We start from the raw sequence: 56,760 nt of genomic DNA, 5'->3' as shown, positions 1-56,760 counted from the left end.
AAGTGGCGCGGTATTGGTATTCGAATTGAAGATGACGTGCTGGTTACCAAAAACGGCTACGATATCTTATCCAAAGATGTGCCTAAAACCGTGAGTGAAATCGAAGCGCTTATGGCCAGTGCTCAAACCCGGCGGAGCACCTAAACCTTGGCCGAGGTGGATATTGCCATTATCGGTGGTGGCCTGGTAGGGGCCAGCGCCGCCCTCTTGTGCGCCCGGGCCAACCCACGGTGGCGCATTGCCATCATTGACCCGCAGCCTGCCCCCACCGACGCACCGGTGGGGCGGCCCAGCTTCGACGCACGCTCCAGTGCCCTGTCCGCCGGCAGTGTCGAGTGCTTACAGCAGTTGGGTTGCTGGGCAACACTGGCCGATAGTGCCGGTGCTATTCGGCAGGTGCATGTGTCCGATCGCGGTTATTTACCCGGCCAAAGGCTGAGTGCGGCCGAGTTTCAGCGCGATGCGCTAGGGTATGTGGTGCCTAATGTGGCTTTGGGGCAAGCTCTGTTTGCTGCCCTGTCACAGGTGGGCCACCTAAAAACACTCACCGATACCGTCCAAAATATCGAATTTAACCGCGAGCAGGCCAGTCTGAACTTGCAGTCCGGTTCTGCCCTAAGCGCGCGTTTGGTACTAGTGGCCGATGGCGCGCAATCGGCCACCCGTGAGAGCCTCGGCATAGGCACCCGCGACCATCACTATCAGCAGCAGGCGGTAATTGCCAATGTGCGTGTCAGCCAGCCACATAAAGGCGTTGCTTACGAGCGGTTTACCGATCAGGGGCCGATAGCGCTTTTGCCACTAGCGCCGGATCGCGAGCTGGCTTTGGTGTGGACTCTACCGCCTGCCACAGCCGATAGCGCCCGCCATTGGCGCGATGAACAGTTTCTTGCCGAGCTGCAAAACCGGTTTGGCCACCGCTTGGGGCGGTTCCAGTCGGTCAGCGAGCGGGTGAGTTACCCGCTCGTGCGCCGCGAAGCGACCGAGCAGGTGCGCTCGCGTCTTGTATTATTAGGTAATGCCGCCCACTCATTGCACCCGGTGGCCGGGCAGGGTTTTAACCTAGCGCTGCGAGACTGTGTGCAGCTGGCGCGGTATTTATCTGAGACGGACCCGGGCGCCTTGCCCGAGTTATCGGCATATCAACAGGCGCGCCGTAAGGATCAAGCAGTTACCACCATCGTGGGCGACGCCATGGTCCGCCTGTTCAGCCGCCGCGATCCGGGCGCGGTCACCCTGCGCCACCTCGGCTTACTGGGGCTAGAGGCGCTGCCCCCTCTAAAAATTGGCTTCGGTCGACACATGATGGGCCTAGCTGGCAGTCAGACTTCGAGCTCGGGCGAGTGCGCTTGCGGTTCGGCCATTGAGGGCGGTCAACATGGCTGAGCGGCAGGTGGATATTATTGTGGTTGGCGCCGGTATGGTGGGTGCCGCCTGCGCATTGCAGCTGCAACAGCGTTTTGCCGGTAAGCAAATTGCTCTGGTGGCGCCCGAGCCTGTGCAGGTGTCTGCGCCTGAGCCATTTGACCCGCGTGTGGTGGCGCTGACCGAGCGCTCCCGCTCGCTGCTGGCTGACCTCGGGGTGTGGCAGACACTGGCCGATACGCGGGTTTGCCCCTATCGGCGAATGGACGTGTGGGATGGCGAGGGGGCCGGCAGTATTCAATTTGACAGTGCTGAACTCGGCCGCGATACTCTGGGCCATATTGTCGAGAATCGGTTAATCGTACAAGAGCTGTTGCAGCGGATCGCGCACAGCGAAATCGAGCCGGTAGCCGCCAGTGTTAAGTCGCTGGTATTTGCGCCCCAGGCCGTAGCCGGTGTGGTGCTGGATAACGGCGACACTCTTAAAGCCCCCCTGACCATTGCTGCCGATGGGGCGCGCTCCAGTCTGCGCGATATGGCGGGTTTGGCCGTGCGCGAGTGGTCCTACGGGCAGAGCGCGATTGTCACGACCGTTAAAATGCAGCGCAGCCATCAGTTTACCGCGCGCCAACGCTTTACCGCCCTGGGGCCGCTGGCCTTTTTACCTCTGCGCGAAAGCGCACAAGACACAGCGCCTAAGCACTGCTCTATTGTCTGGTCTGCCGAGCAGGCTCTGGCCGATGAGTTAATGGCGCTGGATGACAAAGCCTTTGCCGCACGATTGGGAGAGGCCTTTGAGCATCGTCTGGGCCAGGTTGAGTCGGTGGCCAAGCGCTTTGCCCTGCCACTGGTGCAGCGTCACGCGCGCCAGTATGTTTGCCCGGGTTTAGCCTTAGTGGGCGATGCCGCGCACAGTATTCATCCGCTGGCGGGGCAAGGGGTCAATTTGGGTCTGCTCGATGTGGCGGCCCTGACTCAAGAGCTGGTTCGAGCTGCCGAGCGCGATTTGGGCTTGTGCGAATATGCCTCATTGCGGCGCTATGAGCGGTCTCGAATGGGGCATAATCTCAGTATGATGGCGGCGATGGAAAGCTTTAAGCGGCTGTATGGTAGTCGCGACCTATCGGTGCTGCATCTTCGAAATCGTGGTATGGACGCCGTTAACCGCCTGACTCTATTGAAAAATACTCTCGCCGAACAGGCGATGGGTTTGTCTTTGTCATAATAATGTCGATTTATTCTATGAAAATACACGTACTGGCACATTTTTTTAATGCTCTTTTATTGCTGTGGCTTATTGCCGCGGCGGGATTTTTGGCCTCGGAACTGCAGGTTGAGACTGTGTTTGCGGCCGTTGTGACCTTAGTGGTCGCCTATTTTGTCTTTAAGCACCAGCGCTGGGGTTATTTTGCCGCAGCCGCTTGGGGTTTGGCCTGTTACCAGTTGGCAAAAGAGGAGCTTGCCCTGGAGGTGATTAAACGCCCTGCCATGCTGGGTGGTTTTGCCGTTGTGGTGATTGCGCTTATCTTGCATGAAGTGTTTTGTCGCCGCCCAACCAGAGGGCGCGACCAACCGATGTAACCGCGAGCTTTGCCTTCCCCAGGCCAAAATGATTTTGACCGGTGCTGAATAATTGCCCAGTAGCGGTGTTAGTAAAAATGAGTAGAACTGAACCCAGTTCATCCATTTCACAGTCAATAGATCATTTTTAGGTTCCGCACATGGTTGTGTGGAGTAAGTAGGGAAGCCGGCGCAGCCGGTATGCAAAGTCAGTAAGAGGGCGTTATGTCAGAGCAATTGGTCTCAGGTGTGGTTAAGTGGTTTAACGATGCAAAGGGTTACGGGTTTATCGAGCGCGAAGGCGGTCCGGATGTGTTTGTACACTTTCGTGCGATTAACGGCACCGGCCGGCGCACTCTGCTAGAGGGACAGAACGTGTCCTTTGAAGTGGTGCAGGGTCAAAAAGGTCCACAAGCCGAGAATGTTACCGCCGTTTAAGTATTAGGCTCGACGCCCGGCGCGCGCTGAGCTAAAGTGCTGCGCCGGGTGCCGACAGAATTTTAGTTTTCGCCCCTGGCCGCTTGCGGCCCGGGGCTTTTTTGCGTGTGAGTTTTACATTAACAATAGGGTAGCGGCTTGTCTGATTTAACCGTTGTGATTTGGTTTTTTGTGGTAGTGGCCACGGTGTACTACTGGTGGCGGGCACTAATGGCAAAAGAAGTTGCCCTTCGTGCGGCCGCGCGCCACTGTAAAGAGATGGATATACAGCTGCTCGATCAGAGCGTCTACCTGCGCCGCCTCTGGTTTAAGCGCAATCACAAAGGCGCGCTCAGCCTCTGGCGCGCCTTTTACTTTGAATTTACCTCCACCGGCGAAGACCGCTACACCGGCCGGGTCATCATGTTGGGCCGGCGTATCGAGCAGGTTGAGCTGGATCCGCACCGGGTTCACTAGTGTCCGGCTCTGCTCAGAGATTAGTTTCTTGCGATTTACCCCGCACAATACTGGGCTTGTTCAGGGCAAAGCTTTATAATTCGCGGTTTGGCCCTAGGGGCGTATTTTAGTTGGAGTCCATCATGACAGAGCGTAAAGCACAGGTATCGCGCGATACTCTGGAAACGCAAATCAGTGTTGAGTTAGATCTCGACGGCAGCGGTCGCGGGGAGTTTGATACCGGCGTGCCGTTTCTTGAGCACATGATGGATCAGATTGCTCGCCACGGCATGATCGATATGAAGGTGACCTGTAAGGGCGATACCTATATCGACGATCACCACAGTGTTGAGGATATCGGCATTACCATCGGTCAGGCGATTGCCCAGGCGATAGGCGATAAAAAAGGTATTCGCCGCTACGGCCACGCCTATGTGCCGCTGGATGAGGCCTTGTCGCGAGTGGTGATCGATTTTTCCGGTCGCCCCGGCCTGATTATGAAGGTACCTTTTACCCAAAAGCGTGTGGGAGCCTTTGATACCGAGCTGTTTTCCGAATTTTTCCACGGTTTTGTCAACCACGCTCAGGTGACGCTGCACATCGATTGTCTGCGCGGCGAGAACGCTCACCACCAGATCGAGACCGTTTTTAAGGCCTTCGGCCGCGCCGTGCGTATGGCGCTGGAAGAAGATCCGCGTATGGCGGGTATCACGCCCTCCACTAAGGGCAGCCTGTAAGTCATGACAGAAACGGTAGCGGTTATTGATTACGGCATGGGCAACCTGCACTCGGTGGCCAGCGCTTTGGGCAAGGTATCGACGCAAAACGTTGTGGTGACCAGTGATGCGGCCGAGGTCAGCGCCGCCGACCGGGTGATTTTCCCCGGTGTGGGCGCCATTGGCGATTGCATGAGTGAAATCCGCCGGTTGGGCTTCGATCAGTTGCTGCGCGAGCAGGTCAGCTCGGGCAAGCCGGTGCTGGGTATTTGCGTCGGTATGCAGGCACTGCTGAGCCACAGCGAAGAAAGTGGCGGTACCGATTGCATCGATCTTTTCCCCGGCCAGGTAAAATTTTTTGGCCACGACTTAAAAAGCGCAGCGGGTGAGCCGTTAAAAGTACCCCACATGGGCTGGAACCAGGTTGCCCAGGTTGAGCACCCGCTGTGGCACAACATTGCCGACCAATCCCGCTTTTACTTTGTTCACAGCTACTTTGTGGAAGACACGGGGACTGAGGTTAAAGGTCGCTGCCAGTACGGCGTCGAGTTTGCCGCCGCCCTGGGGCGCGACAACTTATTTGCCGTGCAATTTCACCCCGAGAAAAGCCACACCGCAGGCTTACAGTTACTGCAAAATTTCGTTGGCTGGAACGGCCAGAGTTAACGCATCAAGAGAGATTTAACATGCTTATTATCCCCGCCATCGATTTAAAAGACGGCCAATGTGTGCGTTTGCGTCAGGGACTGATGGACGATTCCACCGTATTCTCCGATGATCCGGTTGCCATGGCGACCAAATGGGTGGATGCCGGTTGCCGCCGTTTGCATCTCGTTGACCTTAACGGCGCCTTTGCCGGCACTCCGGTTAACGGCGATGTCGTGACCGCGATTGCCAAGGCTTACCCGAAGCTGCCGATTCAAATTGGCGGCGGCATTCGCTCGGCAGAAACCATCGAGCACTATATTAAAGCGGGCGTTGAATACGTCATTATCGGCACCAAAGCGGTAAAAGAGCCAGATTTTGTCACCGATATGTGCCGCGAATTCCCTGGCCATATTATCGTTGGGCTAGACGCCAAAGACGGCTGGGTGGCCACCGATGGTTGGGCCGAGGTGTCCGATGTCAAAGCGAGCGATTTAGCTAAACGTTTTGAGGCCGACGGCGTTAGCTCGATTGTCTACACCGATATTGCACGCGACGGTATGATGCAGGGCGTTAACGTTGAAGCCACCGTTGCCATGGCCCAGGCCTCCAGCATTCCGGTGATTGCCTCGGGCGGCATTACCAATATGGACGATATTCGCGCCTTGAGCGCTGTGAGCGACAAAGGCATTTGCGGGGCCATTACCGGCCGCGCCATCTACGAAGGCACATTGGATGTGGCCGAAGCGCAAGATTACTGCGACGGCGCGGAGTAAATTCTATGGCACTGGCAAAACGTATTATTCCCTGTCTGGATGTGGATGACGGCCGCGTGGTTAAAGGCGTGCAGTTTGTCGATATTCGCGATGCCGGTGACCCGGTGGAAGTGGCAAAACGCTACAACGAAGCGGGCGCGGATGAGATTACCTTTCTCGACATTACCGCCAGCCATCAGGGGCGTGACACCACAGCCCACACGGTGGAGCGTATTGCCAGTGAAGTGTTTATTCCCCTGACCGTGGGCGGCGGCATTCGCACGAACGATGATATCCGCCGGATGCTAAACGCCGGTGCCGATAAGGTCGGCATTAACTCTGCCGCAGTGCATAACCCCGACTTTGTAAAAGCCGCCAGCGACCGCTTTGGCGCTCAGTGTATTGTGGTGGCCATCGACGCTAAGCAAGTCAGTGCCGAGGGCGAGCCTTTGCGCTGGGAGATCTTTACCCACGGCGGTCGCAAGCCCACCGGTATTGATGCCGTAGAGTGGGCGACCCGCATGAGCGACTATGGCGCCGGCGAGATACTGCTGACCAGTATGGATCGCGACGGTACTAAAAATGGCTTCGATTTAGCCCTGACTCGCGCTATCAGTGAAGCGGTGCCCGTGCCTGTAATCGCCTCGGGTGGTGTGGGTAACTTGCAGCATTTGGCTGATGGCGTACTAGAAGGGCAGGCCGACGCTGTGTTGGCGGCTAGTATTTTCCACTTTGGGGAATACACCGTCAATGAAGCCAAGCTGTATATGCAAGAGCGCGGCATTGAGGTGCGTCTGTAGCAAAGCAAGGGAAGTTTGCGCAGACGATTTATCTCGCTCGCGGTAATTGACACAAATAAGCAATCCCGCAGCGACGGCTCGCCGCGGTGAATAGGTACTTAGCTGGCTAAATGTTTAGTGTTAAGCCGCGCGGTACTTTTCTATGACTTTGGCGGCGCCAGGCGCAGCTTCACAGATAAAGTCGATAAATTCACCTACGCCAATTTCAGCATCGGCACGGGTATCGAATGGGCCAATGTCCACGCCCTCACGGGTCATGTAGTACCAGTAGCCAGACTTTTCTACAAAACGGCCAGAGCGGTCAGGTACGCCGCCATTTTCACCGGTGCGGTTATCGTTGCTCATAGGGTTCACCTCGCGATCTTATCCTGTTATATCCGGTTCATTATGACGAATGGCCCGGGGTGCAATTGCACTGTTCCTTTGCGAATACGCCAATAGATGGCGTTGGAGTTGCTGAGCCCTCGATTACTGCGAGTATGTCACTCTATCTGAGCCCAATACAGCCTACCGTAAGCTAATTATACGCACTTCCTGTGAGTTTGTTTATATCGTCTTTATCTACTTATAAAAGTTGCTGATAACCAAACTCTATTAATTTAGAGGGCATCTGGCTTTTTGCCTGGCTTTGGAGCTGTGCTGGGGGCATGGTCCACTGGCGCAAAAGGGGCGGCGGGGCTTGGCAGAAACCCGCCCCCGGAGGGCTGGGCGCGACCAATGCCGATGCAGATACCAGTTCAACTCCCTGCTCTGCATACCACTGCTCAGAGACCTGTTCGAGTACCTGAAGAGTTTCTTTATAAGGATGACCAATCGCGATGGCATGGCCCTGAGTTTTGGCCCGTTTTACGGCGAGCAGCAGTTGTCGGTGGATATGCTCGCGGTCAATTTCATGATCGAGAAAAACATCGCGCTTGGCGCTGGCCAAACCGTAAGCTTGAGCCGTTTGGTGGGCAACACTTTGTGCGGTAGTACGGCTGTCGACAAAATAGAGCTTGGCGCGGCGTGCCTCACTCATAGTCCAGCCCATGGGTTGGGGCTCGCGGGTCAAAGCACTGCCCATATGATTATTGAGGCCCACGATGTGTGGGAAATGCGCAATAGATTTGCGTAAGGAGGCGGTAAACTCTGCTCGACTCATCTGTAGTGTCAGGGCGCCGGGTCCGAGTGCTAGCCCCGCCATATTCTCCATGGGGGCGTGGAGTATTTGCTCTTTACCCTGCCTGTGGGTGAGTTCGGCTAAATAGTGGCTGTGCGGGGTGTGCGGCAGCAGTGCCAGAGTATAAGCACCCGCTAAGCGCGCAGTGCGTTCACCAAGGGCGCGGTTGTAACCGACGTCGTCAATAATAATGGCGAGCTTGGCACGGGTAGGGTCGGGCTCATGCCCGGGGCCATTGGCGCCCCAGGCGGTTAGGCTAGCCAGAAATAGACAGGCGATCAGTGAGCGCAAAGGGTTCGCTTACAAGGTGTCGGTTTCGGGAGCGGCTTCTACCGGCTCACTGACAGGGGGTATCTGCGCCTGCTGGCGGAAAATATGTAAGCCCTTTAACAGGTTGAGCGCTTCGTGTAATTGATTGTCTTTAGCCAAAATAGAACTGTCGCCGGCGCGGGACTCTTCGCGGGCTTTGGTGCCCACTTCTTCTTCGCCATTGCCATTATTTAAGTGTCCGGCCAGATCGGCTTCGGTGGTGAGCAGTGAGGGTTTAACCGCCGTCACTTTGGCGCGCTCAACGATAACATCGGGCTCAATTCCCTGGGCTTGAATCGAGCGGCCATTGGGGGTGTAGTAGCGCGCGGTAGTTAATTTGATTGCGCGGCTTTCGGTGATGGGCACCACGGTTTGCACCGAGCCCTTGCCGAAGCTGCGTGTGCCCATTATGACGGCGCGGCCCTGGTCTTGCAGGGCGCCGGCGACAATCTCTGAGGCCGAAGCAGAGCCGTCGTTAATCAGAACCACCAGTGGTAAGCCGTCGGTTACGTCGCCAGCGTTAGCGTGGTAGCGGCTTTCACTTTGGGCAATACGCCCTTCGGTATAGACCACCAAGCCGCCATCGAGGAAGATATCCGTGACATCGACCGAGGCTTGTAAAACGCCGCCGGGATTGTTACGCAAATCGAGTATTACGCCGCGCAAGCCGTCGTGATCTTCCAACGTTCGGTTGATCTTACCGGCAAGGTCGCGCCCGGTATTGACTTGGAAGGTTGCGATGCGCACGTACAGGTAATCGTCATCCAGTAGTTTGGTGCGAACACTGCGCACTTTAATAATGTCGCGCACAATGCTCAGCTCAAACGGTTGATCAACGCCTTCGCGCACGATGGTTAGAGTCATTTCACTGCCCTTAGGGCCGCGCATAACACTGACGGCCTCGTTCAGGCTCATGCCTTTCACCGGTTGATCGTCGAGACGAATAATTAAATCGCCGGCTTCAATACCCGCTTCTTTGGCGGGGGTATCATCAATGGGCGAGACGACTTTCACAAAGCCATTTTCCATGCCCACCTCAATGCCCAAACCACCGAACTCGCCGGAGGTGTTGACCTGCAAATCTTCAAAGCGGTCGGCATCTAAATAAGAGGAGTGCGGGTCTAACTCGGCCATCATGCCTTTAATAGCGTATTCCAGTAGCTCGGTATCGGTAAGCTCTTCGACATAGCTGGTACGAATATGGTCGTAGACGCGGGTGAAGGTGCGTAAATCTTCCAGCGGCAGCAGCCCTTGTGCCTCTGACTCGCTGTCGAGACTGTCGGTCATTGCCTCCACATCGGTTTCTGCCGGTAAGGGCTCTGGGTCTTGTGCCCAGCTGGGGGCAGAGGCCAAAAATAAGACCGCTAAGATAAGGCTGGATGGGGCTAAACGCATTCCGTTCTCCTAAAGATTCGGCGCGCGCGGTTAGGCGCGAGCAAGCCAGGGCTTGGGATTAGTGGGCCGGCCTTGATGGCGAATCTCAAAATAAAGGCCAGAGTAATTCTGGCCACCACTGTTGCCCACGCGGGCAATGGTTTCTCCGCCCTGTACTCGCTCACCGGGGCGTTTGAGTAAAGTTTGGTTGTGTGCATAAAGGCTCATATAACCCTCGCCATGATCGACAATCATCAGCAGGCCGTGGCCGCGCAGGTAATCGGCAAAGATTACCATTCCGCCGTGGATGGCGACTACAGGGGCGCCGGTTTTGGCTTCAATCACCAGCCCGTTCCAAGACAGCTGGTTGCCGACCCGGTCGCTGCCATAATTGTGGCGCACGGAACCTTGTGTGGGCCAAGGCAGTTGACCTTGCAGGCCGCTAAACGCCTGACCGCTAAACGGCGAGTGCGAGGTGCCTAGGGTGGTGGTCATCTCCTCTAGCAGCACCGCAAGGTGCGCTTGGTTTTCCTGATCTGCGGCGAGTTTGGCGTCTTTATTGGCAATAATACTGGCCAGTTGTTGCAAGGTAGAGGCGCGCTTTTTTTGCTGGCTTTGCAATTGGCGCTGGCGCAGACTCAATTGCTGCTTTTGTGTGGCGAGTGCATCGCGACTGGCTTGTACCTTGGGGGTGAGAGTTTTTAGTTCATTGATGGTGCTCAGGTACTGGTCGAGCTTATCGTTGCGCGCTTTAAGTAGATAATCGTGGTAGGTATTGAGCCGGCTTAGCCGCTCGGGTGATTGCTGGTTGAGCAAAATTTTCAGTGGGCTTTGCGGCCCGCCTTGATAGGCGCTGCGTACTTGTGCCGCAATTTGCTGCTTTTGCCCCTGGCGCTGTCGATTTAAATTGCGCTGGCGCTGTTGCAGGGTTTGCAGTTCAGTGTCTTGGGTTTGTATTTTATCGTTGAGCTGATCGACTTTATTTTCCAGTGAGTCAATTTCTGTCTCTGACTCCTCCAGCTCGTGCTGTAACTTGCCGCGTTCGGATTTGACCTGGTTGAGATCTTTTTTAAGCTGCTCAATATTTTTCTGTAGCGCTTCGAGCTTGCGCTGGTACTCGGCGGCATCATCTGCGCCGAGTGCACACAGGCTGGCACTGCCCAGAAAAAGACAGAGTAGCGCCGCGACCAGAGGCCGCGGTGAGCGTGCAAAGTGACCGAATCGCATAATGCTAAGGGCGTAAACCGCCCGTTTACCCCTTGAGCTCGACAAGGTTGCGGCCGGTCATTTCAGCGGGCTGTTCGATATTCATTAGGTGAAGCATAGTCGGGCCAATGTCCGCCAGTGAACCGCCGTCGCTGATCTGACCGTCGCGCTCTCCGATATACACCAGTGGCACCGGCAAGGTAGAGTGTTGGGTGCTTACCTGGCCTGATTCGGGGTCAAACATTTGCTCGCAGTTACCGTGGTCGGCGGTGATTAGGGCTTGGCCGCCAGCGGCGCGGGTGGCGTCTACCACACGGCCAATGCAAGCATCGACGGCTTCAACGGCCGCCACTGCGGCATCGAAGACGCCCGAATGGCCGACCATATCGCCGTTGGCGTAGTTGCAGATAATCGCATCGTATTTACCGGACTCGATGGCTTCCACCAGTTTATCGGTAACTTCCGGCGCACTCATTTCCGGCTTGAGGTCGTAAGTGGCAACATCGGGCGAGGGAATTAAGATGCGGTCCTCACCTTCAAACACAGCCTCTTGGCCGCCATTAAAGAAGAAAGTAACGTGGGCGTACTTTTCCGTCTCGGCGATGCGCAGCTGAGTCTTGCCCTGGTTTTGCAAGTACTCACCAAACGAGTTGGTCAGAGGTTGCGGTGGGAAGGCGCAGCTGGCTTTGATGTCGGAGGCGTACTCGGTCGTCATGACAAAATCGGCCAGCTCGGGGACGAGCTTGCGCTCGAAACCATCGAAATCGCTATCGACCAGGGCGCGGGTGATTTCACGCGCTCGGTCGGGGCGGAAGTTCATAAAGATAACCGCATCGCCATCGTTGATGGTGGCCACTTCCTGGCCTTCACCGCAAATTACGGTGGCTTTTACAAACTCGTCATTTTCATCGCGCTCGTACGCGGCTTGCAGGCCGGCTACACCGGTTTCTGCATCGTGTTCGGCGTCGCCGGTGACCATCACGTTGTAACACTGTTCCACGCGGTCCCAGCGGTTGTCGCGGTCCATAGCAAAATAGCGCCCACAAATGCTGGCAACGCGGCCCACTCCCAGTTCGGCAAACAGTGCCTCGGCTTGCTTGAGTGGCCCCTCGGCGCTGCGCGGTGCAGTGTCGCGGCCGTCGAGAAAGGCGTGTAGATAAACCTCGGTGGCACCTTGCTCGGCGGCGGCTTTAATCATCGCCAGAATATGATCGGTGTGGCTGTGTACACCACCGGCGGACAACAGGCCGAGAATATGCACAGCTTTGCCGTTGTCTTTGGCTTTGTTAATAGCGCTGACATAGGCGGGGTTACTGGCAAAGTCACCATCTTCGATGGCTTTATTGATACGGGTAAAGCTCTGATACACTACCCGGCCGGCGCCGAGGGTCATGTGGCCCACTTCGCTGTTGCCCATTTGTCCCTCGGGCAGGCCTACGGCCAAACCAGAAGTGCCAATCAGGCTTTTCGGGCAATTGTTCCAATAGTTATCCCAGTTGGGAGTCTTGGCGCTGTAAATAGCGTTGTGTTCGGTGGATTCTGAGTGCCCGAAGCCGTCGAGAATCAGCAAAACCATGGGTTTTTTCTTGGTTGTCATAGATTCAGTCGCTTGTTTGTTGTTTCAAGAATAGGAAGATGTCCTTATTCTACCGATTATGGCCACACAACTCTACGTTACAGCCCGCGCGCTGGGCGAGTTTTTCTCAATTGGGCTATTAAACCGCAGTGCCTGTCGGCCAGCGCTGTGCTGGTGTATACTTTCGCCCTTTTGCGGCCGGCTTCGGTCGCTAACCGTTAAGTAAGGGTCTTCGGGTGAACAATATACTCATATTTGTCACAGAGCAGTGGCTGCTGGTCGGTACTTTGGCAGCACTGGTTTATTTGTATGCGTGGCGCGAGAGGTTGAAAAATGGCCAACCTATCACCACATCTGAGGCTACAGCTTTGATCAATGCCGGCTCAGCACTGTTTGTCGATGTGCGTGATGGGGCAGAGTTCAAAGCCGGTCACATCACAGGCGCGGTCAACCTTCCTTATAGTAAGTTGGCCGACCAGTCCGATACCCTAGAAGAGCATCGTGACAAAACCTTGATTTTGGTCGACAAAATGGGACAGCACGCCGGTAGCGCCGGGCGCCAGTTAGGCAACAAGGGCTACACTGTGTGCCGTCTTTCCGGTGGTATCAGTGAGTGGCAAAACCAGAATTTGCCACTGGTTAAAAAGTAGGTTACTTGTGAGCCAAGTTGTTATGTACACCACAGCGGTGTGTCCTTTTTGCGTTAACGCCAAGCGTTTGCTCGATAGCAAAGGCGTTAAGGTCAAGGAAATTCGGGTGGATCGGGAGCCTCACTTACGTCAGAAAATGATGGCTGAGAGTGGCGAGCGAACCGTGCCGCAAATATGGATTGGCGATCGTCACGTGGGCGGTTTTACCGAGTTGTGGGCGCTGGATAAGCGCGGCGAACTCGATCCTTTACTATTTGCCAAATAAATAAACACAGTTATACGAGACACAGTTATGTCAGAAGAAAACAACCCAACCCCAGCAAGCTCCCTAAACGGTCAAGGCGATGAGAAAGCAACACCGACCTTCGCAATCCGTCGTATTTATTTGAAAGATCTGTCGTTTGAAACCCCTATGGGGATTGAAGGTCTGTCGAATGCCAGCAAAGCGCCGAACATTGAGCAAGAGCTGAATGTTCAAACCAACACCATTTCAGAAACACTCTATGAAGTGGCTCTGTTGTTGACCATCACTGCTAAGCTGGATGACAAAGCGGTGTTTTTGATTGAAGTGAAGCAGGCGGGTTTGTTTGAAATTTCAAATATGCCCAAGGATAACTTTGGCCGACTGATCAACGCTGAGTGCCCGACGATTCTGTTTCCTTACGCTCGTGAGGCGATTGACAACACGTTGAATCGCGGTGGTTTTGCGCCACTGAATATGCCCCCCATTAATTTTGATGCGGTTTTTGCCCAGGCGATTTCTTCGGCACAGCAAAAACAACAAGCTGAGTCACCTGCCGACGCCTAAATTGGCTTCGCGACTGAGCTCTAAAGCCCGCTTAGCGGGCTTTTTTTATGCTTGTCAAAAAACGAGATCGACTTGTTACCTCTATTTTTATTACTTTACCGTCGAAGCCTTAGCAACTAAAGTAAGTGGTATAACGACGGATACCCAATACTATGTTTAACCTCTCGCGAATGCTTTCTAAGGAAAGCAGCCATATAGCGGCCATCGACCTTGGCTCTAACAGTTTTCATCTAATCATTGCCCGCTGGGAGAATCAGCAGCTAACCCTTTTGGACCGATTGCGCGAACCTGTGCGGATGGGTTGGGGGCTAGAGGCAGACGGCAGCCTGAACCCCGAGGTGCAAGAGCGGGCACTGGCCTGTTTGGAGCGTTTTGGCGAGCGTCTGCGCAACTTTCCCTCGGGCAGTGTGCGGGCGGTGGGGACCAAAACCCTGCGCTCAATCAATAATTCGCGCGAGTTTTTAGCCGAGGCTAAAGTAAAGTTGGGCCATCCGGTGGAAATTATTTCCGGTGATGAAGAGGCGCGCCTGATTTATTTGGGGGTGGCTCACTGTATTGCACCGGGTGATAAAACCCGGCTCTTGGTGGATATCGGTGGAGGCAGTACCGAGGTTATTGTGGGCCAGGGTATGGAGCCGCGCATCAAGGAAAGTTTGAGCATGGGTTGCGTTGCTATAACCAAACGCTTTTTTGCCGATGGCAAGGTGACCGAAAAGGCCATTAAAAAAGCGCGCATCGCCGCGGGCCAGGAAATTACGCCGGTGGCGGATGAGTACAGTGACCACCCATGGCAAGAAGCATTGGGCGCTTCGGGTACCATTAAGGCGGTGGCTAATGTCTGCCTGCAGGCGGGCTGGAGTGACGGTGAAATTACCTTAAAATCGCTGGAAAAAATCCTCAAGCGCTACGCTAAACACGGCTCCACCGATATGGAGCTAAGCGGTGTCTCGGAAGATCGCCAGCCCGTTTTTTTAGGCGGCGCGGTGGTCTTAACGGCCCTGTTTGAACAGTTGCACATCGACACTATGGTCGCTGCCGATTGGGCATTGCGAGAGGGCCTGTTGTTCGATTTGAAAGGCCGTTTGGAAGACCACGATATTCGCGAGCAAAGTGTGCAGGCGTTGGCGCAGCGATTCCATGTCAATATGGGCAAAGCCGAGCGCGTGGCGCTGATGGCACAAACGCTGTTGCAGCAGGTGGCTGACTCTTGGGCAATCGAGGTGGGCGATGCCGATAAGTTATTGCGCTGGGCGGCTTATCTTTATCCTGTCGGACTGGATATTGCTCACAGCGACTATCATAAACACTCCGCCTACATTGTGGAGAATGTCGATATTGCTGGCTGCTCGCGCGCCGAGCAAGCGCAATTTGCCGCACTGGTGCGCTGCCACCGAAAAAGTTTACGGGAAAAACATTTTGCGGATGTGGGCACCGAGTTAATGCCTCTGGCCATATTGCTCCGCCTTGGGCATTTGTTTAATCGCACCAAAAGGCACAGCTTGCCCGAAGGCTTGCGCATTAACGCCGAAGGAAAAAATATCCAGCTTGCGATTGATGCCGACTGGCTTGAGCAAAACCCACTGACCTTGGCTGACCTAGAGTCGGAAATGGTGCATCTGGAAAACGCCGGTTACCGCATGACCATTAGTAGCTCGGTTGAGTGAGCGCCAGCTTTAATAACGCGCCCCAAGAGCTACTTGTTTAGCTGTTGCTGGCCCACTGATTGAGAAGCGTGCCCTGCGCATCAACCGCCGCTTCTCCTTCGGCGGGTTGCAGTTTTTCGTAGTGACCGTCGCTGTGCAATACCCAAGCGTGTGTGTTGTCGGCCAGGTACAGTTCTAAATCACTGATAATTTGCTCGCGCAATTTTTTCGCTTTAACCGGAAAGCAAGTTTCTACCCGGTGGAACATATTGCGTATCATCCAGTCGGCGCTGGAGCAGTAAACCGCCGGGTCGCCAGCGTTTTCAAAATAAAACACGCGAGTGTGCTCTAAAAAGCGACCGACTATAGAGCGTACATGAATGTTTTCCGATTGCCCTGCAATGTCCGGGCGCAACTGGCAAACCCCGCGCACAATCAAATCCACCTTGACCCCGGCGTTGGATGCCTCGTAGAGCGCCAGCACCAATTGCTCTTCGTAGAGCGAGTTCATTTTCACCACGATGCGGGCAGGTAAGCCGTTGTTGGCATTCTCAATCTCTTGATTGATATGCCTGAGCATGGCCTTGTGCAGGGTAAAGGGGGCGTAGAGCAGCTCATGCATTTTTGAGGCTTTGCCCATGCTGGAGAGCTGCAGAAAAATTCGGTAGACATCCGCACAGATATTACTGTCAGAGGTCATGACGCCGTAATCGGTGTACAGCTTGGCAGTTTTAGGGTGGTAGTTACCCGTACCTAAATGAACATAGTAGGCGAGCTTTTTCTGTTCGCGTCGTGCCACCAGCAACATTTTGGCGTGGGTTTTATAACCCACCACGCCGTAAATAACGTGAATGCCGTAGCGTTGTAACCGCTCGGCCAGGGCGACGTTTTGCTCTTCGTCAAAGCGCGCTCGCAGCTCGACAATGGCGGTGACTTCTTTGCCCGCTTTAGCCGCTGCCACCAATGCATCGACCACCGGCGAGTTTGAGCCGGTGCGATACAGCGTTTGCTTAATGGCCAGTACGTCGGGATCGGTAGCCGCTTCGCGAATAAAATCCACCACCGCCTGGAACGAGTCGAACGGGTGGTGCAATAAAATATCGCTTTTTTTCAAGGCATCGAAATAGTTGTCGGCTTTTTTGGGCAGTTTGGGCATTGATTGCACAAAGGGCGGAAAGACCAAGTTGCTGTCTTTTACCAAATCGAACAAGTCCGACAAGCGGTTAAGGTTGACCGGGCCGTTCACTTTATACAAGTCGCGCCGGTGAATCTCGCAACGCTCCAGCAAAAAGTTTTCGATATCCGGCGGACAGGTGCCGGTGAGTTCCAGACGCACCTCATCGCCGTACTGGCGATAGACTAACTCGCCCTGCATCGCACGCAGCAAATCGTCGGTTTCCTCTTCGTCGAGGAAAATGTCCGAGTTGCGGGTCAGGCGGAACTGGTAGCAATCCTGTACGGTCATGCCGACAAAAATATCGCCCATAAAGTAGTGAATAATGGACGACATAAAGACGAACTCGCGGCCATTATTCGCCACCTCGGCAGGCAGCTCAATCATATTGGGCAGCGAGCGCGGCACCTGCACAATCGCCCGGCCGGAGTTGCGGCCAAAGGCATCTTTACCGTCCAGCTTGACGATAAAGTTAAGAGACTTATTCATAATGCGCGGGAAAGGGTGCGCCGGATCCAGCCCGATAGGGCTTAGCAGCGGCAGTATTTCGGTTTCAAAGTATTCGCGCAAATAGGTTTTTTGCTCGTCGGTCCACTCGTCGCGGCGCAACAATCGCATACCGTGCTGATTGAGCAACGGCAGTATTTCTTCGTTGAACAGAGCGTACTGTTCGTCGACCAGTTGGTGACAAATATCGCCGATAGCGGATAAGTTTTCACCGTGTGTGAGGCCGTCGGGGGGGATGGCGCTGGTGCCCACTTCCAGCATTTGCACCAGGCCGCCCACCCGAACTTCAAAAAATTCGTCTTGGTTGGTGGAGAATATGCACAGAAAGCGCAGCCGTTCGAGCAGCGGGAGATCTTTATCGTAAGCTTGGTACAGCACTCGCCGGTTGAATTCCAGCAAGCTTAGCTCCCGGTTAAAAAACTGCTCGGACACGTTACTACCTCTGTCTAGATGCTTCATAATTCTCCCTGCAAGCTATACCGAGTATATGACATATTTGTGACGAAGGCGGTTCTGAGTGCCACTGCTGACAAATTAGCACACTGAAAACCGGTTTTCCCCTCGATGGTGCCTGGCCGCTGAGCTGAACAGGCGTGAGGGATATTTCGGGCGTATCAGCGGGTGAGTACCAAAGCCAACCCCCCGGGGTTTTCTGAGGGTGGCTCTGGTGTAAACCGGCAATTAAGCCTCTTCCAGCCCCAAATTGCGGACAATATTGGCCACGGGCTCGGCCTGATTCATGGTGTAAAAGTGCAAACCAGGGGCGCCGCCTTCGAGCAGTGTTTCGCACAACTCGGTGACCACTTCCTCGCCAAAGTCGCGCAGTGCCTCTGGGTCGTGCTCGAAGCTCTCTAGTCGGCGTCGCAACCAGCGCGGAATATCGGCACCACAGTTATCCGAGAAACGGGTCAGGTTGCGATAGTTAATAATCGGCATAATACCCGGGTAAATGGGGTTTTCGATACCGATTTTGGCGCAGGCGTCCATAAAGTAGAAGTACGCATCCGGGTTAAAGAAGTACTGGGTAATGGCATTGTTGGCGCCGGCGTCAAACTTTCCTTTTAAGTAACGCACATCGTCGTCGTAGCTTTTAGCCTGCGGGTGAACTTCCGGGTAGGCGGCCACCTCCAGCTCAAAGCTATCGCCGAAATGCTGGCGAATAAATGCCACCAGCTCGTTGGCGTATACCAATTGGTAAGAGCCACCCACACCCGAGGGCATATCGCCGCGCAGAGCGACAATGCGCTCCACTCCGGCGTCGCGATACTCTTCAATTAGACTTTTCATGGTCGCTTCGTCGTCGCCGCCAAAGGATAAGTGCGGCGCAACGGCGGTGCCCAGATCATTAAATTGCTTGACCAGGCTCTTGGTGTTGTCGCGGGTAGAGCCGCCAGCGCCGTAAGTGACCGAGAAAAAGTCCGGCTCAAAAGTCGCTAAAGTATCGCGCACCGCAGCCAACTTAGCCCGGCCTTCATCGGTTTTGGGCGGAAAGAACTCAAAGCTCAAGCGTAGTGTGTCTTCACTCATTGTATGTTCCTTTCGGAACGCAAAACGCAAAACGTAAAACGCGATACGCCAGTGATTAACCGGCGTTCAGCGTTCAGCGCTCGGCATTTAGCGTCCTATTAATATTTATAACTCTCAGGCTTAAACGGGCCGTTTACGTCCACACCGATGTACTCGGCTTGGTCGTCGCGCAGTTTGGTGATTACGCCGCCAAAACCTTCCACCATGTGCAGGGCCACTTCTTCGTCCAGTTGCTTGGGCAGCACTTTAACGTAGAGGTTGTTGGGCTTCTCGGCGGCGGGTAGGTCGGCGAATTTGCGCTCGTACAGATAAATTTGCGCCAGTACCTGGTTGGCGAAAGAGCCGTCCATAATGCGCGATGGGTGACCGGTGGCGTTACCGAGGTTAACCAAGCGGCCTTCGGACAGTAGCAACAGGTGATCGTTGCTGGCGCGATCGCGGTAAACTTTGTGCACCTGGGGTTTAATTTCTTCCCACTCCCAGTTCTCGCGCATATAAGCGGTATCGATTTCGTTATCGAAGTGGCCGATGTTGCACACGACGGCGCCATTTTTAAGCGATTGCAGCATGGCCGAGTCGCACACATTGATGTTGCCGGTGGTGGTGACGAGCAAGTCGGTCGTGCCCAGCACAGCGGTGTTGACGTCGGCGACATTGCCGGTGTTGATGCCATTCTGGTAGGGCGATACCACTTCAAAGCCGTCCATACACGCCTGCATGGCACAGATGGGGTCAATTTCGGTGACCTTCACAATCATGCCTTCCTGGCGCAGTGATAAAGCAGACCCTTTACCTACATCGCCATAGCCAATAACCAGAGCTTTTTTGCCCGACAGCAAGTGGTCGGTGCCGCGCTTAATGGCATCGTTCAGGCTGTGACGACAGCCGTATTTGTTGTCGTTTTTACTTTTGGTCACAGCATCGTTGACATTGATGGCCGGTACCTTCAGCTCGCCTTTTTTCATCATGTCGTGCAAGCGGTGAACACCGGTGGTGGTTTCTTCACTGATGCCGTGAATATTATCCAGCAGTGCCGGGTATTTTTCGTGGGCTAATTGAGTTAAGTCGCCGCCGTCATCGAGAATAATATTCGCATCCCACACTTCGCCGTCTTTAACGATGGTTTGCTCAATGCACCACCAAAACTCTTCTTCGGTTTCGCCTTTCCAGGCAAAAACCGGAATACCTGCGTCGGCAATGGCCGCGGCGGCGTGATCCTGAGTTGAAAAAATATTGCACGATGACCAGCGTACTTCCGCACCCAGGGCAATCAAAGTTTCAATCAGCACGGCAGTTTGAATGGTCATATGAATACAACCCATGATCTTGGCACCGGCCAGAGGCTGCGCGTCAGCATACTCGGTACGCAGCGCCATCAATGCCGGCATCTCGCCCTCGGCGATATCAATCTCACGACGACCCCACTGGGCCAATTGTTGGAACTCTTCCGCTGTTTTGGCGGCGACTTTGTAGTCGGTAAATGTGGTGTTGCTCATAAAAGTCTCCGGTTTTAATGTCGCTGAACGCTGAACGCTGAACGCTGAACGCTGAACGCTGAACGCTGAACGCTGAACGCTGAACGCTAGTGCGCCACCTTAATCTTATTGATTAGGCTGGCAAGCTTGGCGAAAAGACGCTCAATAGGTTCGCAACAAATGTCTTTGTTTAAAAAGTTAAGTCTTGCGGCTATTTCCAGCTGAGTTTCCAGCTCGGCCAATGAGCCACGGCTAATATATAAAAAACGCAAAAAATCTTTTTCGCTGCTTCTCGCAGAACCTTCTGCAATATTGCTCGCAACGCTTACTGCAGCTCTTCGCATTTGGCTGACGAGCCCAAACTTTTCGCTGTCGGGTAGCTGTGACGTTACTTGATAAATAATTTCAACCAACGCCATCGCATCGTGCCAAACATGCAGCTGTTTGTGTTTTCTCTCCATTGTTAGCCTCCTTGCTATGTGGATCGTTATGCTGGTCGAATGTTTTCCGCATTCCGCATTCCGCATTCCGCATTCCGCATTCCGCGTCAGACGTCCGCCATTTTATTTAAAGTGCCTTCTTCAACGCCTCTACCTTATCGGTTTTTTCCCAGGTGAATTCCGGCAGTTCGCGGCCGAAGTGGCCGTAGGCGGCGGTGGCGCGGTAAATGGGGCGCTTGAGGTCGAGCATGGCGATCAGGCCTTTGGGGCGCAGGTCGAAGTGTTCGCGCACCAGGTTTTCAATCTCGTGGTCGGCCAGCTTGCCGGTGCCGAAGGTGTTGATCGAAATCGAGGTGGGCTCGGCCACACCAATGGCGTAAGACACCTGAATTTCGCAGCGGTCGGCCAGGCCGGCGGCGACGATATTCTTGGCGACATAGCGGCCGGCGTAGGCCGCCGAGCGGTCAACCTTGGAGGGGTCTTTACCCGAGAAGGCGCCGCCGCCGTGGCGGGCCATGCCGCCGTAGGTGTCGACAATAATCTTGCGGCCGGTCAGGCCGCAGTCGCCTACCGGGCCGCCGATAATAAATTGGCCGGTGGGGTTAATGTGATACAAAGTGTCGTCGTGCAACCATTCGGCGGGCAGTACCGGTTTAATAATTTCTTCGCGTACCGCCTCTTGCAAATCTTTTAGAGCAATGCCCGGATCGTGCTGAGTCGAGAGTACCACCGCATCAATGGCAACCGGCTGGCCGTTTTCGTAGCGCAAGGTTACCTGGCTTTTGGCGTCGGGGCGCAGCCAGTCGAGCTTGCCGTTTTTGCGCAACTCGGCCTGTTTTTCTACCAAGCGGTGCGAGTAGTAAATGGGGGCTGGCATAAGTACGTCGGTTTCGTTGGAGGCGTAACCAAACATCAGGCCCTGATCGCCGGCACCTTGATCTTTTTGCTCGGCTTCATCCACGCCCACGGCAATGTCGGCCGATTGTTTACCAATGGCGTTGAGCACGGCGCAGGAGGCGCCATCAAAACCAACATCGGAGCTGTTATAGCCAATGTCGAGAATGACCTGACGAATTAAATCTTCCAGATCGACATAGGTCGAGGTGCGAACCTCGCCGGCAACCACGGCCATGCCGGTTTTTACCAGAGTTTCTACCGCGACGCGGGCTTCCGGGTCATCGGTCAGAATGGCGTCCAGTACGGCGTCGGAAATCTGATCGGCCAGTTTGTCTGGGTGACCTTCCGAGACCGACTCGGAAGTAAAAAGGGCGTATTCGGCCATAGTCGATTGGCTCCTGTTCATTAAAATCGAAAAATTAAACTCGTTTAAAAAATTGTCGCAGCTGCACCTGAAAACCATTGCGCAGGGCAATGTACATGCTTTGGCCGTCTTCCAGGCCGGCGTCCTCCGCCCACTGGGTAAGGTCGGCGGGCTCAAAGCCCTGCCACAGGTCGCCGCAATTTTCCCGCGCCCAGTCCTGTTCGTGGCGGCACAGCTCGGTGACGATCAGGGCGCCGCCCGGTGTCAGCGCGGCGCTCAGGTCTTTAAAAATATCCGCCGGCGATGGTGTGTGGTGTAGCACCATATTCATCACAATGCCGTCGGCCAGTACCCGGTGTTGTGCCAGGCTGCTGGTATCGCCGTGAATAAACTCCACGTTGCTCAGCCGGGCTTGGGTGGCCGCCTCGCGCGAGTGCTCCAACATGGCATCGGCGCTGTCGAGCGCCACAACATGGGCGAAGCGTTTGGCCAGCGCTGGCAAAAACTCGCCCTGGCCGGGGCCGACTTCCAGCGCCAGGTGCCGGCTTTTAAAAGGGGTGTTGCTTAACAATTGCGCAACCTGCTCACCGTACACTGGGTAACTGGCAATAAGGTCTTGTTGGGCGCGAAATTTGTGCGCGTTATCGGCGAAAAACTGTTTGGAGGCCTGGGCGCGCTCGTCGCCGATAGCGCGGCACTGGGCATCGATGGCCGGCTCGGTCGCCAGTTGGTCCACACTGTGGAACAGGGCCTGCTGCAAATCGGCCAGTGGGTGGTCCGGTAAAACCATCGTGCGCCGATAGTAAATTGAGTTGCCCTCGCGGCGCGAGGTGGTGAGCCCGGCGGCGGTTAGCAGCTTTAAATGGTGGCTCATGCCGGATTGGCGCACATCAAAAATACGGGCCAGTTCGGAGACGCCGTAAGAGTTCTGCGCCAAAATGGCTAGAATTTGCAAGCGCAGCGGGTCGCCCGCCGCTTTTAGTAAGCTGGCGAGAGTGTCGCTGGCCGAGGTGTCGGTCTCGGCGGCGGGAGTGTCGTTGGCTGCCGGAGCAGTGGCTGATTGAGTCATGGCCGCTATACTAGACTAAAACCAAACCTATATCAAAATATTTTGATATAGGTTTGGGCGGCAGGTGGCTGGCATTGCCGGCGACTGTGTGCAAGTTGCCATTATTAAGCTCGTTGCGGGGCGACTCTGGGCTTTTACCTTTACTGTGAGCCTTAGGTGCGGGACAATAGCGCGCCCAAAGTGGAGCCAAGCGTCTCTGTGCCCTGTATTGGTATGGCCTAGACCCGCAACCACGAGTTAACAAAGGTTGAGTAACGACAGAATTTAGGCCCGCCAGAGGTCAACTTGAATCTAACCCAAGCTACTTTATAAGGAGCCTTGACCCCTATGCCGTCTCGTTTAGAACTTGCTAACGCCATCCGTGTCCTTTCTATGGATGCCGTGCAAAAAGCCCAAAGTGGCCACCCTGGCGCCCCCATGGGCATGGCAGATATTGCCGAAGTGCTGTGGAACGACTTCCTCCAGCACAATCCCCAGAACCCTCAGTGGAGCGACCGCGACCGTTTTGTCCTGTCCAACGGTCATGGCTCCATGCTGATTTACTCACTGCTGCACCTGTCGGGCTACAACCTGCCCATGGAAGAAATCAAAAACTTCCGTCAGTTGCACTCAAAAACCCCCGGTCACCCCGAATACGGCTACACCGAAGGCGTTGAAATTACCACTGGCCCGCTAGGCCAGGGCATCAGTACCGCCGTGGGTATGGCCATTGCCGAAAAAATGCTGGCCGCACAATTTAACCGCGACGGCCATAAAATTGTCGATCACTACACCTACTGCTTTATGGGTGATGGCTGCATGATGGAAGGCATCTCGCACGAGACTTGCTCCATGGCCGGCACTTTGGGGCTGGGTAAATTGGTCGCTTTCTGGGACGACAACGGTATTTCCATTGATGGCCATGTTGAAGGCTGGTTTACCGACGATACCCCCAAGCGCTTCGAAGCTTACGGCTGGCATGTGATTGCCAACGTTGACGGGCACGACCCAGAAGCGATTAAGCGCGCGATTGACGCGGCCAAGGCGGAAGATCAAAAACCGACCCTGATTTGCTGCAAAACTACCATCGGTTTTGGCTCGCCCAATAAATCTGGCTCGCACGACTGTCACGGCGCCCCGCTGGGTGACGATGAAGTCGCGGCCACTCGCGAATTCCTAAAATGGGAGCACGCGCCCTTTGAAGTACCCGCCGATGTTTACGCCGGTTGGGATGCCAAAGAAGCGGGCGCTGCCGCCGAGCAGAGCTGGCAAGAAGCCTTCGACGCTTATAAAGCCGCCTACCCCGCAGAAGCGGCCGAGTACGAGCGCCGCGTGATCAATGGCGATCTGCCCGCTGAATTTGCCGCTAAGGCCGATGCCTTTATCGCCGAGTGTCAGGCCAACCCGGAAAAAGTGGCCTCGCGCAAAGCCTCGCAAAAAACCATTGCTACCTTTAACAAACTGCTGCCAGAAATGGTGGGCGGCTCGGCCGATTTGGCCGGCTCTAACCTGACTATGTGGGAAGGCTCGCGCCCCATCACCGCGGTTAACGCCGACGGCAATTACATTTACCACGGTGTGCGTGAGTTTGGCATGAGCGCCATCATGAATGGTATGAGTGCTCACGGCGGCTTTATTAACTACGGTGCCACCTTCTTAATGTTCCAGCAGTACGCGGCCAATGCGGTGCGTATGGCAGCGCTGATGAAGTTGCGCAACATCTTCGTTTACACCCACGATTCCATCGGCCAGGGTGAAGATGGTCCTACCCACCAACCGATTGAGGTGCTGGGCACGCTGCGGTTGACGCCCAATATGCACACCTGGCGTCCTTTCGACAGCACCGAAACCGCGGTTGCCTGGAAGTCAGCCATTGAGCGCAAAGACGGTCCCGCCGCGCTGGTATTTAGCCGCCAGGGTATCGACCCGGTTGAGCGCGCCGACAGTCAAGTGGCCAATATTGCCAAAGGTGGCTACGTACTAAAAGATTGCGAAGGCACGCCAGACGTAATTCTGATTGCCACCGGCTCCGAAGTACCGGTTACCGTTGAAGCCGCCGACAAACTGACCGCAGAAGGCAAAAAAGTACGCGTTGTGTCTATGCCGAGCACCAGTGTGTTCGACCTGCAAGATGCAGAGTACAAAGAGTCTGTATTGCCGCTGGCCGTAAGCAACCGCGTTGCCGTTGAAGCGGCTCACGCCGACTTCTGGTACAAGTACGTGGGTATCGATGGCCGCGTGGTGGGCATGACCACCTTCGGTGAATCTGCCAAAGGCCCGGACTTGATGCAATACTTCGGCTTTACCGCCGATAACATCGCCGCCACCGCACAAGAGCTGTTAGATTAAGCTTTAGTGCTGACAAACGCCGCCGTCCCCCGGCGGCGTTTCTTATACTCTCTTTTGAATTTTTCCTATTTAGCAGCGCAGAGCGCAATTTACGGAGCGACACATGAACGTAAAACTGATGAGTGATCAGGACCTTTCGGGCAAGCGCGTATTGATTCGTCAAGACCTGAACGTCCCCCTGGATGAAGGCAAAATTACCAGCACCGTGCGTATCGATGCCTCCTTGCCTACCATCCAAAAAGCGTTGGAAGCCGGTGCCAAAGTGATGTTGATGTCTCACCTTGGGCGTCCGGAAGAGGGCACGTTTGATGCCGCTGCATCACTTGCGCCTGTGGCTGCGGAGTTGGGCAAAAAATTGGGCCGCGACGTCCCGCTGATTAAAGACTGGGTAGATGGCGTCGACATGGGTAACGCCGACGTTGTACTGCTGGAAAACGTGCGTTTTAACGCCGGTGAAAAAGCCAACGACGACGCGCTGGCGAAAAAAATGGCCGCGCTGTGTGACGTGTTTGTGATGGACGCCTTCGGCACCGCGCATCGCGCACAAGCCTCCACTCACGGTGTGGCGAAATTTGCCCCCATCGCCTGTGCTGGCCCTCTGCTGGCGGGTGAATTAGACGCCTTGGGCAAAGCGCTGGATAACCCAGCCCGCCCGCTGGTAGCCATTGTCGGTGGCTCTAAAGTGTCCACCAAACTGAGCGTGCTCGATGCCCTGTCCAAAATTGCCGACATTCTTGTCGTCGGTGGTGGCATCTCCAACACTTTCGTGGCCTCAGCTGGTAACGAAGTGGGCAACTCCCTGTACGAAAAAGACCTGATCCCCGAAGCTCAGCGCTTGCGCGATACGACCGAAGTGGTTTTTGCCACCGACGTGCGTACCACCAAAGAAGGCTTTAGCGACTGGAGTCACAACAGCAAAACTGAAGTTAAAGCGGCAAGTGAGATTCAAGCTGACGAAGAAATTATCGACTACGGTCCCGAAACGGCCGCGCGCGTAGCCGACATTATTAAAAACGCTAAAACCGTTTTGTGGAATGGTCCCTGCGGCGTGTTTGAATTCGACGCCTTTGCTCAAGGCACCGAAACCATTTCCCGCGCTATTGCCGACAGCGACGCTTTCTCGGTAGCCGGTGGTGGCGACACCTTGGCGGCTATTGATAAGTGGAACCTGGCCGATCAGGTAAGCTATGTGTCTACCGGCGGCGGTGCTTTCCTTGAGTTTGTTGAAGGTAAGCAGTTGCCAGCGGTGGCGATTTTGGAAGAACGCGCGAAGGGGTAGGTTTTTAACCTTTCAGTGTTTTTAAAAGGCGAGCTTTTTAGCTCGCCTTTTTTTATGATTTTTCTGCGTTCTGCGTTCTGCGTTCTTTTACCTGTCGTCAAGCGTTCGACCTCAGACTTTCTATTATGCTTTTGCCCTTTTTCGCCGGGCGGGCGAGTCACTTTTCGTGACGCGACGAAAAGTAACCAAAAGGCGCGCCCGCTCATCTCAGCCCTCGGCAACTGCTCCTGCGTTGCTCTAATACACTACATCCATGTAGCTATACGGGGTCCCGAATTCGAGCCAATTTTGAGGGTCGGAAAAGATCGCCCAGCCCAGGCTGCCCTCTCTGCTTTCAGCATTCACCTTGTTCCCAGCGCTTTTCCTTAATTGCACTTCCGTGTGCAATTAACCCACAAAATTAGCTCGAATTCGGCTGGATGAGAAGGGGGAGGGGACTTTGTAGCGGGTTTCGTTTTTGCGTCAGGTGTCAGACATCAGACATTGATACTATGTCAAATTCAATGCTGAACATGAGACGGCTTACTTTCTGATCCTCGATTTCTAGCCATATTTTTGATATTTCTCTGCTTTTTCATGGGTTTAAGAGCCTAAGTTCACGAGACTTAATAAACATGATACATTGCCGACTGCTGTTCAAATTGGCTTCTTTACCTTTCTGTAAAAATGCGCCAATTTAAAGGAAATAATATAAAATACAATGAGTTGTGGCGAGTTTCTAAAAGCAATCTAGGCGTGATACATTGCCAGGCGCATTTTTTAACTCGCACATTAATAAGCTGTTATGCATTTTTGAAGGAATATGAATGTCGGTAGAAGTGATCAAAGAAAAAATCTTTCAGTTCTTATCCTCAAGTGAACCTGAGGTTATGGCTATCAAAGGCGAGTGGGGAGTTGGAAAGACCTTTAGCTGGAAGAAGTTTCTTAAAGATGCCAACTCTGAAGATAAAATAAACCTTGAACGATACTCCTACGTATCCCTTTTTGGTATCAACTCCCTAGAAGCTTTTAAGTATTCAATTTTCGAAAATGTTATTAAGAAAGAAATTATCGGTACTGAGGCTAGTATTGATACTTTCAAAAATAATACTTCGAGCCTAATCGAATCATTTGGAAGGCAATCGTTTAACTTATTAAAGGGTGCGCCAATAGTTAAATCATTCAGTCCTGCAATAGAGACAATCTCATTTTTGTCACTAAATAGCACTCTTATTTGTATAGACGACTTAGAAAGAAAAGGGAAAGGACTAGAAATAAAGGATGTATTAGGGTTGGTATCACTACTAAAAGAGCAAAAGAAATGTAAGGTAGTGTTGCTTCTCAATGACGGAGAAGATGGTCTCGAAGATTATGAGAAATACCGTGAAAAGGTAATTGATATCGAGCTTGGTTTTGCACCAGATCCAGAAGAGTGCGCGTCAATAGCATACTCTGACGAAACGCCCGCTCATTCTAGGCTAAGAGAGTTGACTACAAGCCTAGGTATTCGAAATATTCGTATACTTAAGAAAATCGAGAGATTGGTTACTTTGTCTTTACCTCTAACAGAAGATTTTGAACCGGAAATATCAGATCAAGTCATACACTCCCTAGTGCTTTATGCATGGAGTTATTTCTGTTCAAATTCGAATGAGGATATACCAACCTTAGAGTTTATAACTAGTAAGGGCTATACACTTCTTGGTATAGGGGATGAAGAAGTCAGTGAACAAGATAAGAAGTGGCAAACTACTCTACAAGCATATGGTTATCAGCTTAATGACGAGTTAGATTTATTGTTGGCAGAAACTGTCAAAACAGGATATTTCGTCGAAGAAGATTTCAAAGAAAAAGCATCTAATAAAAATCAGGAAATAGTCGCATCTAAATCTGAGGGCTCTTTCTCGGAAGCTTGGCGACTCTATCATGATACTTTCAATGATAACGGCGATGAGGTTATTAATGGATTGTATGAAAGCTTTAAGGAAAACTGTAAATATATTACACCCATGAATCTAAATGGCACTGTTTCATTGTTTCGGGAATTAGGTGAAGAGGATAAAGCAACAGAAATTATTGATATCTACATAGAAAGTAGAAAAGACGAAACTGAGCTCTTTAACATGGAGGAGAATAATTTCTTTGGTGATATTAGAGATCAAGAGATTATAGACAAATTTAACGATACTTATAATCAGTCTGTTACTACCGAGACAGCGAAACAAGTCTTAGATAGGATTGCTGGCCAAAGTGGATGGAATCAACGCGACGAAGTTGTGCTAGCAAACACACCTATTGATGATTACTACCATTTATTTAAAACCGAGGTTGGTCGGCACCTTTCATCCTTTGTGACTACATGTTTGAAATTTGGCCAGTTTGGGAGTGCTAGTGATCAACAAAAAGAGATTGCCAATAGAGCTACAGAGGCACTACGAAGAATTGCCTCAGAAAGCGAAATTAACAAAAGAAGGGTCAAGAAGTTCGGAGTGAGCTTTGAGGATGCATAACAAGGCGCTGCTACGGAAAATTGAACTTGCCCCACTTTAGTGGACACCTCTAGATAACGCATCTGGAGGTGAAAATGCCAAAGTATACAAACCCTCGTAAAACGTGGGAATATTCAAGAGAGTTCAAGGTGCGGGCGGTAAAGATGAGCTACCGTACCGACATCCAAAGTAAACAGGTCGCAGACGGCTTAGGGATTCACCCATTTATGCTGTCTCGCTGGAGAAAAGAATATAGAGAAGGTTTGCTCCAGGGCGACGGGAAGAAGCGAGTTGGTTTGACTAATAAAAAGAGATCTAAATCAGAAAAGAATGTCACTGAGACAGCGATTTTAAAGAAGGAGGTCGAGCGCCTTAAAAGGGAGAACGATCTTCTAAAAAAGTGGCAACAGTATCTGGCGGAGTCACATCAGAACGATTTGGATTTATCCACAGATACGGACAAGAATTCGGAGTAGCAGCATTGTGTCGCTGGCTGGGTGTTTCTAGAAGCGGCTATTATGCCTGGAGAGACCGTGAGCCTTCAAATCGAGAGATGTCTGACCAGCGGTTACTTGAGCAAATCGTCAAAGTATTTGAGGCTAGTGCTGGTCGCTATGGCAGCCCACGAGTCCAGAAGGCGCTACGAAGAAAAGGTGTTTGGGTCTCTCGTAAGCGCGTTGCTCGGCTAATGAGAGAAGCCGGTCTAAAAGCCCGTGTTGCTTGTGTTACTCGGCGCATGCCTGGGTTAAGACGGTTTTTGTCTAAAGGGGAAAATAAGACTCTAACTTTTGGTGACACGACGGCATGCAATCAAATATGGGTGGCTGATGTCACGTACCTTAAGTTAAAAGGACGATGGTGCTACTTGGCCACGATTATGGATAGACATTCGCGGTGGTGAACAGATGGCATATCAGGCACTACAAAACGCCAATCGAATTTACCCTCATAATTATATTGTTAGGCGCGGCTATATCCTCAACCTGTCGCCTCGTTGGGGTGGTTCGTGGCAGAAGATTAGCGATTTTGTTAATAATCAGCCGCTAGATTCAACGATTAATCCTAAGCTTGGAGAACTGGCTGGGTATGAACTGTTTGAGCGCGGTAATTTATTATATATAAAGAAGGAATATCAGTCGGCGCTGGAAATTTTTGATCAATCCTTGCAGTTTGGGCCTAATCCGGTGACATTGTATTATCGCGGTCGATCCAATTATTGGCTGGATAAGTACAGCCAGGCGATTGACGATTTCACTAAAGCCATCTATTTACAGCCAGATGTAGCTGACTACTATTACTGGCGCTCGAAGGCACTATATTATTTTGGTCGTTACACTGATGGGTTGGCTGATATTGAGCGAGCCTATGCCTTGAACCCCCTAGATGAGGGCATACAAAAATTTAGGACACTGCTGCTGCGTAAATATGAACACCCTCAGCTTAAGGGTGTTGATAAAAATAAGGCTCGTAACTTGGTTAATGAGCAGACCCCAAAATACGATGAGAAGGCTCAGTACTTAAAGGGATACTCACACTTAGCACTGGGCGAGAACGCGGCAGCCGAAGAGGTGTTTCGTCATTTGATCGTCATTAATTTTGACAATATCGATTATGCCCGATGGCTCGACTTTGCATTATTTAGGCAGGCAAAACTTGAAGAGATTGTACAGTTTTGGGATGACTTTATAGCGAGGAATCCAGAGTCCGCAGAGGCCTATGGAGCGCGCGCTGGTACTTACTATCACTTAGAGAAATACTATAAAGCGATCGATAGTGCGCGTATTGCAGAACGATTGGGTGATAAAAGTGCGGAAGAGTTTATCGTCCGGTTAACTAAATTGATTACAAGAGTGGAAAACACCGAATAGAGGCTATCCCAATAAATAGCAATGGTTTTATTGTTTACATAATCAACTAAGAGAGGGTTTAAGGTAACAGCTCTGGCTGTCAGGTTTGCTATAAATCAGTGATGTGCTCACCCGTCTATAGCAAACCTAGTATTCTTTATTCGCATTAAAAAACAATAAATCGAACGCCGACGATAAAAAGCAGCACGGCAAAGAGTTTTTTCAAAAGGGCTGAGTCTAGCGAATGTGCGAGTTTTGCCCCTACGCGTGCGAAAGGTACACTGGTGATGGCAATGCCTAATACCGCAGGCCAATATACAAAACCTGTACTCCAATGTGGTAAGTCATCGTGGTTCCATCCTGCTGCTATGTTAGCGAAAGTGGCGGCGAGTGCGATTGGTAAGCCGCAGGTGGCAGAGGTGGCAACCGCTTTACGCATATCGATGCGTAGCCAAGTGAGGTAGGGTACGGTGAACGTACCGCCGCCAATACCAAACCACGATGAGCCAAAACCAATTACACCACCGGCTATGCCCAACCCAATCGCCCCCGGCTCTTTACCTTGCCCGGGTAATTGCCAGTTTAAGAGCATTTTTAGTGACAGTATTAGCGCGAAAAATCCGATCAGCTTTTGTAATACAGGGCCGGGTATAGAGCTAATAAAGAATACCCCTACACTGGTGCCAAGCACTAACCCTAGAGTCATGTGTTTTGCAATACGGCCAATAATGGCTTTATTGCGATGATGTTCCCACACTGAGCTGATAGAGGTGAATACAATGCTGGCTAGAGAGGTGGCGACTGCTATATGGGTGAGAACATCGGGTGAAATTCCAATTGCGATAAAGCTAAAAATAAGTACAGGCACAATGACCATACCACCACCAATACCAAACAGACCGGCCATGAGCCCAGCGAAAGCCCCCACCATTAAATAAAGTAAAAAGAAGGACATGTGTGCCTCATATATGTCAGTGTTAGCAATCTAGCGTAATAGGTTGGAACCCCGTGAAAATACAACCGGGGTCTTCGATAACAAATCGATGAGTTTTATCGGGTGAGTTCGCCCCGAACAATATCTGCGCCGGCGCTTAAGGCGTTAAGTTTACCTCTGGCGATCTCGCGAGATAAGGGAGCCATGCCGCAGTTGGTGCAAGGATAAAGCTTATCAGGGTCGACAAAATCCAGCGCCTTGCGCAAGGTGTTGGCGACTTCGTCGGGTGTCTCAATGATGTTCGTGGCAACGTCAATGGCGCCAACCATGATTTTTTTACCGCGAATCAGTTCAATTAACTCTATAGGCACTCGAGAGTTATGACACTCCAAAGAAATCATATCGATAGTAGAGGCCTGCAATTTAGGAAATGTTGCTTCGTATTGGCGCCACTCACTACCAAGTGTTTTCTTCCAGTTGGTATTGGCTTTAATGCCATACCCATAACAAATGTGTACAGCTGTTTCGCAGTTTAGGCCTTCAGTAGCTTTTTCTAGTGCCGCGATTCCCCAATCATTGACTTCATCAAAAAATACATTAAACGCGGGTTCGTCGAACTGAATTATATCTACCCCCGCTGCTTCTAGCTCCTTGGCTTCTTGGTTTAATATTTTGGCGAATTCCCAGGCGAGCTTTTCACGACTCTTATAGTGGTCGTCGTAAAGCGTGTCGATCATTGTCATTGGGCCAGGTAGTGCCCATTTTATTGGCTGTTTGGTTTGTTGGCGAAGAAATTTAGCATCTTCAACAAAAACTGGCTTGGAGCGATGAACATCCCCCACCACAGTGGGTACGTTGGCGTCGTAGCGGTCGCGGATTTTTACGGTTTTTCGTCGTTCAAAATCAACACCGCTTAAGTGTTCAATAAAAGTGGTTACAAAGTGTTGCCGAGATTGTTCACCATCACTGACAATGTTAATGCCGGCGTTCTGTTGTTCTTGTAATGAGACTAGTAAAGCATCTTTCTTACCTTCGGTTAGGGCATTTCCTTCGAGTTTCCAGGGAGACCATAGTGTCTCTGGCTGGGAAAGCCAGCTAGGTTTAGGTAAACTTCCTGCTGTTGATGTTGGTAATAACTGTTTCATGGCGTTTTTTGTCAGTTTATGGGTTTCTTTAAAGTGTGTGATTGTCAGTGAGGTTTTTTAAAGCCGAATTAAAAGGATTAATAAAATATTCTTCAGCAAACTTGGCTTGTTTAATCGCCAAACGGCTTCGTTCCTCACGATCGTATTGTATTTTTGTTAATGAGTGATCAACATTATTCAAGTTGGGCTGATAGAGTTTTCCGGCTACCGCATTAGCGTTGTAAATTTCAGGCCGATATATCTTCTGAAATGTTTCCATAGTGCTGATGGTTCCGATTAACTCAAGATTGGTGTATTGATTCAGTAAATCATTTACAAAATAGAATGCCAAAGGAGCAACGCTATTGGGCGGCATAAAGTAGCGAACTTGCAGGCCCATTTTTCTAAAGTATCTCTCCGTCAATGAAGATTCGGTGGGCTGGTATTCAAAGCCTAAAACTGGATGGTGATTTTCTGTTCGGTGGTACGTTTTTTTATCGGAAACGCTTAAGCAGACAACCGGAGGTTTAGAAAAGTTACTGTTATAAGCTTCTGAATTTATGAATTGCTTAAAAATACTGCCGTGTAAGTCGCCAAAGTTCTCGGGAATAGTAAATTTATCCTGACCTTTGTTGTGATTTTGTAACACGATACTGAAATCATAATCACGGACATAGGACGAAAAATTATTTCCTACGATGCCTTCTGTGCGGATGTTTTCATTATGGTCATTAATAATGGTTTTTAGTATTTCTATTGACGGAAAGCTGCGATTTTCGCTCTCAACTTTCATGTCGACTGAAATAATTTCTAGGTCGATGCTGTAACGGTCCCCGTTTGGGTTGTCCCAGTGTGCTAGGGCGTTAAAGCTATTGTCGATCATTTTTAGGGCGTTACGCAGGTTCTGCCGACGATGCTCGCCTCGGGCGAGGTTGGCAAAGTTGGTTGTAACGCGTGTGCTGTCTGCAGGTTGATAGTTTTCATCGAAACAAATGCGTTTAATCGCAAAGGTAAGGTTGTGATTCATCGTCGCTTATCATCCATTTAGTGTGTAAATCGAAATTATTTGCGGTTCCGTTAAGGCCCTTTGGTCTCGCTCGTTGGCAGCTTGTCTAAGCGTCGGCGGGCTATGCCCATATTGGCGGCGAAGTATGGATGGCGAAGGGCTGGGGCTATTTATACCGAAATGAATGCATGAATAAAAATGATGTATATTAATGTATTCATTATATATATTCATGTATTGGGGCGGTGCGGTATGGTGTTGTGAGGTTGCTGGTTTAGGCACTACGTGTTTTGGTGGGGCAGGGTGGCGCTGGAGTCCCAGTTCAAGCTTCATAAGCACTGATATTTAGGAGCTGAGTTGCTGCGCCTTTTATTTCTTATGCTAGCCTCAGTTATACAACGGAGTCGATTTGATGCCATTGATTAGATGTTAAGAGTTACTTAAGTCGAATAAATAATCACATCAATGGCGGGATTAATTTAACCGCAATAACCTGCCTGATTAATCGCTTGAGACTAGGTTAGGTGACGTGATGAGGTAGTCTTGGTAGGCATAACAGGGCAGGTCTTTTGTTGTTTATATCATAATAAGTGCAAGGTGATAGAATTACATTATAATAACTATTTTTAATAAATAGTTAATGCTTAAAAATTCTGCTGTTATTGTTTTTATTATTTAAATAAGGTTTGTATGCATGAACTCTGATATTGGGATGTACGGTATCCCCTATAATATTTCACCACATGGAATGAAAATTGTTGAGTATTTTGGTTTAGAGAATGTGATAGTTAGGGAGCCTGATGACCGGTTCTCCCGTTATAAGCACTATATTTTAGGTTTTACTAACCGTTCGGGATCAAATTATTTGGCCGAAGTGATTGCAGGTGATGCCAGATATTCTCCGGCAAGAGAATCATTATGTGCCGATATGGTCATAGAAAAATCCAAAAAACATGGTTTTAAAAGATTCTCTGATTATTTGTTTTGGCTGGTTGAAAGCACTACTGAGCACGGGCATGCTTTTGGTGCTAAAGCGTCCTTTGGTCAACTAAGTTGGCTGGCTGCAACTGGTGTCTTTGAAAATTGTTTTCCGCAGGCGCGCATTATTCATATGAAACGGGAGAATGTGGTTGCTCAAGCGATTTCGTTGTCCATAGCAAGGCAAACCAAACAGTGGATGTCTACACAGAAAAGTAAAATTAATAGTGATGATATATCTTATAATCCGGTAGAAATTAATAGGTTTGTTAAAGAAATTGTCCGCTCTAATGCAGAGTTTGAGGGGTTTTTTCTTAAACACTCAATAGATCCGGTAGAAGTTTCGTACGAGGATTTTTGTAATAATACGGAACAAGAGCTTGGAAATATTTACAGGGCATTAGGTTTTTTTAATATAGGGTTAACTCTAAATATTAATGGCTCGAAATTGCTTAAACAGGCGGACACTATAAACCAATCTTTCGAAGATCGATTCAAGCAAGAAAACCGTATTGGAAATATTTCTAATAAATACTAATATATAAAAAATTCAGAAATACTTAATAAAATATTAGTAACGCTGTTCTGATCTGGTGTCGAGCGTGCGGCGCCAGACTTTGATTTGTGAATTCCGATAATTTTTTCTAAGTGAGTGAGTCAAACGTTTTATCCGCAGTAACAAATTTGGGATGAGGGAATGAATCTGTATTTCTATAGTAGGCATAATATAGATAACGAGTCTGCCTACCCACGATAATAATTTTGCTTTACTTCTTAACGGGGACGTTTTTTAGCAGTTCTACAATCACTGAGTTGCCATTCAGTTCAGCGAGGTCTATAAGGTAAGACTTTTCGAGCTCAACCATGGGCTCATCGGTTAATAAATCTTTAACGGAGGTTTCATCGCCATTGGCGATAGCGGTTTTCAATGCTGAAAATTTGTTGATACTTCGCATATATTTTCTCCCACTTGTGATTTCCTTTTCGGCCATATTTACCAACGATGGTGTCGGTATCAGGTTTATTCAATATCCGGGCTGCTGTTATTTGTAATCTTATCTTTATATAACAAGTATGACTTAAATTGGTAGTGCATTTCTAATAATTTTTGCTGGAATCTCCCGAGTTTGTCACATTGCACAGTGATGTCTGTCACACCTATGTCACCAATACCGGTAATAATCGATTATTTACTGAAGCTTTGGGGTGATATATGCCAGATGTATCTAGGCGGGGTTTTATCCGCAACGGTTTAGTGGGCCTTGGTGGTGTGTATGTGACATCGGCGCTGAGTGGTTGTGGCGGCAGTGACGATAGTGAAAACTTAGGAATGGGCACCTTTGCCCACGGGGTGGCCTCGGGTGACCCATTAGCCAATAGCGTTATTTTATGGACGCGAGTGACGCCTGCCGATAGCAGTGCAGAGGCGGTGCGGGTCAGTTGGGAGATTGCCGATAACCAAGCGTTTAATAATATCATTGCCGAGGGGTCGGGTGAGGCTCATATTGCTCGCGACTTTACCATTAAGGTGGATGTACAGGGCTTGTCGCCAGATTCACATTATTATTACCGGTTTAAAACGGCCAGTACCACCTCTACTGTTGGGCGTACACGTACTATGCCTGATAACAGTGCGGAGCAGCTGTCACTGGCTGTGGTGTCTTGCTCAAACTATCCGGCGGGTTTCTTCCATGTGTATAACGAAATTGCCAATAAGAGTGTAGATTTAGTGCTGCATTTGGGCGATTACATCTACGAGTATGGACGCGACGGTTATGCATCGGACATGGCAGCGCAAATGAACCGGGAAGTTTTACCGGCCAGCGAGATCCTGTCGCTGGATGATTACCGTGCCCGCTATGCACAGTACCGAACAGATAAAAATTTGCAAAAGGCTCACGCCTCGGCACCGTTTTTAGTGGTGTGGGATGACCACGAAATCGCCAACGATACCTACATCGACGGCGCAGAAAATCACGACGCAAGCGAGGGCGACTTTGTCGAGCGCAAATTGGCGGCACTGCGGGCCTATTTTGAGTGGTTGCCTATTCGCTCGGAAGGGGCACTCGACAGCGACGGCCTGGCTATGCCATCGAGTATTTATCGTCAATTTGAGTGGGGCAATCTGGTAAATTTATTGATGCTCGATACCCGTAACGAAGCGCGGGCTAAACCTCTGGAAACAGGCAGTTACTTTAATGCTCAGACGGGCACATTCGACTTTACCGGGCTGTTTGCCGATATAAACGATCCGGCTCGCGAGCTATTAGGCGCGCCGCAGCGCGACTGGCTGGCTGCGGCTTTGACTACCTCAAGTGCAACCTGGCAGATGTTGGGTCAACAGGTTTTAATGGGGCGAATGAATTTACCTTTTGCCATTGCCACCCAGCAAATGAGTATTCCGGATTACGCCGAGTTGGGCGCGCTGGCTTTATTAGCGGCGCGTGCAGAGCAGGGCGATCCGAGCCTCAGTACTGATGAGCTGGCGTATTTACAGGCTAACCAAGAGCGCCTTACGCCAGAGGTTGTGGCCTTACTGCAAGCGCCCAGTATCCCTTATAACCTGGATGCCTGGGACGGTTATGGCTATGCGCGCGAACAGGTGTTGGCCATGGCCCGCCAGGCTAACGCACGGTTGGTGGTGCTGGCTGGCGATACGCATAACGCATGGGCCAGTGAAATTGCCGATGCCGATGGCAATTTTGCAGCGGTAGAATTGGCCACCTCATCGGTAAGCTCACCGGGGTTGGAGGAGTACCTAGCCATACCGGCTGACGCTTACGCGCAAACCGAAGCGGGAATAGTCAATTTGGTGGAGGGGCTGAAGTATTTGAATAGTGCTGACCGTGGCCTGCTAACCCTGGACATTACCCACGAGCGTATTATCGCGCGCTGGGAGTTTGTCACCTCGGTACAAGACAGTGACTACAGCCTACAAGCCTCCAGAACTCAGGAAATGACGGTATCGGCGGATAATCCATATCACTTTAGTTAGTCATTTTCGAAAAAGTAAAATCTAAAACGCCGGGTAATACCGGCGTTTTTTGTGGTTTCTACTTTTTACTTTTGAGTGATTCAAGTATTGCCAGCCTTTACAGACTCCCTTTGCATATTAGAAAAATTATTCGTCAATCGTTGTAATTATTTCCAATAAGCGGTGTTAAATTAATAATGGTTCTAGCCACTATTTAGGTGAGTGCCAGCCGAGTGGGTGTGAATGTGAGCTATTTCACACGGGTGCGTTAAATTTAATTTTGGCATAGCAATTGCGACTAGCAAGTCAGAGATTGGGTTTACGGATTAAAAGCTGTGTATTGCGGCAGACATTTAGCCCGTAACTCCCTAATTTGTCTTAATGACGTTGGAGGTAGTTGCTATGAATATTTCTCGGAAAATGACAGTTGCTCAACGGACTCGTGTGTCGGTAGCGGCACTTGTTTTTGCTACCTGTGGACTCGCTCAGGCAGCAGAGGGTACCCCTTCTGAGCAGATTCAATCACCTATATCGTTTAATGAGGTCGATCGTGATACCAGTGGCAGTTTACACTGGCAAGAGGTAAAAGACGCATACGGCGCAAAGCTTGAATCGCTACATTTAGATAAGAGCACGACCCTAAATCGCTTCGATAAAAATGGCGATGACGTTTTAGAGCCGCAAGAGTATGCCGAGTTGTCACGGACTATCGCGCGTGATATTGCTAAGTCGCAGGATGCCGAGGTTGCGTATCAAGCGGGTGATCAGCGTCAGCGTGCGGCTGAAAGAACCTTTCAGGGCCAGAGCGACATGCAGGCCAAAGCGGCTGTTACGGTAGATCAGTTGCCGGCCGATAACGCTGATCGTGTGGAAGGTTTTAATGTCATCAATCGACAGGCAGATATTGTGGGCGAAGTTGAGAAGGTGATTGTCGACGATGGCAAGGTGCAAAACGTTGTGGTGAGCATTGGTGGTTTTATGGGTATTGGCGATAAAGACGTCTTGGTTGATGCTCGTGAGTTGCGTATCGATGTCGACCATGTTGTTTGGAATACGCCCCTAACTGAACACCGGTTGGATAATTTGCCTGAGTACTCAGAGGATGAGCACTCTTAATGGCAGGTGCAAAAAGTTGCTTGCGCAGAGGTCCTGATGATTGACAGTGCCACAGGTGTGAAATATCTGAGCCAGAAGTGCCGAGCTGCGCGGTCAAGTAGCTCGGCAAGTTTACTTTCCCGTCTACGGTGACGCTAGCGGTTAGTGCGATAGAGTTTGATGCAACCATTGCAGAAATTGCGGATAGGGCGGAGCACCGGCTTGTTGATCGAGTATTTTCCCCTGTTGAAAAATCATTAGGGTTGGAATGCTGCGAATTTGAAATTGCGCCGCTGATTGCGGAGCCTGCTCGGTGTTAACTTTTATAAAGCGCGCGATTGGCTCAAGCTCCGCGGCTCGTGCAAATGCTGGGGCAAAGCTCTGGCAGGGGCCACACCATTCGGCCCAGAAATCCACCACTAAGGGAAGCTGCTCGTGCGATAGCCAGCGGGTAAGCTGCGCGTCGTTAGCGCTAATGGGTTGACCGGTAAAAAGTGACTTGTGACATTTACCGCATTTGGGGGCCTCGCTTAGGCGAGAATCATCCACCCGGTTGGCGGTCAGGCAATGGGCGCAGAGAGTTTGCAGGTATGCCATGGTTATTCCTCTTTATATGCAAGGGTGCATTATAACAAGTGACGAAGCGTCTGAAAGGTTTATCGCTGTAAGTATAGATGTGTGGAAATGTGCTCGGAGATGAGCTAAAAATGGAGGTAATACTAACCCCTATACTCTGGAGATGAGTCTATGAATTCGATTAAGCACGGCATAAGTATTGGTATGGAGCGGGTGGGCAGTGATTTTTTTCTCTCCCTTAAAGCCGTGGGTACATTAACCCATGCCGATTATAAAATCATAACACCGTTTATAGATTCAGCTCTTGAGTCTGTTAACTCACCTAAGGTGAATGTGCTGATTGATGGCACAGAGCTGGAAGGATGGGAAGCTCGGGCCGCCTGGGATGATTTTAAGATCGGCCTTAAGCACAATAATCATTTTCATAAGATTGCAATTTTAGGCAATAAACGTTGGCAAAAAGTGGCGGCAAAGCTCGGTAGTTGGTTTGTATCGGGTGAGGTTGAATACTTCGAGAGTCAAGAAGCAGCCATAGTCTGGCTGCTGGAGCGTTGAGAATATTACGGACTTACATCGCCGGCGTGTTGGCGGGATTTTTGTTTGCGCCACTGTCGGCGGGCTAGCTCTTGCATGTCGCGAGTTTTATCATTTTCATCGACAATCTCCCGGCCGAGCAGCGCCTCTAGTACATCCTCTAAAGTGATAATACCCAATACATCGCCAAATTCGGTGACAACCAAAATCATATGCGTTTTCTTGCGGAGAAATTCCTCCAGAGCTTGTGTCAGTGGCATGGCATCTAGCAGAGCGGGCAGCTCGCGCCGGTAGTGACTAAGGGGTTGACCTACCTCGCCGCGAGCCTGGGCTAATAATAAGTCGCTAAGCAGTACCACACCGGTAATGTTATCAGGTTCTTCATCATAAATAGGGATGCGCGAAAAGGGGATGGTTTTATGCCGATTAAAGACCTCGCTAAGGCTGCTGTTAGATGGCTCGCTAAACAGTACGGTGCGGGGAGTCATTGCCTCTCGGATGGGAGTTTGGCGTAGTTCTAGCAGGTTTTTGACGACTTGGCTTTCATTTTCATCTAAATGCCCCTCTGCACTGCTAATGTCGGCGGCAATAGCCAGTTCTTGACGGTTGAGGCCCGCGCCTGCTCGCTCTCCGCGCGTGATCAGGCGAGTTAATAACTCGGATAGATAAATAAAAGGCGTGAGGAGTTTAATTAAATAATATAAGCCAAAGGCCGTCGGAGGAGCTAGTTGACGCCAGTAGTAAGCGCCTAAGGTTTTGGGGATGATTTCAGACAAGACGAGTATCAGCAGAGTCAGCACCGCTGAAAAGAGGCCCAGATAAGCGTTACCAAAAACAACAGTGGCTTGGGCCCCGGCGCCTGCCGCGCCAATGGTGTGGGCAATGGTATTCAGGGTGAGTATGGCCGCCAAGGGGCGCTCTACATCTTGAGTCAGCTTGCTTAGTAGTAGGCCCGAGCGTTTCCCCTCTTGTGCCAAGAGCGATGAATAGGCCGAGGTAACGCTTAATAGCACGGCTTCGGCAACAGAGCACAAAAAAGAGACGCCCAACGCCAAAGCAATATAAAACAGTAAAAGTGTCACAGTCATACCTTTGTTAGTGAGCGCTACTCTAGCCTAGCAGGCTCGGTGCAAACTTGAAAGGTAAAGGGGCCTGCTTAGGACCTGGGCAAATATGGCCTAGGGGATATCCTTAAGGCCAGTATTGCCCAGTTGGATAGGTGTGTGAGAGCCGCCATTTAGCTCGGGTAGGAATGCAACTTTTAACACAGCTATTAAACATCGGCCCCGATATGTTCCAGTAAATCAACCAGGTCGTCCGCATGCTCTTCTTCTTGAGCTAATAGATCTTCTAACAGCCGGCGTGTGGTTGGGTCTTTGTCGCCGATATACTGAATCATTTCGCGGTAACTGCTGATGGCTATACGCTCTGCCACTAAATCTTCTTTGAGCATTTCTATCGTATCACCACCGCTGTGATAATCGCTGTGTGAGCGCTCAGCCAGAACCGAAGGGTTCATTTCAGGCTCGGCACCCAATTGCGAGATACGCTCGGCTAACTTGTCAGCGTGTTCTTGTTCTTCTTGAGCGTGTTCCAAAAACTCGACAGCGGCATCGCGTGCGCCACGGCCATTGGCCGTAAAGTGGTGAACTTTATAGCGCAGAACACAAATAAGTTCAGTGGCTAATGCTTCGTTAAGCATCTTAACAATAACTTCGCGGTCGTTAGTGTAGTCCTCGGTAACCGCGCCGCGCATCATATGTTGTTTGGCTTTCTGTTTTCGTGCCTGCAAGTCATGTATAAAAGCTGTCTGTGTCATGGTCTTCTCCATATATGGGTGTGTTTAATCTCTATAAGTCGACTGTGGCAGGGTAAACTTTCCGCAAAAAAAATTAAGATTGAACTTTCAATTGATTATCAACAGACTCTACGCCGTCATGCTTGGCCGCAATGGCTTCTATCAATTCTTTTTCGGCTTCAGTATCGACTCTACCTTGTAAGGTTACTTCATCACGAAAGGTGTCAATGTTAACGTCCAGTGCGCTTACATTAGATGATGCCACTAGTTGAGACTTGATTGCAGCTGTAGTGCTTAGATCCTCTACATACTGAGCAAAATCGCGACCTTCCTCCTGGTCTGAATTTGTTAACTCTTTTTCGATGGTTAATTCATTTTTAACTTCATCAATACCTTCGATACCTAGAGCAATGTTACTGGCAAGCTCGATATCAATATCGCTGGAAACGTCGCCTTCTAGAGTGGCGACATTGTTGTCCACGCTGATGTCGATATCGAATGGGTTCAAGTGCTCATTCATAATCAAAGCTGTTTCAAGTTTGCCTTCGATCCAGCCATCGCGAAATGCCACTTTGGTGGTGTCCCATGATTGTTCGGCATCTTGTTTAAATTCAGACCAGTATTCATCGGCATTTCGTTTTTCTTTATAGGTCGAGTTTCCGGCGCTGGCTGTAGGTGCTAGTGATGCGGTCATTAAGGCTGCGATAGAAGTCGAAAGTACTGTTTGTTTGGTTAGATAATTCATGATTTATCTCCTTCATAGCTAAAAACATAGTCGGTGGCCTATAAGCTGAAATCGTGCCAACTGTATGAGGGTGCGGTAAGAGCAGTAAAAAGGCTGATAAGACTAGGCGCTATAAACTAAATGGATGATTTTTGGGTATTAATTGCAAGAAAAATGTAAAAGCTATAACCCAGCGGCGGCTGACCTGCGTATTAAAGCTGAAGATATGCGTTAAGTGGGGTTCTGATGTTGGTATGAAAATAGCACTAAGGTCTTATTGGGGTCGGTAGCGGTTATCGACAGGATAGGCGGATCAAACTATACACGGATATTCGAATGACAAGTCAGTTGAAAAATATTTGGATAGATAAAGAGAGCAATGATAACGGTCGTTTTGCATTATGCATTCTCGGTGTTATGGCTGTGGTGTATACACTGTATTTTGCTAAATCGTTATTTGTACCGATTTTGGTGGCGGGCTTTGTGGCGCTTTTTTGTAGTCCGCTGGTAAAGTTATTAAAGATATTGCGGGTACCTAGACCAATAGGGTCAGTTTTTATTATTGGTTTATTAATAAATTGCATAGCTTATGTATTGAATTTGCTGGTGGAGCCCGCCAGCCGTTGGTTGCAAACCGTCCCTTATATACTGCACCGATTAAAGACAGAGGTAGGGGGAGTGGCTAAGCCTTTATCGGCATTGCGTGAAAGTGTGTCGGGGTCGGGAGAGCAGGCAGTGGGTACCGCGGTTAATGCCTCAGTCGATAGTCTAATTGCGCTGATGGCAGAAACGACAGTAATGGTCTTTATTCAGCTGCTGGCAATTGTTGTGATTACATACTTCTTTTTAGCGTTCGGTGAAGACTTGGCGCGAAATGTTGTTCGATTTCAAAAGACAATGGCTTCTAAAAAAGCCACTCTAAAAGTGTTTAATACTACAAAAACCGATGTCTCTCGTTATGTGTTAGTGATCTCATTAATTAATATGTTGTTAGGAATATGTACGGCTTTAGCAATGTACGCACTGGGCGTTAGAGACGCCTTATTGTGGGGGGCGTTGGCCGCTATGCTTAACTTTGCACCTTATATAGGCCCCATGGTCATCACCATCATTTTAACGGGCGTAGGCTACATTGAATTTTACAATATTCAAGAGGCACTTATTGTGCCTGGTGCTTTTTTAGCATTGAATTTTATCGAGTGTCAATTTGTAACACCTACCTTTCTCGGTAAGCGCTTTAACGTGAATCCTTTGTTTGTTGTCTTATGGATGTTCTTCTGGGGGTGGTTGTGGGGTGCGGTAGGCATGCTATTGGCCATTCCGTTGTTAATGTGCTGTCGAATACTGGCATCGCAGCTCAATCTAATAGGTGGTTGGGAGCGAGTCGTTAAAAGTAAATAGATTTACCTGTGGATATTGAAGTGTCTGAAAGCTTGTAAGAGTGATAAAAATTGCAGAATGTGCAAAGTTCCATATGATGAAACCCTTGTAAGTCGTTGATGTGTATAGAATATATTTATTGGCATGAAGATTGAAAGTACTTTGATACACAGCAATGTTTAGGAGGTTAAGATGTTAGGTTATGCAATATTGTTTTTTGTCATAGCGTTAGTCGCAGCTGTTTTGGGTTTCGGTGGTATTGCAGGTGCGGCAACAGGTATTGCCCAAATACTGTTTTTTGTATTTCTCGTCCTGTTTATTTTGTCGATTATTTTTGGGCGCCGTCGCCCGTAACCGTCTGCGAAATTTATATTTAAACTAAGGAGATAAGTTATGGCTACTCAAGCTACTAAGAAAGCGAATTCATCAGAAAGTGCAGAAGTTGCTGAGGCAATTGATCAAATTAAACAGGCCTCAACCAGTGTTTACGAAGCTTTCGGATCATTATCTGAAGCCGGTAAAGCAACAGCCAGAGAGGCATTGGACGAAGGTAAAACTAAAGCGACAGACTATGGTCTGCGTGCAGAGAATGTTCTGCGTGAACGGCCTGTAGTGGCTGTAGGTGTTGCCTTTGCTGCTGGTTGGTTGGTTTCTCGCTTGTTAGTACCGCGCAGAGAATCTTAATGACTGATGAGTTAGATAAGTCATCCTCGGCCCGGCAGAATTCGACCGAGAGTGTCGATCCTACCGGGCAGGATTATGTTGCCATTGGTAAAACATTAATTGCGTTGCTGGAGGAGGGCGCTACTCTAGCCGGGCTAGAGGCGCGTCAACTTATCACTACGCTGCCAAAATTGATTATGGCGTGGCTGTTAAGCCTTCCTATATTGTTATTTTTTTGGTTGGGTTTGAGCAGTACAGTCGGTATGTATGTTTATGCAGTTTCTGATAGTGCTGTCATAGGTATAGCAAGTTTTACGGTTTTACAAGCTTTATGCTTTGTTTTGTTGCAGTTATATATAAAGCGATCTAAGCACTGGATGTCATTTCCCTATACGCGCGAAAATATCAGGGCATTAATTGAAGGGGTTCAACGTGCGACAAGTGAAAAAGAGCAAAAAAAGCCAAGCGAAAATTCAAGAGATTAAGAAGGATTTAGGTCTGCAAATGAGGGAAGCAGGAATTAAAATTGGCCCTAGGCGGTTATTGATTTGTTTGATGGTTGCTGGGTTCTCATCTGGTGTCTTGTTCGCACGCGTCAAAACGAAAGGAATATACAGAAAAGGTCTTATTCCTTTAATTAGAAAAATACCGTTAGCTCTCTAATTATATTATTATCGCCTAGTTATAAAATGGAATGTATATAACGTTTGTGCATAAATCATGCTTAGTTTAGACTAACAAATAAGTCTGATTGTGCGCCCAATAAATCGCAATGTAATAACCAAGCAGCGGTTTAAGTAGGAGCGCTATAAAAATTTTACTGGGGAATATTAGTTGTGGCGAAAATACTGTTAGTTGATGACGATCAAACATTTGTTAATACGACTCGTGAGTTGTTAGAAATGCTTGGCCATATTGTGGCCAGTGCAACATCGTTCTCTAGCGCTAAAGAGATATTGAATCGTCAAAGTTTTGATCATCTAATTCTGGATTTGATACTCCCCGATGGTAGCGGTCTCAATTTATTAGAATCTATTGAAGATCATAACTCTTGTAGTGTGACATTGGTTACTGGGCATCCGTCGGTCAAGTCGTTAGTTAAAGATTTGTTAGGGCCCAATATATCCTACCTGATAAAACCTATTGACCTTCAGCAACTCAAGGCGGCTCTCGATACCACTACTAGCAGTATTGCTGAGTTAAATTCTGATAAAGACTTACATTTTGGTTGCTTAGTCGGTGAATCAAAACCTATGACAAATCTTTATCAGCAAATTGAACGTGTGGCAAAAACCAAAGCTAACGTCATGTTGATGGGGGAGAGTGGTGTTGGTAAAGAGATGGTGGCTTCGGCCATTCATTCAGCCAGCCAAGTCAAAGGAGACTTAGTTGCGGCCAATTGCGGTGCTTTAACCAGTGAGCTTATTGGTAGTGAGCTGTTTGGTCATGAAAAGGGAGCATTTACCGGTGCAATACAACGCAAAGAAGGTGTTTTTGAGCGTTCAAATGGAGGAACACTATTTCTCGATGAAGTTACCGAAATGCCTATTGATCAACAGCCCAATTTACTTAGAGTCCTGGAAACTAAAAAGCTGACTCGTATCGGCGGTACGGAGCTTATTAATGTTAACTGTCGTGTGGTTTCCGCTACAAATCGCAGTGAAGCGCAACTAGCTGAAGAAAAGTGTCTGCGCGAAGATATGTATTATCGATTGGCAGTTTTCCCCATTACAATTCCTCCGTTGCGTGAAAGAAAAGAAGATATCCCATTATTGGTAGAGCATTTTATCAAAGGCTTTAATCGTGAATATGAATCGGATATCGGTGTAGATGAGAAATCTTTAGAGCGTTTGTCTACCTATGATTGGCCAGGTAATGTTCGTGAGCTTCGCCATGCCATTCATAGGGCTTACATAATGGCGGATGTTACGACAAATCTATTGGTGCTTCCTGAAAATTTCACGTCACCATTTTCTAAGGCTGAAAATAGCAGCCCGGGTATAACAGTAGGTAAAACTGTTGAAGATGTTGAGCGGGAATTAATTGAATCCACCCTTAAACACTACGATGGCGACAAAAAGAAAACGGCGGAAGTTCTCGGGGTAAGCTTAAAAACTCTGTATAACCGATTAAATAGTTATTCAGAGGAGACAGCTTAAATGAATGAAGACGTTAAGAAGTTAATTCACGACGCTCGCAATCCATTGAATAATATTTCTGTGAATGCGGAATTGGGTAAATTAACATTAGAAACTATCAATGATAAAGAAAAAGCGATGGCTATATTTGATACGATTGTGAACGAGTGCAAACGCTGCAGTCAATCGTTAGATGTGCTGTCAAGTTATTTAAAAGATTCCAAGTCTAGCCCTGATGAGTAGCGACGTAATGAGTTCACATTATTACAGTACGCGAACATGGGGTTGGGTATTGATTTCAGTGGTGGTGTTTTTTCTTGCCAGCATGGGGTCAGCCTACCGATCAATTAGTGTGTTGCACGATAACAACCTAAGCATTAGTAATACGCTGCAGGTTTTGGCGCTTGTGCAAGATCTAAAAGCATCACTGGTCAGTGCGGAAACAGGAAAGCGGGGTTATTTGCTAACCGCTGATGGCCAATATTTGGCGCCCTATCACAAAGCCATGGAAGATATTGATCGGTTGCTACAAGAGCTGTCAAATTCAAATACTGAAATTGCGGAGCAGCTAATACGGTTTGATAAATTAAAGATATTAATTAATAAAAAAATTGATCGAATGCAAGAAAAAGTTCATTTGGTTCATTTGGGGCAAAGAAGTGAAGCAATTGAGGAATTAAAGAATGATGTGGGTATCGAACTTATGCGTGAGATCGATACTTTAATTGGTGAGATGGCAGCTGAAGAGCGTGAGCTTTTAAATGATAATCGCACTGTGGCAACAGAAGACAGAAAAATAATATTTTCAGTTTTAATGGCGACTAATGTTGTAGGCTTGCTATTGGCGATAGGGATTTTCATCTCAGTATATAGGCACTCACGGAAAATACAGTTATTGAATTACGAGATTGAGAAAGCCAATAATGAATTAGAAGAAAAAGTGGCTAATCGTACATTTGCTTTAGAGCAGTATTCAGATGAACTACAGCGAAGTAACCGAGAGCTGGAAGAGTTCGCTTTTATTGCTTCACATGATTTGCAGGAGCCACTGCGAAAAATTCGAGCCTTTGGTGATCGACTAAGGCAGAAATATAAAGAGTCCCTAGATGAGCGTGGCGCTGATTATGTAGAACGAATGCATGCTGCCTCAGAGCGTATGTCACAGCTAATTGATGACTTACTTAGTTTTTCAAGGGTGACCACACGGCAGGAACCTTTTAAGCTGGTTGATCTCAATGAAGTAGTGGCCGGTGCTCTAGAAGATTTAGAGTTTGCGCTTGAGGATTCTGGTGCCGTTGTTGAGGTGGGTGAGCTTCCAGAGATTTATGCCGATGCTTCACAGTTACGGCAAGTAATGATGAACTTATTAAGTAATAGCATTAAATTTAGGCGTTCAGGCGTTAACCCAAGCATTGCCGTTACTTGTGAGGCGGTTGATTTGGGCGATGAGTATGAGCAGCTTACTGGGCAGTGGTGGCGTTTTACATTCGTGGATAATGGTATCGGTTTCGATGAGCAATACGCCGATAAGGTGTTTAACTTATTTCAACGATTGCATGGTAGAGATGAATATAAAGGAACGGGAATAGGCCTTGCGTTGTGTCGTAAGATTATCGAGCGCCATGGTGGTACTATAGTGGCAATTAGCGCGCCCGGTAAAGGCGCAACATTTCAGTTTGATTTGCCCAGTAAGCAAGTTAATTTAGAGTCACTGGAGGACGTAGAATGAACAGCCAAAAGAAACCACTGATTATTTTGATGGCAGATGATGACGAAGATGATCGCCTGTTGGCATCTGAGGCCCTTGTAGAAAGTCGAGTTTTAAATGATTTACATTTTGTTGAAAATGGAGTGGAGTTATTAGAGTACCTACGCGGTGATCATAAATACGCCGATCGCACAGCGCATCCACTGCCCGGTTTAATTCTGCTCGATTTAAATATGCCCAAAATGGATGGTCGAGAGGCATTAGCTGAGCTCAAAAAGGACCCCGTGTTAAAGCGTATTCCTGTTGTGATTCTTACTACCTCTAAGGCTGAAGAGGATATGTTGCGTGGTTATGATCAAGGGGCCGCATCGTATATTACTAAGCCTGTTACCTTTGATGTGTTGGTTGAGTTAATGCGTACATTGGGACGTTATTGGGTAGAGTTCGTTGAGTTGCCATAATTGCCCCTAATTCATACACAAAGTAATCAAGAAGTTCATGGATAAAATAGACCTGTTAATTGTTGATGACGACGAGGATGATTTTCTACTTACTCGCGATTTACTAGAAGATATCTCTTCTGGTCATTATCGAATTGAATGGGCGTCTAGCTTTGATGAAGGGAGGCGAATATTATCACTTAATCGTCATGACCTTTGTTTAATGGATTACCAGCTTGGTGCCAATGACGGTATTGAGTTGTTGGCTGAGGCTCATAAGTGCGGCTTTAGCGGGCCAGTTATTTTATTAACTGGAATGCATCAAAGCGAAATTGACATGAAAGCCCTTGAGGCTGGCGCCGTTGATTATTTAGTTAAAGAAAATCTTTCCTCTGAGCAACTTGCTCGCTCTATCCGTTATGCACTGTCTCGCCGTGATATGGAAAAAGAGCGTGTTGAGCGAATGAAGGCTGAGGCTGAGAATCGTTCTAAAAGTGAATTTCTAGCTCATCTAAGCCATGAGCTTCGCACCCCATTATCGGCAATTTTAGGCTTTACTGAACTGTTAATGAACAATCAGTACGATTCTGAATCTTTAGGACACTTGAAGGTTGTGCATAGAAACGGCAAGCATTTGCTGGGTTTGTTGAATGATATTCTTGATTTGTCAAAAATTGAAGCTGGAAAACTTGAGTTAGAATACAAAGATGTATTCTTATCTTCTTTTTTAACCGATATTTATTTTTTAATGCACGGCGCCGCCGTTGATAAATCTTTGGATATTAATATTGAGTGTCCAAATCCGATACCACGAAAAGTTCGTACTGATCCAACCCGCCTGCGTCAAATTTTGTTGAATTTATTAGGCAATGCCATAAAATTTACCGATTACGGGCAAGTGTCTTTGACAGTATCAGCTTATCAGCACGACATGAGAAATTGGTTATCCTTTACGGTGAAGGATACTGGTGTAGGTATTCAGGAAGATGTCGCGAAAGATATTTTCCATCCGTTTGTACAAGCAAAGAACTCTTACGCTGAGCCTAGGGCGGGAACTGGTTTGGGGTTGGCGATTAGTCAGCAGCTAACACAGCGACTTGGCGGAAGTATAGCCGTGAGTAGTGAGCCTGGCGAGGGCAGTGAATTCTCTTTTTCAATTGAGATTGATGCCGAGAACTTCGATGAACTTTGTGATTTCTCTCTAGAGAGTGTCGAACATAGAGCACTGAGCTCAGATATTCCAAAGCTGAGTGGACGTGTCTTAGTGGTGGATGATTTACCCGATATTCGAAGTTTAATTGGACACTTTGTCCGCCAGTGTGGGGCGGATGTTATTTATGCTCGCAATGGACAAGAGGCTGTAAAAGCCATGGAGCTGGATGCTCAATCCAGTGTAGGTCGTATAGACTTGGTGTTAATGGATATTCATATGCCAGTCCTAGATGGTCATAATGCGGTTGCCAAAATGCGGGAGAAGGGCTTTCAGCAACCGGTGATCGCCTTAACTGCAGCGCATATGAAAGGCGATATGGATAAGTGCCTGAAGTCTGGTTTCACCGGTTACATTAGTAAACCTGTGGATCGGTTGCAGCTTTATCAAAATCTAGCTAAATTTTTACCTGCACAATCACTGTCAGCGCAGGTGGTTGGTACTCGTACAATTGCTGTTGTGGATGATGATAGGGATGCCCTAAAGGCCACTGCTAGCTTATTAGAGTTGATTGGTTGGCGTGTCTTAACGGCAGAGTGCGGAGAGCAAGCAGTGCAAGTCGTCCAAGACAATAACGTCGATTTGCTATTGACCGATTTAAATCTTCCCGATATTAGTGGGTTTCAGGTTGCTGAAAAAGTCACATCCTTTAAGCCAGACCTTGAAATCATACTGCTTAGTGGTGAGGCTCGTGACCGTGAAGAATTGCAAGCAGCTGGAATATCAGCAAGCTTATTAAAACCGGTTAGCCTGCAAGATTTGAAGGCTCTGTAATATTTTCAACTGTTTTCACCATTATGCTTGTCTGCCTCAGAAGTAATGCGAGTTTTTTATTATTAATTTCTCACATACCTTCTCGATAAAATAAAAAAATCAATATATTCAATGGCTTATGGTTTTATTGGTAGGTCCAACAAGTTTTGGCACGATTTGAGCAATAGGTTAAGTGTCTTATATAAATTGAATGACTTGGAGGATTTTATGGATTTAATGAAACGCTTTGCCTTAATGCTGGTAATCGCCCTGCCTTTAGCCGCTTGTGACAACAACGATGGTGCTGCCGAGGAAGTGGGTCAAAAATTGGATCAGGCCGCCGAGTCAACTCGTGATGCCGCAGAAGATGCAGCTGATTCTATTGGCGATTCTGCTGAAGATGCTTGTGAAGAGGTTTCCGGCGAAAATTGTTAATCCGTAAAGAGGCCCGTGAATTAATTCCTGAGCCTAAAGGTTAACTCAAAACGGCAGGCCAATTATTATGGTCTGCCGTTTTTCTTCGTATAAACAAAATGACTTTCCAAAAATGAGGGTGCTGTTCTATGCCGATTTGTCGCTATTTAATCGCCATTATTTTGCTGGGCTGTTTTAATGTTGGCTTCTCGCAAACCGCACTTGATCTTTTATCGACATCTGAATCTTCGGCGCAAAGTAGCAGCGCATCGTCTGCATGCCAAGGCGATTCGTGCTCGCCTAATGAAAGCTCTGAATCGAACGAGCCGGCATTGAGTCTACATCTCGATCAGGTTATCGATGTCAATGAAATCGCCATCTCTTGGGAAGCGCAGATTAACAGCTGGTTAGAAGCACTAGGTTTCTCGGCCTCTTGGGCCGCTAAAGGCGTTGCCACGGCTATCGTATTAATCATTACCGGTGTGGTTATAATGTTAGTGGCGGCGGGTAGTAAAAAAATCTATAAGAAAGTTATCAGCAACGATCACAAGTTGCGGTTTAATCGAAAGCGCTTAAAGCTATACCGCCGTGTGTTGAGTGCCATGATTCATGTGGTGGTAGTATTACTTTGCGCGTTAACGCTATTTGTAATTTGGTGGGGAGGGGATGCCGAGTTAGTCTTGGCCGATACAATAACGGGATGGCTGGCTCAGGCGGTCAATTTTTCTTTAGCCTTTGTTGTGTTGCTAATTGTTTTTGAGTTGGTATCGGCAGCCATTGAAAGCTACTTTCATCGTTTGGCCATTAAAGACAGCGCTCGAATTAATACCCTAATTCCTATTGTTAGGAATATTATTTACGGCGTCATGATTTTATTGTTCGCTATTACCCTTATCTCGGAAATGGGGGTTAATGTCACCCCTATTTTGGCCAGCGCGGGTGTGATTGGTATTGCGGTCGGCTTTGCCGCTCAAGCCTTGATTAAGGATGTTTTGAATGGGTTTATTATCGTTCTTGAAGATTTGGTCAATGTGGGCGATGTGATTACTGTGGGTGAGCGAACCGGCATTGTAGAGAAAATCACGTTGCGAAAAATTCAATTGCGAGACTTGGATGGCTGTGTGTACACCGTTCCCTGCAGCGAAATTACAGTGGTGAAAAATTTCACTAAAATCTTCAGCTATTACTTGTTTGATATCGGCGTGGCCTACCGTGAAAATACAGATGAAGTTTGCGCGGTGTTAAATGACATCAGTTCAGAGTTGATAGCTGATGATTACTATAGTCAATACATTCTGGAGCCGCTGGAAATTCTGGGGGTCAATGCCTTCGCCGACAGTGCGGTTATGATTAAGGCACGTATTAAAACCAAACCCATACATCAATGGGAGGTTGGCCGAGAATTTAACCGCCGTATGAAATATGCGTTTGATAAGCGCAATATTGAGATTCCGTTTCCGCATCAAACACTTTATTTTGGTGAAAATAAACAAGGCGAGGCTACATCGGCTAAATTCACCATTGATCACGCCACGCAGGGAAGTCATGGGGCAGAAGACCAGCAAGGCTCCCCGCGCCAAGCGCCAGAAGAGTGAGTGGCCTCCCAGTTTATAATAGCTGCTTTGCGAGCTTTGCCCCAACGGTATTGCCCTAGGTCGCCGTTGGCTTTTATTACACGATGACAAGGAATTATTAAGGCGATGGGATTTTTCCCGATGGCAGAGCCCACAGCTCGAGCAGATTTTGGCTGACCTATCATTTCTGCGATGTCTGAATATGTGGCTAACTGACCGAGGGGGATTTTAAGCAGAGCTTGCCAGACATTAAGTTGAAAAGGTGTAGCGATAAGATGTAGCTTTACTTTGCTCTCAGGCAGTAATTGGTTTTGAAGATATTGTTGTAAGGCTACTAAGTGTTGTGAGGACGAAGCAACAACAGTAGCTTGTGGAAAAAAAGCGTTTAGAGCTGTCAGCGCCGTGGAGCGTTTGGCAAAGTACTGAGCAAAGCAAACCCCTCTATGTGTGCTGGCCGCCATCATTTCACCGAATAGCGTATCAAAGAACTGGTAGTGGATGGTGAGCTCAGCACCGATGCGCTTGTGGTTCAATGGGCGCAAGACCTCAATACTGACTAACGAGCCACGCCGCCTTCCGCAACTAGACCTTTTAGAGGGGCATGCTATCTGTTCTTGGGTTATGTTATTTCTTGTCAGTGAACTATTTGCGCTACTCGGCGTATAGAGCTTGATACCTTCTTTCGGGCTAATGCCAACCCATTTCGAACAGGGGCGAAATTGAGGGTATGAGTACACATCTGCCCTCTCTCCCAGAGTGGAGGCAGAGGCTTGATCTATCCTTGTGTCTGCATTGCGCTTCATAGGGGGTCTCTGATTGGCGGCTTATCAGTAACTTTATGGGGCTGAGGTTGCTCCTAATTATCCTGCTGACAGTGTCATTCACGGCCGTTTTAGTGCAGGTATAAGCGCTTGGATAGGGCGACGATACTGGCCGGTTCGTTTCTATAGCGATATTTAAGCATTAGCGACGACTTAAGTGAAATTATCCTGCGCAGATGAGGTGACAAGCCTCGACTAGGTGGTGTGCATTACTGTGTTGTGCACTATAATTGGGCAATATAGTCAGGCTCTTTTATTATTGTGTGCCAAACGAGGCTTTATTTGTGCTTTGGTACGCTATGTTGGTTCTATTGTGGGGCGATCTTAAACTGAAAGGTTGCCGTGCAGCATAGAGAGGTTGTTCGCGGTGGCTTTGCCTTACCGTTTGTTTGTCAAAGTTAGCGTATTGGCGCTGACCGTCATTGGGCTGCCGTTGTGTTTATGGTTGGCTTCTCTCTGGGCAATTAAGCCTTTGTTAACGATAACACCTTTTTCCTGGATTAATATTGACGGCGATCGAAGTTCGCTAGCTTCGAGTCAAGCTCCATTCACACTACTTTTTCTCGGCTATCTGTCCTGTGATTCGATTTGCCCCGCTACGTTGGCGGAGCTGGCGACAGTTGCCCGTCATCGAGACCCGCAGCTGTTACAAATACTATTTGTAACGTTAGACGCCACGCACGATACGGTGGAGCGTCGTCGCCGTTTTGTCGATTCCCTTGGTATTGAGTCGGTGCAACTTGCTGATAAACAATTAAGCCGCCTACGTTTTGAACTGGGTGATAGAGCCCCTGATATTGCCAATCATCGTGGAAATGTTTATTTGCTGAATCGACAGGGAATTATCGTGGATTTTTTTTCAAGCGCGAATCTTAGCTGGCCAGCTCTCCATGATCGCCTTATCTCTCAACTAGACGTCCAATCACTATCAAGTATAAATCCGAGGTCCATATGAAGACTGCAGCTAATGTCCAAATTCGCAAAGATAAAGCTGTGTTAATAATGTTGTTGGTACAAGTCCCCATATTGTGGTTGTCAGGTGCAATGGGGGCGGGGCTGTTTCTATTTAGCATTATTGGCTCGTTAGTGTTGGCGACTATAGCGATTCTCTGCTTTGTAACCTTGCGGGGCCACTGGTTGGCTTCTGTTGCTTTCGCCATTTTAATGATGAGTTTTTCTGGGCTATTGATTCAGTCCCAGTTGGGCATGTTGGAAATGCACTTTCATATTTTTGCGATGATGGCGGTTTTTCTGGTGTATGAAGATTGGAAGCCTATTGTGGCGGCATTGTTGACGGTTGCAGTACACCATTTAAGTTTTACAGCTTTGCAGTTAAGTGGAGTTCATTTAGGTGATATGCCATTGCTGGCTTTCGCTGTTGAGTGTTCCTGGAGTATCACCTTCTTACATGCTGTATTCGCAGGCTTTGAAGCCGCTGCGTTGGTGGTGCTATCCGAGATGCTTCGGCGCCGTACACAAGTCGATCAGGTTGTTGTCGATGTGGTTGAGGAGGTTGCATCCAGTCGCAACTTATTGGCTCGAAGTCGCTATGAAACAACCGATTCAGGTAAGGCTATTAATACCTTGATAGGCAGTTTACAGGAGACATTTATTGGGTTCCGTCAGCGGGCCGATCATATCGAGTCATTAAGCCATGCACTGGATGATATTAGCTCTAATATTGGCCGGCTTACCGCGGTGCAGTATGACCAGTCCTCACAAATCGCACAGGCAACAAAAGATATGCTGGGCAGTATTGGTTCGGTCGAGCAAAACAGTAATCATTCGGCCAACTTAACCGCGCAGCTTGAGGGGGAGGTGTCGGCCGCGAGCGAAAGTATGACCAGCATCGTTAGCGCGATTCGTGGTCTGGAAAGTGAGATGGCCAATGTAGCCAGCTCCATGAGTCGTGTGCATGAAGATACCTTAGCCGTTAGCTCGATTGCCGACAGTATTACAGCCATTTCTGAACAGACTAATTTGCTGGCACTGAATGCTGCCATTGAGGCGGCTCGGGCTGGCGAATCGGGGCGTGGTTTTGCTGTCGTGGCTGATGAAGTTCGCACACTGGCTGCCCGATCCAAAACCTCAGCGGCGGAAATAGGCGATTTAATTCAGCACCTTAACGACAGCGTGGCGCAAACCTTGTCTTCCTTGGGGCGCAGTCAGCAAGAGCTGGAACTGAGCAGCAATGAAGTGCTATCGGTGGGCGATAAGCTCACGGTAATCGCCGGCGAGTCGCGGCAAGTCAATCAAGTATCGCAGTCGATTGCTCAAGCGCTGGAAGAGCAGCGCCATGTAATGGAACAAATTGGCGGTAGTACCAATACGATTAACTCCGAGGGACGTGAGCTGGCGAATGTATCAGAGGAGCTGGTGAGCCGCGCGGCAGCGCTGCGCGGTACAGTCGCGGAAAACCGTGCCGCCATAGGTCGCTACCAAGTATAGCGGCCGCAATAAGAGTTAACGCAAGCGGCCGCCGCGATCGCCATCGTTGCGTGAAGGTGATTGACGCGTAGTGCTGCGGCTGGTTGGGCGATTGTTGCTCGTCCGTTGCAGGGTTTCGCGACGAGTACTTTGTTGGCGGCTTTCAGTGCGTGTACGGCTGGTGGCCTGCGCATTGGGTGAGGTGTCGCGGCGCACCGCCCTGCTGTTGTGTGAAGGGCTGGTGGATACGGTACCGGTACGCTGGTTTTGAGTGCTGCCAATTCGGCTGGCCCGGTCGCTGCGCTGCACTGGTGGCGAAGCGTTTCGTGTTGTGTTCCGGGTGATAGTCGAGCGGTCTTTACCGCGCCCGTAAATGGCGTGTAAACGGCTGCTATGGTGCTGCAATTGCTGGTTGACTTCAGGACGGCCCCGGTTGCTGTAGTGGTGACGAATATTGTCGTGCTGATAGCGTGCGCCGCGACGGTGATACGGGTCATGCTGCCAGCGAACCGTATTGCGCGTTTGGTAGCCATAAAGGCGATGACGGCTGTAATAGTAAGGCCGATCGTAGCTGATGACGACCGAGCGCTGGCCCCAATGGAAGCCACCAAAGTAGAACCAATCACTGACCGAGGCGTGTACGCCCCAATGAAAACCACTGTGGTACCGAGCAGG

At 49.4% G+C, this 56,760-nt stretch carries 58 protein-coding genes (2 of these 58 cut by a window edge); 37 read left to right on the top strand and 21 right to left on the bottom strand.

Annotation, left to right across the window (positions count from 1 at the left end):
- The 10 genes from pepP to hisF form a co-directional block, all read left to right on the top strand.
- Nucleotides 1–144: the end of a Xaa-Pro aminopeptidase gene (gene pepP, locus Q4563_RS05530; RefSeq protein ID WP_215976183.1), read on the top strand. The gene continues 1,191 nt to the left of window position 1, outside the view; the window shows 144 of its 1,335 coding nt (coding positions 1,192–1,335); its start codon lies off the left edge, out of view; the stop codon is at nt 142–144.
- Between the two features lie 12 nt (nt 145–156).
- The gene (ubiH, locus tag Q4563_RS05525) at nt 157–1,386 is read left to right on the top strand and encodes a 2-octaprenyl-6-methoxyphenyl hydroxylase (RefSeq protein WP_303603894.1); all 1,230 of its coding nucleotides are present in this window, start codon (nt 157–159) and stop codon (nt 1,384–1,386) included.
- Complete coding sequence (locus tag Q4563_RS05520) at nt 1,379–2,590, top strand: UbiH/UbiF/VisC/COQ6 family ubiquinone biosynthesis hydroxylase (protein ID WP_303603883.1); 1,212 nt, start codon at nt 1,379–1,381, stop codon at nt 2,588–2,590. Before ubiH ends, Q4563_RS05520 begins: the two co-directional genes overlap by 8 nt.
- Nucleotides 2,591–2,607: 17 nt before the next feature.
- Nucleotides 2,608–2,946, top strand: coding sequence for a hypothetical protein (locus Q4563_RS05515; RefSeq protein ID WP_303603882.1), 339 nt, complete (start codon nt 2,608–2,610; stop codon nt 2,944–2,946).
- 204 nt (nt 2,947–3,150) lie between these two features.
- Nucleotides 3,151–3,363 carry a cold-shock protein gene (locus Q4563_RS05510; protein WP_303603881.1) on the top strand — a complete coding sequence of 71 codons (213 nt, stop codon included), beginning with the start codon at nt 3,151–3,153 and terminating at the stop codon, nt 3,361–3,363.
- 138 nt (nt 3,364–3,501) lie between these two features.
- Entirely contained in the window at nt 3,502–3,819 is a 318-nt protein-coding gene (locus Q4563_RS05505; protein WP_215976187.1) for a DUF3301 domain-containing protein, read from the top strand.
- A 122-nt stretch (nt 3,820–3,941) separates the two neighbouring features.
- Complete coding sequence (gene hisB, locus Q4563_RS05500; RefSeq protein ID WP_215976188.1) at nt 3,942–4,535, top strand: imidazoleglycerol-phosphate dehydratase HisB; 594 nt, start codon at nt 3,942–3,944, stop codon at nt 4,533–4,535.
- Between the two features lie 3 nt (nt 4,536–4,538).
- Nucleotides 4,539–5,180 (top strand): imidazole glycerol phosphate synthase subunit HisH, encoded by a 642-nt coding sequence (gene hisH, locus Q4563_RS05495; protein WP_303603880.1) that lies wholly within the window; start codon nt 4,539–4,541, stop codon nt 5,178–5,180.
- Between the two features lie 20 nt (nt 5,181–5,200).
- The gene (gene hisA / locus Q4563_RS05490) at nt 5,201–5,935 is read left to right on the top strand and encodes a 1-(5-phosphoribosyl)-5-[(5-phosphoribosylamino)methylideneamino]imidazole-4-carboxamide isomerase (protein ID WP_303603879.1); all 735 of its coding nucleotides are present in this window, start codon (nt 5,201–5,203) and stop codon (nt 5,933–5,935) included.
- 5 nt (nt 5,936–5,940) lie between these two features.
- A complete protein-coding gene (gene hisF / locus Q4563_RS05485) occupies nt 5,941–6,714 on the top strand; it encodes an imidazole glycerol phosphate synthase subunit HisF (protein ID WP_303603878.1) in 774 nt (257 codons plus the stop codon).
- 120 nt (nt 6,715–6,834) lie between these two features.
- On the opposite strand, the gene Q4563_RS05480 is transcribed toward hisF, so the two are convergent.
- The 5 genes from Q4563_RS05480 to gpmI form a co-directional block, all read right to left on the bottom strand.
- A complete protein-coding gene (locus Q4563_RS05480; protein ID WP_215976192.1) occupies nt 6,835–7,059 on the bottom strand; it encodes a DUF6316 family protein in 225 nt (74 codons plus the stop codon).
- Nucleotides 7,060–7,279: 220 nt separating this feature from the next.
- Complete coding sequence (locus tag Q4563_RS05475; RefSeq protein ID WP_303603877.1) at nt 7,280–8,164, bottom strand: divergent polysaccharide deacetylase family protein; 885 nt, start codon at nt 8,162–8,164, stop codon at nt 7,280–7,282.
- A gap of 9 nt (nt 8,165–8,173) precedes the next feature.
- The gene (locus tag Q4563_RS05470; RefSeq protein WP_303603876.1) at nt 8,174–9,577 is read right to left on the bottom strand and encodes a S41 family peptidase; all 1,404 of its coding nucleotides are present in this window, start codon (nt 9,575–9,577) and stop codon (nt 8,174–8,176) included.
- A 30-nt stretch (nt 9,578–9,607) separates the two neighbouring features.
- On the bottom strand, nt 9,608–10,783 hold the full coding sequence (locus Q4563_RS05465) for a murein hydrolase activator EnvC family protein (protein ID WP_215976195.1): 1,176 nt from the start codon (nt 10,781–10,783) through the stop codon (nt 9,608–9,610).
- 25 nt (nt 10,784–10,808) lie between these two features.
- The gene (gene gpmI / locus Q4563_RS05460; protein ID WP_215976196.1) at nt 10,809–12,359 is read right to left on the bottom strand and encodes a 2,3-bisphosphoglycerate-independent phosphoglycerate mutase; all 1,551 of its coding nucleotides are present in this window, start codon (nt 12,357–12,359) and stop codon (nt 10,809–10,811) included.
- A gap of 215 nt (nt 12,360–12,574) precedes the next feature.
- Here gpmI and Q4563_RS05455 point away from each other — a divergent pair, with 215 nt between their 5' ends.
- From Q4563_RS05455 to ppx, 4 genes are all read left to right on the top strand, one after another.
- On the top strand, nt 12,575–12,988 hold the full coding sequence (locus Q4563_RS05455; protein ID WP_215976197.1) for a rhodanese-like domain-containing protein: 414 nt from the start codon (nt 12,575–12,577) through the stop codon (nt 12,986–12,988).
- A gap of 7 nt (nt 12,989–12,995) precedes the next feature.
- Nucleotides 12,996–13,253 (top strand): glutaredoxin 3, encoded by a 258-nt coding sequence (gene grxC / locus Q4563_RS05450; protein ID WP_215976198.1) that lies wholly within the window; start codon nt 12,996–12,998, stop codon nt 13,251–13,253.
- 27 nt (nt 13,254–13,280) lie between these two features.
- Nucleotides 13,281–13,796 (top strand): protein-export chaperone SecB, encoded by a 516-nt coding sequence (gene secB, locus Q4563_RS05445; RefSeq protein ID WP_215976199.1) that lies wholly within the window; start codon nt 13,281–13,283, stop codon nt 13,794–13,796.
- Between the two features lie 152 nt (nt 13,797–13,948).
- Nucleotides 13,949–15,460 carry an exopolyphosphatase gene (gene ppx / locus Q4563_RS05440; protein ID WP_303603875.1) on the top strand — a complete coding sequence of 504 codons (1,512 nt, stop codon included), beginning with the start codon at nt 13,949–13,951 and terminating at the stop codon, nt 15,458–15,460.
- Nucleotides 15,461–15,497: 37 nt separating this feature from the next.
- On the opposite strand, the gene ppk1 is transcribed toward ppx, so the two are convergent.
- The 6 genes from ppk1 to Q4563_RS05410 form a co-directional block, all read right to left on the bottom strand.
- Entirely contained in the window at nt 15,498–17,579 is a 2,082-nt protein-coding gene (gene ppk1, locus Q4563_RS05435; protein ID WP_303603874.1) for a polyphosphate kinase 1, read from the bottom strand.
- A 222-nt stretch (nt 17,580–17,801) separates the two neighbouring features.
- Nucleotides 17,802–18,647 (bottom strand): methylenetetrahydrofolate reductase [NAD(P)H], encoded by an 846-nt coding sequence (metF, locus tag Q4563_RS05430; RefSeq protein ID WP_215976201.1) that lies wholly within the window; start codon nt 18,645–18,647, stop codon nt 17,802–17,804.
- A 98-nt stretch (nt 18,648–18,745) separates the two neighbouring features.
- Nucleotides 18,746–20,143: an adenosylhomocysteinase gene (gene ahcY, locus Q4563_RS05425; RefSeq protein ID WP_303603873.1), complete on the bottom strand. Its 1,398-nt coding sequence runs from the start codon at nt 20,141–20,143 to the stop codon at nt 18,746–18,748.
- An 86-nt stretch (nt 20,144–20,229) separates the two neighbouring features.
- Nucleotides 20,230–20,649, bottom strand: coding sequence for a four helix bundle protein (locus Q4563_RS05420; RefSeq protein WP_303603872.1), 420 nt, complete (start codon nt 20,647–20,649; stop codon nt 20,230–20,232).
- Between the two features lie 40 nt (nt 20,650–20,689).
- Nucleotides 20,690–21,844, bottom strand: coding sequence for a methionine adenosyltransferase (gene metK / locus Q4563_RS05415; RefSeq protein ID WP_215974633.1), 1,155 nt, complete (start codon nt 21,842–21,844; stop codon nt 20,690–20,692).
- 34 nt (nt 21,845–21,878) lie between these two features.
- A complete protein-coding gene (locus tag Q4563_RS05410) occupies nt 21,879–22,892 on the bottom strand; it encodes an ArsR/SmtB family transcription factor (RefSeq protein ID WP_303603871.1) in 1,014 nt (337 codons plus the stop codon).
- A gap of 327 nt (nt 22,893–23,219) precedes the next feature.
- Between Q4563_RS05410 and tkt the strand changes: the two genes are divergently transcribed.
- The 6 genes from tkt (at nt 23,220) to Q4563_RS05385 (ending at nt 30,835) form a co-directional block, all read left to right on the top strand.
- Nucleotides 23,220–25,220, top strand: coding sequence for a transketolase (gene tkt, locus Q4563_RS05405; RefSeq protein ID WP_303603870.1), 2,001 nt, complete (start codon nt 23,220–23,222; stop codon nt 25,218–25,220).
- Between the two features lie 103 nt (nt 25,221–25,323).
- Nucleotides 25,324–26,499, top strand: coding sequence for a phosphoglycerate kinase (locus Q4563_RS05400; RefSeq protein WP_303603869.1), 1,176 nt, complete (start codon nt 25,324–25,326; stop codon nt 26,497–26,499).
- A gap of 806 nt (nt 26,500–27,305) precedes the next feature.
- On the top strand, nt 27,306–28,988 hold the full coding sequence (locus Q4563_RS05395) for a hypothetical protein (protein WP_303603868.1): 1,683 nt from the start codon (nt 27,306–27,308) through the stop codon (nt 28,986–28,988).
- Nucleotides 28,989–29,062: 74 nt separating this feature from the next.
- Nucleotides 29,063–29,443 (top strand): transposase, encoded by a 381-nt coding sequence (locus Q4563_RS05390; protein ID WP_303603867.1) that lies wholly within the window; start codon nt 29,063–29,065, stop codon nt 29,441–29,443.
- 77 nt (nt 29,444–29,520) lie between these two features.
- A complete protein-coding gene (locus Q4563_RS23605) occupies nt 29,521–29,868 on the top strand; it encodes an IS3 family transposase (protein ID WP_442903722.1) in 348 nt (115 codons plus the stop codon).
- Nucleotides 29,869–29,872: 4 nt separating this feature from the next.
- On the top strand, nt 29,873–30,835 hold the full coding sequence (locus tag Q4563_RS05385; protein ID WP_303603866.1) for a tetratricopeptide repeat protein: 963 nt from the start codon (nt 29,873–29,875) through the stop codon (nt 30,833–30,835).
- A gap of 145 nt (nt 30,836–30,980) precedes the next feature.
- On the opposite strand, the gene Q4563_RS05380 is transcribed toward Q4563_RS05385, so the two are convergent.
- The 3 genes from Q4563_RS05380 to Q4563_RS05370 all read right to left on the bottom strand — a co-directional run bounded on the left by Q4563_RS05380 (nt 30,981) and on the right by Q4563_RS05370 (nt 33,899).
- The gene (locus tag Q4563_RS05380) at nt 30,981–31,769 is read right to left on the bottom strand and encodes a sulfite exporter TauE/SafE family protein (protein WP_303603865.1); all 789 of its coding nucleotides are present in this window, start codon (nt 31,767–31,769) and stop codon (nt 30,981–30,983) included.
- Nucleotides 31,770–31,864: 95 nt separating this feature from the next.
- Nucleotides 31,865–32,893 (bottom strand): methionine synthase, encoded by a 1,029-nt coding sequence (locus tag Q4563_RS05375; protein WP_303603864.1) that lies wholly within the window; start codon nt 32,891–32,893, stop codon nt 31,865–31,867.
- A 28-nt stretch (nt 32,894–32,921) separates the two neighbouring features.
- A complete protein-coding gene (locus Q4563_RS05370) occupies nt 32,922–33,899 on the bottom strand; it encodes a putative oxygenase MesX (RefSeq protein ID WP_303603863.1) in 978 nt (325 codons plus the stop codon).
- A 673-nt stretch (nt 33,900–34,572) separates the two neighbouring features.
- Between Q4563_RS05370 and Q4563_RS05365 the strand changes: the two genes are divergently transcribed.
- Nucleotides 34,573–35,394 (top strand): Stf0 family sulfotransferase, encoded by an 822-nt coding sequence (locus tag Q4563_RS05365; RefSeq protein WP_303603862.1) that lies wholly within the window; start codon nt 34,573–34,575, stop codon nt 35,392–35,394.
- Between the two features lie 229 nt (nt 35,395–35,623).
- Here the strand turns inward: Q4563_RS05365 and Q4563_RS05360 are convergent, their stop codons facing one another.
- Nucleotides 35,624–35,812 carry a hypothetical protein gene (locus Q4563_RS05360; protein ID WP_215978204.1) on the bottom strand — a complete coding sequence of 63 codons (189 nt, stop codon included), beginning with the start codon at nt 35,810–35,812 and terminating at the stop codon, nt 35,624–35,626.
- Between the two features lie 257 nt (nt 35,813–36,069).
- Between Q4563_RS05360 and Q4563_RS05355 the strand changes: the two genes are divergently transcribed.
- Nucleotides 36,070–37,851: an alkaline phosphatase D family protein gene (locus tag Q4563_RS05355; RefSeq protein ID WP_303603861.1), complete on the top strand. Its 1,782-nt coding sequence runs from the start codon at nt 36,070–36,072 to the stop codon at nt 37,849–37,851.
- A 381-nt stretch (nt 37,852–38,232) separates the two neighbouring features.
- Nucleotides 38,233–38,946 carry a PRC-barrel domain-containing protein gene (locus Q4563_RS05350; protein ID WP_303603860.1) on the top strand — a complete coding sequence of 238 codons (714 nt, stop codon included), beginning with the start codon at nt 38,233–38,235 and terminating at the stop codon, nt 38,944–38,946.
- Nucleotides 38,947–39,087: 141 nt separating this feature from the next.
- Here the strand turns inward: Q4563_RS05350 and trxC are convergent, their stop codons facing one another.
- The gene (trxC, locus tag Q4563_RS05345; RefSeq protein ID WP_303603859.1) at nt 39,088–39,522 is read right to left on the bottom strand and encodes a thioredoxin TrxC; all 435 of its coding nucleotides are present in this window, start codon (nt 39,520–39,522) and stop codon (nt 39,088–39,090) included.
- A 150-nt stretch (nt 39,523–39,672) separates the two neighbouring features.
- Between trxC and Q4563_RS05340 the strand changes: the two genes are divergently transcribed.
- The gene (locus tag Q4563_RS05340) at nt 39,673–40,056 is read left to right on the top strand and encodes an STAS/SEC14 domain-containing protein (RefSeq protein WP_303603858.1); all 384 of its coding nucleotides are present in this window, start codon (nt 39,673–39,675) and stop codon (nt 40,054–40,056) included.
- A gap of 5 nt (nt 40,057–40,061) precedes the next feature.
- Here the strand turns inward: Q4563_RS05340 and Q4563_RS05335 are convergent, their stop codons facing one another.
- The 3 genes from Q4563_RS05335 to Q4563_RS05325 form a co-directional block, all read right to left on the bottom strand.
- Nucleotides 40,062–41,117, bottom strand: a complete 1,056-nt coding sequence (locus tag Q4563_RS05335; protein ID WP_303603857.1) for a CNNM domain-containing protein — start codon at nt 41,115–41,117, stop codon at nt 40,062–40,064.
- Between the two features lie 191 nt (nt 41,118–41,308).
- Nucleotides 41,309–41,854: a ferritin-like domain-containing protein gene (locus tag Q4563_RS05330; RefSeq protein ID WP_215978198.1), complete on the bottom strand. Its 546-nt coding sequence runs from the start codon at nt 41,852–41,854 to the stop codon at nt 41,309–41,311.
- 73 nt (nt 41,855–41,927) lie between these two features.
- Nucleotides 41,928–42,578 (bottom strand): BON domain-containing protein, encoded by a 651-nt coding sequence (locus Q4563_RS05325; RefSeq protein ID WP_303603856.1) that lies wholly within the window; start codon nt 42,576–42,578, stop codon nt 41,928–41,930.
- A gap of 327 nt (nt 42,579–42,905) precedes the next feature.
- On the opposite strand from Q4563_RS05325, the gene Q4563_RS05320 reads away from it, so the two are divergent.
- The 11 genes from Q4563_RS05320 (at nt 42,906) to Q4563_RS05270 (ending at nt 52,858) form a co-directional block, all read left to right on the top strand.
- Nucleotides 42,906–43,958 carry an AI-2E family transporter gene (locus Q4563_RS05320; protein WP_303603855.1) on the top strand — a complete coding sequence of 351 codons (1,053 nt, stop codon included), beginning with the start codon at nt 42,906–42,908 and terminating at the stop codon, nt 43,956–43,958.
- Nucleotides 43,959–44,129: 171 nt separating this feature from the next.
- Nucleotides 44,130–44,291: a DUF1328 domain-containing protein gene (locus Q4563_RS05315; protein WP_215978195.1), complete on the top strand. Its 162-nt coding sequence runs from the start codon at nt 44,130–44,132 to the stop codon at nt 44,289–44,291.
- Nucleotides 44,292–44,330: 39 nt separating this feature from the next.
- Nucleotides 44,331–44,621, top strand: coding sequence for a hypothetical protein (locus tag Q4563_RS05310; RefSeq protein ID WP_215978194.1), 291 nt, complete (start codon nt 44,331–44,333; stop codon nt 44,619–44,621).
- Nucleotides 44,621–45,085 (top strand): hypothetical protein, encoded by a 465-nt coding sequence (locus Q4563_RS05305; RefSeq protein ID WP_303603854.1) that lies wholly within the window; start codon nt 44,621–44,623, stop codon nt 45,083–45,085. Before Q4563_RS05310 ends, Q4563_RS05305 begins: the two co-directional genes overlap by 1 nt.
- Before the next feature lie 351 nt (nt 45,086–45,436).
- A complete protein-coding gene (locus tag Q4563_RS05300; protein ID WP_303603853.1) occupies nt 45,437–46,759 on the top strand; it encodes a sigma-54-dependent transcriptional regulator in 1,323 nt (440 codons plus the stop codon).
- Nucleotides 46,760–46,981 carry a histidine kinase gene (locus tag Q4563_RS05295; protein ID WP_215978190.1) on the top strand — a complete coding sequence of 74 codons (222 nt, stop codon included), beginning with the start codon at nt 46,760–46,762 and terminating at the stop codon, nt 46,979–46,981.
- 58 nt (nt 46,982–47,039) lie between these two features.
- Nucleotides 47,040–48,467, top strand: a complete 1,428-nt coding sequence (locus tag Q4563_RS05290) for a sensor histidine kinase (protein WP_303603893.1) — start codon at nt 47,040–47,042, stop codon at nt 48,465–48,467.
- A complete protein-coding gene (locus Q4563_RS05285; protein ID WP_215978188.1) occupies nt 48,464–48,907 on the top strand; it encodes a response regulator in 444 nt (147 codons plus the stop codon). Before Q4563_RS05290 ends, Q4563_RS05285 begins: the two co-directional genes overlap by 4 nt.
- 37 nt (nt 48,908–48,944) lie before the next feature.
- Complete coding sequence (locus Q4563_RS05280) at nt 48,945–50,870, top strand: response regulator (protein WP_303603852.1); 1,926 nt, start codon at nt 48,945–48,947, stop codon at nt 50,868–50,870.
- Nucleotides 50,871–51,077: 207 nt separating this feature from the next.
- Entirely contained in the window at nt 51,078–51,284 is a 207-nt protein-coding gene (locus tag Q4563_RS05275) for a hypothetical protein (protein WP_303603851.1), read from the top strand.
- Between the two features lie 128 nt (nt 51,285–51,412).
- A complete protein-coding gene (locus tag Q4563_RS05270) occupies nt 51,413–52,858 on the top strand; it encodes a mechanosensitive ion channel family protein (protein WP_303603850.1) in 1,446 nt (481 codons plus the stop codon).
- On the opposite strand, the gene Q4563_RS05265 is transcribed toward Q4563_RS05270, so the two are convergent.
- Complete coding sequence (locus tag Q4563_RS05265) at nt 52,807–53,640, bottom strand: methylated-DNA--[protein]-cysteine S-methyltransferase (RefSeq protein ID WP_303603849.1); 834 nt, start codon at nt 53,638–53,640, stop codon at nt 52,807–52,809. The genes Q4563_RS05270 and Q4563_RS05265 overlap by 52 nt on opposite strands.
- Nucleotides 53,641–54,025: 385 nt before the next feature.
- Here Q4563_RS05265 and Q4563_RS05260 point away from each other — a divergent pair, with 385 nt between their 5' ends.
- Together Q4563_RS05260 and Q4563_RS05255 are read left to right on the top strand one after the other, a co-directional pair.
- On the top strand, nt 54,026–54,613 hold the full coding sequence (locus tag Q4563_RS05260; protein ID WP_303603848.1) for an SCO family protein: 588 nt from the start codon (nt 54,026–54,028) through the stop codon (nt 54,611–54,613).
- Nucleotides 54,610–56,106, top strand: a complete 1,497-nt coding sequence (locus Q4563_RS05255; protein ID WP_215978182.1) for a methyl-accepting chemotaxis protein — start codon at nt 54,610–54,612, stop codon at nt 56,104–56,106. The genes Q4563_RS05260 and Q4563_RS05255 overlap by 4 nt, the downstream gene beginning before the upstream one ends.
- A 15-nt stretch (nt 56,107–56,121) precedes the next feature.
- On the opposite strand, the gene Q4563_RS05250 is transcribed toward Q4563_RS05255, so the two are convergent.
- Nucleotides 56,122–56,760: the 3' portion of a DUF3300 domain-containing protein gene (locus tag Q4563_RS05250; protein WP_303603847.1), read on the bottom strand. Its footprint extends 579 nt past the window's final position; 639 of the gene's 1,218 nt are visible here — the last part of the coding sequence; the start codon falls outside the window, past its right edge — the gene reads right to left on this strand; the stop codon is at nt 56,122–56,124.

Source organism: Gilvimarinus sp. 1_MG-2023, from assembly GCF_030548285.1.
The sequence above is the reverse complement of the archived record's forward strand: the minus strand, read 5'-3'. Positions and strand labels throughout refer to the sequence as shown.

What these genes read in the sequence shown, in the direction of transcription:
- hisF (WP_303603878.1), top strand. Translation starts at nt 5,941, where the DNA reads ATGGCACTGGCAAAACGTATTATTCCCTGTCTGGATGTGGATGACGGC.
- tkt (WP_303603870.1), top strand. Translation starts at nt 23,220, where the DNA reads ATGCCGTCTCGTTTAGAACTTGCTAACGCCATCCGTGTCCTTTCTATG.
- Q4563_RS05340 (WP_303603858.1), top strand. Translation starts at nt 39,673, where the DNA reads ATGAATTCGATTAAGCACGGCATAAGTATTGGTATGGAGCGGGTGGGC.
- ppk1 (WP_303603874.1), bottom strand. Translation starts at nt 17,579, where the DNA reads ATGAAGCATCTAGACAGAGGTAGTAACGTGTCCGAGCAGTTTTTTAAC.
- hisH (WP_303603880.1), top strand. Translation starts at nt 4,539, where the DNA reads ATGACAGAAACGGTAGCGGTTATTGATTACGGCATGGGCAACCTGCAC.
- ppx (WP_303603875.1), top strand. Translation starts at nt 13,949, where the DNA reads ATGTTTAACCTCTCGCGAATGCTTTCTAAGGAAAGCAGCCATATAGCG.
- Q4563_RS05515 (WP_303603882.1), top strand. Translation starts at nt 2,608, where the DNA reads ATGAAAATACACGTACTGGCACATTTTTTTAATGCTCTTTTATTGCTG.
- Q4563_RS05375 (WP_303603864.1), bottom strand. Translation starts at nt 32,893, where the DNA reads ATGAAACAGTTATTACCAACATCAACAGCAGGAAGTTTACCTAAACCT.
- Q4563_RS05400 (WP_303603869.1), top strand. Translation starts at nt 25,324, where the DNA reads ATGAACGTAAAACTGATGAGTGATCAGGACCTTTCGGGCAAGCGCGTA.
- hisA (WP_303603879.1), top strand. Translation starts at nt 5,201, where the DNA reads ATGCTTATTATCCCCGCCATCGATTTAAAAGACGGCCAATGTGTGCGT.
- Q4563_RS05465 (WP_215976195.1), bottom strand. Translation starts at nt 10,783, where the DNA reads ATGCGATTCGGTCACTTTGCACGCTCACCGCGGCCTCTGGTCGCGGCG.
- Q4563_RS05355 (WP_303603861.1), top strand. Translation starts at nt 36,070, where the DNA reads ATGCCAGATGTATCTAGGCGGGGTTTTATCCGCAACGGTTTAGTGGGC.
- metK (WP_215974633.1), bottom strand. Translation starts at nt 21,844, where the DNA reads ATGGCCGAATACGCCCTTTTTACTTCCGAGTCGGTCTCGGAAGGTCAC.
- Q4563_RS05255 (WP_215978182.1), top strand. Translation starts at nt 54,610, where the DNA reads ATGAAGACTGCAGCTAATGTCCAAATTCGCAAAGATAAAGCTGTGTTA.
- trxC (WP_303603859.1), bottom strand. Translation starts at nt 39,522, where the DNA reads ATGGCATACCTGCAAACTCTCTGCGCCCATTGCCTGACCGCCAACCGG.
- Q4563_RS05265 (WP_303603849.1), bottom strand. Translation starts at nt 53,640, where the DNA reads ATGAAGCGCAATGCAGACACAAGGATAGATCAAGCCTCTGCCTCCACT.
- Q4563_RS05270 (WP_303603850.1), top strand. Translation starts at nt 51,413, where the DNA reads ATGCCGATTTGTCGCTATTTAATCGCCATTATTTTGCTGGGCTGTTTT.
- Q4563_RS05280 (WP_303603852.1), top strand. Translation starts at nt 48,945, where the DNA reads ATGGATAAAATAGACCTGTTAATTGTTGATGACGACGAGGATGATTTT.
- Q4563_RS05510 (WP_303603881.1), top strand. Translation starts at nt 3,151, where the DNA reads ATGTCAGAGCAATTGGTCTCAGGTGTGGTTAAGTGGTTTAACGATGCA.
- Q4563_RS05325 (WP_303603856.1), bottom strand. Translation starts at nt 42,578, where the DNA reads ATGAATTATCTAACCAAACAAACAGTACTTTCGACTTCTATCGCAGCC.
- Q4563_RS05350 (WP_303603860.1), top strand. Translation starts at nt 38,233, where the DNA reads ATGAATATTTCTCGGAAAATGACAGTTGCTCAACGGACTCGTGTGTCG.
- Q4563_RS05305 (WP_303603854.1), top strand. Translation starts at nt 44,621, where the DNA reads ATGACTGATGAGTTAGATAAGTCATCCTCGGCCCGGCAGAATTCGACC.
- Q4563_RS23605 (WP_442903722.1), top strand. Translation starts at nt 29,521, where the DNA reads ATGTCTGACCAGCGGTTACTTGAGCAAATCGTCAAAGTATTTGAGGCT.
- Q4563_RS05470 (WP_303603876.1), bottom strand. Translation starts at nt 9,577, where the DNA reads ATGCGTTTAGCCCCATCCAGCCTTATCTTAGCGGTCTTATTTTTGGCC.
- Q4563_RS05285 (WP_215978188.1), top strand. Translation starts at nt 48,464, where the DNA reads ATGAACAGCCAAAAGAAACCACTGATTATTTTGATGGCAGATGATGAC.
- Q4563_RS05410 (WP_303603871.1), bottom strand. Translation starts at nt 22,892, where the DNA reads ATGACTCAATCAGCCACTGCTCCGGCAGCCAACGACACTCCCGCCGCC.
- Q4563_RS05480 (WP_215976192.1), bottom strand. Translation starts at nt 7,059, where the DNA reads ATGAGCAACGATAACCGCACCGGTGAAAATGGCGGCGTACCTGACCGC.
- Q4563_RS05310 (WP_215978194.1), top strand. Translation starts at nt 44,331, where the DNA reads ATGGCTACTCAAGCTACTAAGAAAGCGAATTCATCAGAAAGTGCAGAA.
- hisB (WP_215976188.1), top strand. Translation starts at nt 3,942, where the DNA reads ATGACAGAGCGTAAAGCACAGGTATCGCGCGATACTCTGGAAACGCAA.
- Q4563_RS05360 (WP_215978204.1), bottom strand. Translation starts at nt 35,812, where the DNA reads ATGCGAAGTATCAACAAATTTTCAGCATTGAAAACCGCTATCGCCAAT.
- Q4563_RS05330 (WP_215978198.1), bottom strand. Translation starts at nt 41,854, where the DNA reads ATGACACAGACAGCTTTTATACATGACTTGCAGGCACGAAAACAGAAA.
- Q4563_RS05520 (WP_303603883.1), top strand. Translation starts at nt 1,379, where the DNA reads ATGGCTGAGCGGCAGGTGGATATTATTGTGGTTGGCGCCGGTATGGTG.
- Q4563_RS05365 (WP_303603862.1), top strand. Translation starts at nt 34,573, where the DNA reads ATGAACTCTGATATTGGGATGTACGGTATCCCCTATAATATTTCACCA.
- Q4563_RS05370 (WP_303603863.1), bottom strand. Translation starts at nt 33,899, where the DNA reads ATGAATCACAACCTTACCTTTGCGATTAAACGCATTTGTTTCGATGAA.
- Q4563_RS05380 (WP_303603865.1), bottom strand. Translation starts at nt 31,769, where the DNA reads ATGTCCTTCTTTTTACTTTATTTAATGGTGGGGGCTTTCGCTGGGCTC.
- gpmI (WP_215976196.1), bottom strand. Translation starts at nt 12,359, where the DNA reads ATGACAACCAAGAAAAAACCCATGGTTTTGCTGATTCTCGACGGCTTC.
- Q4563_RS05420 (WP_303603872.1), bottom strand. Translation starts at nt 20,649, where the DNA reads ATGCGGAATGCGGAATGCGGAAAACATTCGACCAGCATAACGATCCAC.
- Q4563_RS05390 (WP_303603867.1), top strand. Translation starts at nt 29,063, where the DNA reads ATGCCAAAGTATACAAACCCTCGTAAAACGTGGGAATATTCAAGAGAG.
- ahcY (WP_303603873.1), bottom strand. Translation starts at nt 20,143, where the DNA reads ATGAGCAACACCACATTTACCGACTACAAAGTCGCCGCCAAAACAGCG.
- Q4563_RS05385 (WP_303603866.1), top strand. Translation starts at nt 29,873, where the DNA reads ATGGCATATCAGGCACTACAAAACGCCAATCGAATTTACCCTCATAAT.
- Q4563_RS05315 (WP_215978195.1), top strand. Translation starts at nt 44,130, where the DNA reads ATGTTAGGTTATGCAATATTGTTTTTTGTCATAGCGTTAGTCGCAGCT.
- Q4563_RS05295 (WP_215978190.1), top strand. Translation starts at nt 46,760, where the DNA reads ATGAATGAAGACGTTAAGAAGTTAATTCACGACGCTCGCAATCCATTG.
- Q4563_RS05395 (WP_303603868.1), top strand. Translation starts at nt 27,306, where the DNA reads ATGTCGGTAGAAGTGATCAAAGAAAAAATCTTTCAGTTCTTATCCTCA.
- Q4563_RS05275 (WP_303603851.1), top strand. Translation starts at nt 51,078, where the DNA reads ATGGATTTAATGAAACGCTTTGCCTTAATGCTGGTAATCGCCCTGCCT.
- metF (WP_215976201.1), bottom strand. Translation starts at nt 18,647, where the DNA reads ATGAGTGAAGACACACTACGCTTGAGCTTTGAGTTCTTTCCGCCCAAA.
- secB (WP_215976199.1), top strand. Translation starts at nt 13,281, where the DNA reads ATGTCAGAAGAAAACAACCCAACCCCAGCAAGCTCCCTAAACGGTCAA.